Here is a 57166-nt window from a genome sequence, read left to right as displayed (position 1 = left end):
ACCCCCTTCCACCCCTCTCTGCGTATCTCACCCTCTTCGCGCAGCACCATGAGAAGACGGGGGAGCCGTTGGATGATTTCACTCAACCGGGAGGCACCTGGTCGTGGCTCTTTGGTGTCGTGGACCCGAGCACAGCGTCCGACGGGCCGTGTGTGAACGCGGGCTGGAGCACCGATGGGCTGTTTCTGCTTCGCGATCGCCCTGGGCATGCGCGTTCGGATTCGCGGTTGCGGTGCGCTCGATGACCCCTAGATTTTACTTTTGCATTTTACTTTTACTTTTCCGCCACACCCGTGTCATTGCGAGGGAGTCCGCGAGCTTGCCTCGGGATTCCGGCTTGCTTCCATCTCGCAACGTCGGCATCCGCGACGTGGCAATCCCGATCATACCAGCACAACGGTGAAAACCGCGTACGCTCTATGACCGGGATTGCCACGGCACTCGGGGACTCGTGCCTCGCAATGACAGGGGGGGTGTGATGGGTTTTGACCCCGCGGTGTCACTGCGCGTGGTGCCACGATCCCCGTAGGGGAGGGGTTTACCCCCTCCCGTCCCCGCGTTTGATGCACTATACTCCTATCTATGCGTGTTGTCATCGTGGGGTCAACTGGGATGCTCGGACAGCAGCTCGTCCGAGCATTTTCGGATGATGATGTCTTCGCGTGGGGGCGCGCGGCGTGTGATGTGACCGACGCTGTTGCGGTACGGGAGATGATTTGCGCCGCCGCGCCGGCGATTGTCATCAACGCGACCGCATACAACGCCGTGGACCGTGCAGAGGAGGAACCGGAGTCCGCGAACGCGGTGAACGGGTACGCGGTGGGATTCCTCGCGGAAGCAGCAGCCGCGTGTGGGGCATCTTTCGTGCACTACTCGAGCGATTACGTGTTTGGAGGTGGAGCTGCTGCGCTCGGGGCATACCCCGAGGATGCGGAACCCTGTCCGATCTCCGCGTACGGACGCTCGAAGCTCTTGGGAGAACAGGAGCTCCGGCGCGTTGCTACTGCGCACCCGCGTTTGCGATGGTACTGCATCCGCCTCTCGCGGCTGTTCGGGACGGCCGCGCGCTCGGCTGGTGCGAAGCGGAGTTTCGTCGAGCTCATCCTCGAGCGAGCGGCAACGACGGATCGGCTTGAGGTGGTAGACGGCGAGTGCGCGTCGCCGACGTACGCGCCGGACCTTGCGGTAGCGACGCGCGCGCTCATCTCGGGGACGTACGCGAACGGCATCTACCATCGGACCAACGATGGTGCATGTACCTGGTACGCGTTTGCGGAGGCGATACTCGCGCGAATAGGGTGGCAGGGCGAGCTCGTCGCGGTTCCGCCATCGCGTTTCCCGCGTCCCGCCGCGCGTCCGGCGAGCTCGGTGCTTGTCACAACGAAACTCCCACCGTTGCAGCGGTGGGAGGATGCGCTCGCGTTGTTCCTCGCGGAGCTCGCGCGCGATACGCGATGACCGATCACCGGCGCGGTCCCGAGAGCGGAAGCTCCCAGAGGCCGGACGCGCCGTCGCGCTCGCCGGCGATGAAGAGCGTACTCCCGTCCTGCTGCACGGTGATTCCGCGGATTCCATCGAACGCGGCGAGGGGTGTCGTAGACGCTTCACCGGCACTGTCCCGCGCGAGAGCATGGACATCCTTTGCGGTTGCGACGATGAGCGATGACGTGCCCGGGAGCCAGAGCGCATCCACGAGCGGCGCGTCGCGCCTGACGAGGAGGCGCTCCGTGGGCGGGTCGTGCTCCTCGGTCCAGAGCTCGAACGTTTCGGTGAACCAGCGCGCGGCGGTCGCGTCGTATGGCGACCGACGAAAATCAAACCCCTCGCGTACGGTGATGGTACCCGTCGTGGTATTCACCGTGACGGTGCGTCTCGGGGCATCGGTCTCCACGGTAATCGTCGTTCCACGGAGGTCGAGAAAACGCGTGAGCGCGAGGTCGGTGGCGAGCGTGGCGACGGTCGTCGTCGGATCGCCGTTCGTGGGGATGCGCTGGAGCGTGTTGCCGTGTGCCGTGCGCACCGTCGTGTAGAGCGCATCGCGCGAAACGGCGAACGGTGTTTCCGGAATGGCGATCGGGAGTGGGATCGCGCGGCCGCTGTCCACGGAAATGCGGAAGATGCGACCGGCGGTCGTGGCGATGACCGCGTCGCCGGAACCGAGCTCCCACTGCGCGGTGTCCGGGGCCGCATCGAGGATGCGCGCGAGTGCGAGGGGCTCGTGGGGTGCACGGGGATCAATGACGAGGACATCCGTCGCCGTGCGCACGAGGAGTCGCGCATCACGCGGTGACCAGATGACTTCCATCGCGCGGCGCGCGTCCTGCGGTGTGCGGAGGACGAGCGTGCGCGTGCCGTCCTTGAGGTCGTGGATCCAGAGCTCCTCGAACCCCGCATCGGCGCGGATCGCTGCGCCAAAGCGTGCGTCCGCGCTCGCGGTGTACGTCGTGATGGTGCCGCGCACGAGGAGCGACGGGCTCGCGTCGCGGAAGAGGTGCACGTCCGTCGCGAAGGTGGTCTCGCCGCTCACGACTGCGACGCGCTGCTCCCAGGGGTGATAGCCATCCCGCATCACGCGGAGCGTGTAGACGTTCTCCCCAAGGCCGCCAACGCGCGCGGGTAGTCGCGTCGCGCGCACCTCGCCATCCACGAGCACGACGGCATCGCTTGGACCCCCATCCACGACGATGAGCCCGGTCCGCTCGAGGCGGTGCTTGCCAGGGTGGTAGCGGTACCCCATGCTGTACAATGCCAGGAGAGGTGCCACGATAAAGAAGACGGCCATGAAACTCACATAGATTGTTCGGCGGAGCCAGAGTGGCATAGTGTCATGCAATGTATGTATCCCGATCCATTGTTCTCGATCACTGGACCGTCCACCATCCACGGTTCGATTGCTGTTGCCGGAGCGAAGAACGAAGCGTTGAAGCTCTTTGCCGCCGCCCTCCTTGCGGACGCACCCGTGACGGTGCGCCGCACGCCGGACATCGAGGACGTCCGACGGATGGTAGAGATGGTGCGCGCGCTCGGCGCGACGGTGACGGGGGGTCCTCACGAGTATACCATTGATGCCGCGTCGCTCGCAGTTGCCGAGCTGCCGGAGGCACTCATGGGGAAACTCCGGGCTGGTCTCGTACTCATCGGCCCGCTCCTCCATCGTTTTGGCAAAACCGTCGTGTCACTCCCTGGCGGCGATGTCATCGGGCGACGCCCCATTGATTTTTTCATTGACGGTTTTCGGGCATTCGGTGTGACGGTAGATGAGCAGCCGAATGCGGTGCGGTTCACCATCGTACCATCGCGCATCGGTGCATCGCACTACACATTCCCATTCGTCAGCGTCACGGGGACCGAGGCGCTCCTGCTCTACGCGGTGCGCGCCCCCGGGATGACGACCCTTGAGAACGTCGCGATGGAGCCGGAGGTCGTCGCGCTTGGCGAGTTCCTCAATGCGTGCGGCGCGCGCATTGACGGGCTTGGGACGCCGACGTTGCGCATTGATGGCGTGGATCGGCTCGCCGGTGGGATTGTCACGTGCATTCCGGATCGCATCGAGGCCGTGACGTTCGCGGCGTTCGTCGCAACGTGCGGTGGATCTCTCGAGATCACCGATTGTGATCCTGCACACCTCCGCGTGCCGATCGCGTACCTCCGTGCCATGGGGGCAGTCATCGAGGAGGGTACAACATCGCTACGGGTGACGGTGGATGGACCACTGCGCTCCGTGTCGTTTCGGACGCACGAGTACCCGGGCATGGCAACGGACTTCCAGCCGCCGCTCACCGTCGCGCTCACCCAGGCATCCGGCGTTGCGCTCGTGCACGAGACGATCTACGAGGGCCGACTCTTCTACGTGGATCGTCTGAATAGGATGGGCGCGAACATTATTCTCTGTGATCCGCATCGCTGCGTCGTCGCGGGGCCGCAGCGTCTGTACGCGGCAGTTCTCGGCTCACCGGATATCCGCGCCGGAATCGCACTCGTCATCGCCGCCGCAGCGGCTGAGGGTACGAGCACCATCCACAACGTGTACCAAGTGGATCGCGGGTTCGAGCGCATTGAAGCGCGACTGCGCGCGATCGGCGTGCGCATCGAGCGACGCGAGGGCGGCACTCAGTCGTAGGGGGTAATCCTCCTCGTGAAACGTGCTACGGTATACGAGTATGCAGATCACACGACGACACCTCCAAGCACTCGTCGGCATCGCGCTCCTTGTTGCGAGCTGGTGGGTGGGGTACTTCTCCGGCCAACAGCGCGCGCGGAGCGAGTTGCTCGTTGGCGAGACGCCGACGCGCGTTGTCGCGCGCGACCAACCGGTCCCGCAGGACGTGCGGGAGGTGGATTTTGGGTTGTACTGGGAGGTGTGGTCGCTCATTGACCGCGACTACCTCCGCCGTCCCGTGGATGAGGGTGAACGCTTCTACGGGTCCCTCGCCGGCATGGTCGCCGCGCTCCACGATCCGTACTCCGCATTTTTCGATCCCGAGCGCGCGAAGCTCTTCCGCGAGGACCTCTCCGGATCGCTCGAGGGCATCGGCGCGGAGATCGGCATCCGCAACGACACGCTCACGGTCATCGCGCCACTCGCCGGAACGCCGGCGGAGGCGGCGGGATTGCGGGCGGGCGACCTCATTTTCGCCGTTGACGATGCGCCGACGATGGATTTGACGCTCGAGGAGGCCGTCGCGCGCATTCGCGGCATACGCGGGACCTCCGTGAAACTCTTCGTTCAGACCCCCGGGGACGACGCACCGCGGGATGTTTCCATCGTCCGTGATGTCATCGAGATCGAGAGCGTTGTCACGGAGACACGCACGACACCGGCTGGCAACACCGTTGCCGTCGTGCGCATCTCGCACTTCAACGGCGACACACTCGAGCGGTTTGACATGGCGGTGCGCGCACTCCTCGGACGCGGTGATCGCGGCATCGTCCTCGATCTCCGGAATGATCCCGGCGGGTTCCTTGATGCGGCCATCGCCGTGGCGGGGGAGTGGGCCGAGCGCAAGGTCATCGTGCGCGAGCGGGCGAATGACGGCCGCGTGCAGGAGCATCGCGCGAGTGGACTCGCACGACTCCAGCACCTCCCGACGGTCGTGCTCGTGAACGGTGGCAGCGCGTCGGCGTCGGAGATCGTCGCTGGTGCGCTCCAGGACTACGCGTACGCAACGATCGTCGGGGAACAGACCTTTGGCAAGGGCACGGTGCAGCACCTCACCGGTCTGCGTGACGGCTCTGCGCTCAAGCTCACGATCGCGGAGTGGCTCACGCCGTCCGGCATGTCCATTGAGGAGCGTGGCATCACGCCGGATATCGTGGTACCAGATGCGGAAGACGATGCGGAGGCGGGGAGTGACCCGCAACTCGAGCGGGCACTCATGGAACTCGATGCGTTGCGTGTGGAATAAGGCGAGTACGTATGCGCGTCATTCTCCTCAAGGACATTCCGGACCTCGGCGATGCGGGTGATGTCGTGGAGGTGGAAGGTAGCCACGCACAGGACACCCTGTTCCCGAAGCACCTCGCGATCTCTGCAACCGAGGAAGCTCTCGCGGAGCATGCTGCCGCGGCGGAGGCGCAGCGCATCGCGAGCGAGCATGAACTTGGCGAACTCCAGCAGCTCGCAGAGGACCTCGACGGGTACGAGCTCGTCATTACCGCGAGCGCGAATGCAGAGGGAACGCTCACGGGAGCGATCGGCATTCCTCAGATTGTCACGCGACTCGCAGCAGAGGGGAGAGATGTAGCAGGAGCGTGGATGCAGCTCGATACGCCGCTCACCGAGATCGGCGAGTACACCGTACGGTGCGCCATGCCGCACGGCCTAGAGGCAGAGTTCCGTGTGATCGTAGAGGCAGCATGATGGAACATCCCCCCATCCCCGAACGCCACCACGGCATCGCGAAGCACGACCTCCCCCGCGATGTCCGTTCCTACGTGAAAAACCTCGAACAGCAAATCCGAGACCAGTTCCGTGCACTCGGATACCACGGACCCCTCACGAACATTGATGAGGTGGAAACCGCCGTCGCCTCCCTCCGCACCACCACCACCCCCCGCGACCTCCCGAGCATCACCCACCTCACCACCCTCTCCCACGCCCTCTCCGAGGCATACCGCACGGGAACCATCCCCGAATCCGAAGCCCCCGAAGGTCACCTCCCATACGAAGCATGGAGCACAGACCTCAACGACTTCCTCCACCAAAACAACCTGGAGCTCAAAGACGGCTCCACCATTGAGCAATGCCTGGAACACCAGCAGGACTGGTACCGCTCCACCTACAACGACCCCAACTTCACCGTTGACTTCCGCGTCCTCACCATGACCCCGGAGCGTCTCGAGGACATCAAGGCAGCTATCGAGCGCAGAGAAGTCAACCACCTCCTCCTCGTTTCCCCACCCCGAAAAGAAACCCTCACACCAGACGAAATCTCCGATCCAACACTCGGAGACCTCCCCCGCACCCTCACCCGCGTGCTCTTTGACCGGCTCATCCGCAACAGCAACATCAAGGTCTGGCCACGCATGAACCCCACCCCTGACGACTTCCTCAACCAGCTCCGCGACCTCACCCTCAGAGACCTCACGCGGAACACCCTCCCCCCGGAAGACCCGAACTACATTCCCGTCCCCTTTGACAAAGATCACTGGCTCGAATACCTCCAAGCCCTCTACCCCACGCTCAAGTGCCCCGCCATCATTGACCCCGAAACCCACGAGACCCCTCCCCCAGAAGTATCCTTTGTCGCCTGGGAGCAACATCCACCAACAGATCGCCTGATTCCTGATCCCCAAAATCCCGCGACGCTCACCGCCGAAACCATCCAGAACAAGTCCCAGCTCGACGCCGTCCGTCTCCGCTACCCTATTCCCACTCTCTCTCAGTACCTCGTCCTCTTCCGGCAACACTACGATGCCGAGGGCGGAGCAGGACATGAGCTCGATCGCACGACCTGGTCGTGGCTGTTTGGGGTTATTGATCCGCAGCGGTTTCCCGATCGTCCTGCGGTGGGCGTGTACTGGAGCACCGATGGGCTGGGCGTGCGTCGGAATGCTCCCGGGATTGCGGGCTCGACCGGTCGGCTGCGTTCCGTGCGCTGAGACCCAGCATTTGGTTTTGGGGTTTGGATTTGGGTTTCCGCCACCACCGTGTCATTGCGAGGGAGTCCGCTCCTCTCTGTCATTGCGAGGAGTCCGCGACGTGGCAATCCCGGTCATACCAGTACAGAGGTGAAAACCGCGTACGCTCTATGACCGGGATTGCCACGGCACTCAGGGACTCGTGCCTCGCAATGACAGAGAGAGGGGTGATGATAGATGACATCCTTGCGGTGTCACTGCATGTGACGTCACGATCCCCGTAGGGGAGGGGTTTACCCCCTCCCGTTCGCGCCTCCCACACGGCCGTACTCCGTTTGTTATACTACGTCCATGTCCACCAAGCGTCCAAAACCTGTCGTCCTCTGCATCCTCGATGGGTACGGCATTGCGCCGGATCACGAGGGAAACGCGATCACGCGGGCGAAGACGCCACACTTTGATCGGCTCGTGCAGACGTACCCGACGATGACGCTCGCTGCGGCCGGTCTCGAGGTGGGGCTTGCACGCGGTGAGATGGGGAACTCCGAGGTGGGGCACCTGAACATCGGAACCGGGCGGGTGTTCTACCAGAATCGCCCCCGTATCGATCAGGCCATCCTCAGCGGCGCGTTTCAGGAGAATTCCGTCTTTCAACGCGCAGCGGCACACGTTCGGGAGCACGGTTCGCGGCTCCACATCGTTGGTCTCCTCTCACCCGGTGGCATTCATAGCCACCAGGATCACTGCTTCGCGCTTCTCGAGGTTGCAAAGCAGGCCGGTGTTGCCGAGATATTTGTCCACGTCATCCTCGACGGGCGTGATGCGATTCATAACAGCGGCGGGCGATTTGTCGCTGCGTTGGAGCGGCGCATGGAGAAGGTCGGTGTGGGGAAGATCGCGTCGCTCTCCGGTCGCTACTACGCCATGGATCGTGATCACCGATGGGATCGCGTTGCGCTCGCGTACCACGCGATGGTGGACGGCGAGGGGGCATTGGCGACCGACGCAGGAGATTCCATCGCGGCGAGCTACGCGAAGCGCGTCTACGACGAGGAGTTCGTCCCGACGGTCATCGTGGAGGGCGGGGAGCCGATCGGGAAGATTGCGGACGACGATGCGATACTGTTCTTCAACTTTCGTGCGGATCGCGCTCGGCAACTCTCACACGCATTTGTAGATAAGGACTTCAGGGAGTTCGAGCGCACGAAGGTCCAGCGGCTCTTCTTTGGGACCATGATGGAGTACGAGGAGGGGCTCACGAAGGAAGTCGCGTTTCCGTCCGAGGACATCCCAACGTGCCTCGCAAAAGTGTGGTCGGATGCCGGCCTCGCGCAGCTCCATGTTGCCGAGACCGAAAAGTACGCGCATGTGACGTTCTTCTTCAATGGGATGCGGGAGGAGGCGTACCGCGGCGAGGAGCGCGTGCTCGTTCCCTCACCGAGCGTTGCGACGTACGATACGGTGCCGGCGATGGCTGCGGAGAAGATCACGAAACGCGTGGTGCAGGAGGTTGCTGCTGGCGCGTACGATGTCGTCGTGGTGAACTTCGCGAACGTCGACATGGTTGGCCATACGGGAAAGCTCGGGCCTACCGTGAAAGCGGTCGAAGCGATCGACGCGTGCATCGGTGCGCTCGAGCACGCGGTCCTCGCGAAGGGTGGTATCCTCGTGATTACCGCGGATCACGGGAACGCGGAGATCGTGAAGAAGCTCGATACCGGCGAGATCGACAAGGAGCACGAGACCAATCCCGTACCGTTCATTGTCTGCGGAGAGCAGTTCGCGGGGCAGGTGAATGCAGAGCTGGAGTCGCTCGGTGGCGACCTCTCGCTCCTCCAGCCCACCGGCATCCTCGCGGATGTTGCACCCACCATCCTCAAGATCATGGGCATGAGAAAACCATCGGCCATGACGGGACAATCGTTGCTGTAGACCACCAGCAATTTCAAATCTAACATGTGAATTTTTTGAGCGTTGTTTACACACAGCACTTCTCGTAGACGATCTCCGTCCCCCCGTCATTTCGAGCGAAGTGAGCGCATGGGCGAACGAAGTCGAGAAATCTCATCTTCTCTGGGGAATCGTCATACCATAGAGATCTCTCCGCTCTCTGTTGCGGAGCCTGCCCTGAGCGAGTCCGCGAGTCGAACGGGGTCGAGATGACGAAATATAGTGGACGATGAGACAGAAAAGTGTAAACAACTCTCGTGATTCTTACATCTAACATCGCAAATCTAAAAATTTTCCTATGCGTATCCTCGACATCTTCAAGCGCAGGAAGGCAGCCTCGTCCACGCCGGAGGTGGAGCATGGTCTCGACGATGTGCACGTCCAGCTCCGCCGTGCGATCGAGCACTGCGACGCCTACCGCATCGCGCGCGATGCGGGTCAGAAGGTGACGATCCAAGAGCTCGTCACACGTCTCCATCGCAACAACTTCTCCCGCGCCGTCATCAAACAAGCCGTCGAGGAGAGCTGGGGTGAGGAGGTGACGGAGCAGATGCTCGGATGACGGTTGGCCGATGATCCACGGCGTGCACAGATGTTGCTCTGGGTGCAGAAAATATGCCGGGTCCCAAGCTTGGGACCCGGCGTTCGCGCACGATGTTTACCGCAAAACTGCAATGTCGGTGATCACCCACGTACCAGGTTCGAATGTCGGCCTCTCTTCAAAAATGCCGCTCACTCGCCAAATGCGCTCGGGCTCGTTGGCGTCGCCGTAGTATCCAGCGACGCGCGCTCCAAAGATACCGAAGTAGCCTTCGAGATCGAGTACAGCGATACGATCAGGGCTGTCTTGGATTCCAAGGGTGCGTGGCACCCAGGAAATATCCGCCCTCAGTTGTTCGGCGAGATCACCAGCAAGGAGATACGTGGCGGCATCGTAATCAAGAGGATCGGGAGGGAGGACGAGATCGAAGAATCGTTCGACGGTTGCCCGTTGCTTGCGCGCCACGCTTTTGAAAAGCGCATCTATGGATCCAATTTCCGATGCGGCGACCTCGATCAACTCGCCGTAGCCACGTCTGAGCTGTTCGAGTTCTACAGATTGATCGTCCTTCATCTGTTCGATCTTTGCAATTTGCTCCATGAGCACCGCGTTCTGCGCGCGGAGGAATGCTGCGTCCTCCTCTTCGCCCTGTTGGGTTATGGTAAGCAGGAGCGCAGCGATTCCACCGACGATAACCGTAGCCGCGGCGGCTGCCACAATCACATGCACCAACGGAAACGGACGCGTTGGCTCTTGCGGTGTGGTTGATGTTTCGTGTACTTGATCCATAAAGGAAAATATGAGAAGCTCTTACCGATAGCATACACCCCGGTAAATGCTTCCTCAACACCCCCGTCGTCATTGCGAGTCCGCGAAGCAATCTCACCTGCAACAATTGGCTGAACCGCATGAGATTGCTTCGCGGACTCGCAATGACGACCGTTGGAGAGGTCTCCAAGATATACTTGCAGCTCTATGACCCCCGCCATTATTGCCCACTACCACGAGATTGCGCTCAAGGGGCGGAATCGTGACATGTTCGAGAAGCAGCTCGTCGAGAATATTCGATGGGCACTCCGTGCTGTTGCCGGATGTGAGGTGAAGCGGATGAGCGGGCGGATCGTGGTCAGGGGAGTAGACGGCGCGGGCGCAGTGGCGAATGTCGCAGAGCGTCTCCAGAAAATCTTTGGTATCGTAAACATCCTCACGGGCCACGAGGTGCGACAGCCGTACGCGGAGCTTGAACAGGATGTCGTCGAGAGCGTGAGGTGCCAGGTTCCAGATACGAGCGGCAGGTCCTTCGTCGTGCGCGTGAAGCGGGGGCAGAAGAGTTACCCGAAGAACTCCATGGAGCTCGAGCGCGAGCTCGGGGCGGCGATCGTGCAGGCGACCGGCATGGCAGTTAACCTCACGACCCCCGACATAACGGTGTACGTCGAGATCATTGAGCGAACATCTTTTGTGTTCACAACGAAACGCTCCGGTGCGGGCGGGTTGCCGGTCGGGGTGTCCGGACCGGTGCTCTGTCTCATCTCGAGCGGGTTCGATTCGCCAGTTGCGGCATGGAAGCTCATGCGGCGCGGATGCATCGTGGACTTCGTGCACTTCCACTCGTACCCGTACACGTCCGACGCTTCGATGCGGAACGTGGACGAGATCGTGCAGACCCTCCAGCCGTGGCAGCAGGATCGAGGGCGACTCACGCACGTCTCGCTCATTGACTACCAGAAGCAGGTGATGATGGATGCGCCAGCAGACCTCCGCGTGCTCCTCTACCGCAGGATGATGCTGCGCGTCGCCACGCGCATCGCGATCGCGCAGCACAACGGCGCGCTCGTCACCGGCGAGAGTGTTGGCCAGGTGGCCTCGCAGACCATCCCGAACCTCGCGGCGGTGGAGGCGGCAACGACGCTCCCCGTACTCCGTCCGCTCATCGGTGAAGACAAGCAGGACATCATCGAGTTCGCGGAGCGGATCGGTACCGCGGAGATCTCAAAGCGTCCCTACGACGATTGCTGCTCGCTCTTCACGCCCGCACATCCCGCAACACGCTCGACCGTACAGGACCTCGACCGCGCGGAGCAACAGCTCGGTGCGGACGCATGGGTCGAGACGCTCACGGCTTCTGTGCTAGGATAGTGCTAGGTGCGACGTCGTGCCGCACGCCCCGTGTCATTACCGTTCCTCCGTATGGCCATGGATCAAGCGATCAAGGATTTTCCGCAGCAGTTCACCTTCACGCCGGAGATCGTGGGGACCGTCCGGAAACACCGCGCGTTCGTTGTGGCGGGCATGGGCGGTTCCGCGCTCGCGGTCGGCCTCCTCCGCCTGTGGAAGCCCGAGCTCGATATGGTCACGCACCGCGACTACGGGCTGCCATCATGCACCGATCTCTCAGAGCGTCTCTTCATCGCAAGTTCCTACTCGGGGAATACGGAGGAGACCCTCGACGCGCTCGCAGCCGCACGGGCACGCGGACTCGATGTGGCCGTAGTGGCGACGGGCGGGGAGCTGCTCACGGTCGCGCAAGCCGAGGGACTTCCGTACGTTCAGATGCCTGCGACGGGGATTCAACCGCGGACCGCGCTTGGGTACAGCACGCTCGCACTCCTCGCGCTCGTTGATCCCGATGGTGTCCCGGAGCTCCAGCATGTCGAGCTCGCCACGGACGCGAGCGCGAGTCGTGGGAAGGTGCTCGCAGGACAGCTCGCTGGTCGGGTGCCCGTTGTCTACGCATCCACGCGCAATCGCGCCATCGCGTACAATTGGAAGATCAAGCTCAATGAGACCGGGAAGATTCCCGCGTTCATGAACGTGTTTCCGGAGCTGAACCACAATGAGATGAACGGCTTTGAGGCCATGCCGGCGACCCGGACGCGGACGAGCATGTTCCACGGCATCTTTCTCCATGATGATCGCGATGACGAGCGCACCCGTCGGCGCATGGAGGTCTGTGCGACTATGTACCGCGACCGCGGCGTGCCCGTGGAGGTAGTGCAGCTCGAAGGGGCGGGGACGTGGGCGCGCGTGTGGAACTCGCTCCTCACGGCGGATTGGATGGCGTACCACACGGCGATCGCGAACGGTGCGGATCCCGAGCGCGTGCCCATGGTGGAGGAGTTCAAGCAGTTGATGGTGTAGTGTATGGATCGTATCCTCGCGCTCTGGTGCAACCGTCTCGCTCGCAGGTCGCCCGGGTGGACGTTCCTGAGCATCTTCCTCGCATCGGGGCTCATCTGGTTCCTCGCGGCGGTGGTGGGGGTGATGGCGGTGCTCCTCCTGTCACCGCGCTTTGCGGATCGCCTCCTGCTCGTCGCGCTTTCGAGCGCAATCGCGCTCGCGGTGAGCCACGGCATTGGGGCGTTGCGGTTTCGGAGACGGCCCTTCGTGGCACTCGATGCGGTGGTCCCACTGGTCACCCGCGCCGCGCATGAGAAATCGTTCCCCTCGGATCACGCCGCGATCGCGTTCGCGCTCGTCCTTCCACTCGTGCCGTTCGTGGGGTGGGGGATGCAGGTGGCGCTCCTCACCGGAGCAACGCTCGTCGCCGTCGGCCGCGTCCTCGTCGGGCTCCACTACGTCTCGGATGTCGTTGCGGGAGCAATCATCGGCGGCATGGTCTGGGTCGTGATGGAACAGCTTCTGCACTAGGTTCTTGCGGGGAAGAAAAAACGCCACGCTGTTCGCGTGGTGTTTCTGTGTGCGTCAGTGCTACGCCATGGGGATGCTCGCGGGCAGTCGCTCCCAGTCGCGGAGGAGGGGATCCTGCAACGAGCCAAAGAGCTCGACGACTACCATCGTGGGGACGCCATCAACGTACCCCGAGGCGATGCCGACACCCACGTCGCGGTAGTGTGCGCCGAGGAGGTTTTGCCGGTGCGTCGGACTTTCATTCCACGCGGTGATGAGTGGCTCTTCGCTGAGGAGGTTGATCGCGAGATTTTCGCCGAGGTGGGCGAATGCGTACCCGTGCTCCTGCGCCGCATGCGAGAACGGCGTACCGTCCGCCTGTACGTGGGAGAAGACCCCAGAGCGTACGATACCCTCTGCGCGGTCCTGTGCTGCGGCGGTGAGCGATGCGTCGGCGCGGAGTGGGACAACACCTTCCTGTGCGCGCACCGCGTTCGTCCGTGCGACGACGCCGTCCGCATGGACGCCGGCAGAGATGGTACGCGCGGGAGCAGCGAGGGTGAAGAGGAGGAGTGCGCACGCAAGAACACCCACGAGCGTGGGCGTTCGGGACGTTCGGCAATGTGTCCGCGCGTGGTGTTCCAACTTTCGCACAGTGTAGTGGCTGTTCGTGGCGAGGTCGTACACACCCCTCCCCGTTTGCTGCAGGGCTGCTGATACCGACGTGCCGTAGGAGGTCTCGTTGAGATTCTTGGAGCCCCTGGCAGGTGTATCCACAGCAAGGAACTGTCCTGACTATATCTAGTATAGCACATTCTCGGCGTCAAGTCGAAGCGATGGATGGAATGGCGGTGCTGAGGTGCCCCGGACGTGCTACCGTGGATGACTATGGGTACCTACGCAGTGATTCTCGCTGGAGGGAATGGGACGCGCCTCTGGCCGCTATCGAGGCGGAGCGCGCCCAAGCAGGTGCACGCGCTCCTCGATGAGGAGACGATGCTCCAGAAGACCTACGCGCGAGCCCGGCAGCGGTTCGCGCCGGACGCGATTATCGTGGCGACGACGAGCGCGCACGCGGCGTCGGTGCGTGAGCAGCTCCCGGAGCTCCCGGTGGAGAATCTCCTGGAGGAGCCGTTGCCGCGCGGGACGGCTGCCGCGCTCGGCCTCGCCGCCGTATCGCTCGTCGCGCGCGACTGCGACGCGCGTTTCGTGACGATGCACAGTGACGCGTACGTCGCGGATGACGCGCAGTACCATGTTGCCATCGAGACCGCGCTCGCCGCAGCGGAGCGACCGGACGTGGACGCGGCACTCGTCGGTGTCGCGCCGACGTACGCAGAGACGGGGTACGGGTACATCGAGATGGCGGATGTGGCGGAGCGCGCGGACGGGACGATGGCGTTGCCAGTGACGCGATTCGTCGAGAAACCGGAGCGCGTCATTGCAGAGCAGTACGTCGAGAGTGGACGGTACCTCTGGAACCTCGGGCTGTTCTCGTTCCGAGCACAAAAGTTGCTCAGTCAGATTGCTGTGCATCTCCCCGACCACCACGCCGCATTCCGGAACGCCGCGGATGTCTCGGACCGTGCGGCGTGGACGCGAGCGTTCCTCTCCATGAGCAGCGTATCCATTGACGTCGGAATCGTGGAGCGCCTCGCGCACCTCGTCGTGGTGCCCGCATCCTTCGGCTGGGCAGATGTCGGAAACTGGCGCGCCGTGCATGACATCCTCACGGATAGCGGTCGCGCAACGCCGCGTGCGATCCGAGCGACGCACGTGGGACTCCAGGGTGATGGGAACCTCGTCGTCGCGCCTGAGGGGAAACTCATTGCGACCTACGGGATGCGGGATTGCGTCATCATTGATACAGAGGACGCGCTCCTCATCTGCCCGCGCGAGCGCGCGCAGCACGTGCGGGAGGTCGTTCTAGAACTCGAGCGGCGAGGGATGACGGAATACCTCTAGGGGTGACTCGCCTCCGGCGCAACTCCGGAGGCGCTCTGCTACAATGGGGTGAGTGGGTGTTTTATCCCCATCGAACGTCTATGCGTAAGTTTGCACACCTCGTTGCGGTGAACATGGGGTACGGCCATGAGCGGCCGGCGTATGCTTTGCGGGAACTCTCCGGCGGCGAGATTATCATTGCGAACGACTACCCGGGCATCCCGAAGGACGACCGAGATCTCTGGGAGACGGGGAGGAAGTACTACGAAGCGGTCTCGCGCATGCAGCCCATGCCGGTGATCGGGAAGACCATCTTTCACGCGCTCGTGGATCACCAGCAGGAAATTGATGCGTTCTACCCGCGACGTGATCTCTCGGAGATCTCGTTGCAGTTGCGGTTGATCCAGCACGCGATCGTCGAGCGTAAGCAGGGGCGGCACCTCATCGAGTCACTCAATCGTAAGAATGAAGCGTACAAGCGTCCACTTCCGTTTGTGACGACATTTTTTGCGCCGGCGTTCATGGCGGAGGAGTTTGATTACACGGGTGAGATCTACTGCCTCGTGACGGATGCGGACATCGCGCGCGTGTGGGCGCACTGGAATCCCAAGAAGAGTCGCATCAAGTACTTTGCACCGAACGGGAGGTGCGTGGAGCGACTCATGCTCTACGGGGTCCCGCGGAAGCATATCTACCTCACGGGCTTCGCACTTCCCAAGGAGCTCGTGGGCGGAGCGGAGTCGCGCACGCTGAAGCACGACCTCGGTGTGCGTATGAAGAACCTCGATCCAAACGGGTACTATCGCCACCGGCACGAGGCGACGCTCGCGCGTCACCTCGGCAAGCACTTCCACGAGCAGGAAACGCGGCCGATCACCGTGGCGTTCGCGGTCGGCGGTGCGGGAGCACAGAAGCGTGCCGGCGTTGCGATGCTCCGCGCGCTCCGGCGACGCATTCGGCGCAACGAGATGCGCGTGCTCCTTATTCCGGGGACGCGCATGGAAGTGGCGAGGTACTTTGAGGAGAGCATCCGTGAACTCCGGCTCACACGCGAGCTCCGTCGTGGGGGCGTTATGGTGCTCGCGCGGAAACATCGGAGTGAGTACTTCCATGACTTCACGCACGCCCTTCACGACGTGGACATCCTCTGGACCAAGCCGTCCGAACTCTCGTTCTCCACCGGCCTTGGTATCCCGATCATCATGACCGAGCCCATCGGATCGCAGGAGGAGTTCAATCGTCAGTGGCTCCAGCAGATCGGCGGTGGCATTGATCAGCTCGATCCGCAGTACGCGGATGAGTGGCTCTGGGATTGGATCCAGTCCGGCGCGCTCGCGCGTATGGCTTGGAACGGCTACATCGAGGCACCAACGCACGGGACGTACCGCATCGAATCCATCGTGAAAGGGAAGCCCATTGAGCTCGAGCCGCATCCGCTCGTCGTCTAGGTCTCGCGTACTCTCGTATGCCGTTCTGGCTCATCGTCGTCATCGCCGCGCACCTCCTGAACGCCGTGGCGTTCCTCGTGGACAAGTACCTCCTCGCGAGAGCGGTGCCCAAGCCGGCAGTGTACGCGTTCTACGTCGGGCTCCTCGGGTCACTTGGGATCTTGGCCCTCCCGTTTGACTGGCAACTTCCGTCAGGCGGTCAGTGGGTGCTCGACGGCGCAGCGGGTGCGACGTTCGTCATCGCACTCCTATGCTTCTTTGGTGCGTTGAAGCGCGGGGAGGCATCGCGCATCGTTCCGTATGTGGGCGGTACCATTCCCATCTGGACGTTTGTCCTCGCGTACCTCTTCCTTGGAGAGCGACTCGCCGCGCCTGCGCTCTTCGCGTTCATCGTCCTTGTCGCTGGTTCCGCGCTCATCACGCGGGAGGGGGGCAGAGGTGGGGAGCGCAAGCGGCACGCGTACACGATGGCATCCCTGAGTGCAATCGCGTTCGCGGTGACCGCGGTGCTCATGAAGGCCGTCTTCACCGAGCAGTCGTTCCTCGCGGGGTTCGCATGGACGCGCGTTGGTGCGACAATCGCTGCGTTGGCCATCCTCCTCCACGCGCCAAGCCGTCGCGCGATTGTACAACCGGCCGCACGTCCCCGCGGCAGTACTGCCGGACTTTTCATTGCCGGCCAGGGTGCCGGCGCGCTTGGGTTTTTCGCACTCCAGTACGCGATCAGCGTGGCCTCGCCGACGATCATCAACGCACTCCAGGGCGTGCAGTACGCGTTCCTCTTCCTCTTTGCAGTGTTTTTTGGCGGGCGCTTCCCGCAGCTGCGTGAGCGGCTCAATCGGCGCATCATCTCTGGCAAAATCATCTCGATGGTCCTCATTGCGATCGGCCTCGCGCTCCTTGCTGCGGGTGCGTAGGCCGCGCGCGTGGCGCGTGAAGCGTCTTGCGCAATACGGAGCGCTCGCGCTCAGCGTCTGTATCATCGCGTATGCAGCGCTCTTCCTCGTGCCGCCACGTGCGGGGGGAGCGGTCATCGGTGTGCACTTCTCCAAACAGCACGCGGTGTCGTTGGGGCTCGACTGGCAGGAGACCTATCGCGCGCTCCTCGATGACCTCTCCGTGCGTCGCGTGCGCCTCAGCGCGAACTGGCCCGATGTCGAGCCACAGCCCGGCACGTTTGACTTCCGTGATCTCGACTGGATGATGGATGAGGCAAACACCCGCGGCGCATCCGTGCTCCTCGCCGTGGGCCGGCGACTCCCACGGTGGCCGGAGTGCCACATTCCGGATTGGGCGACGCAACTGCCCGATGCCGAGCAGCAGGAGGCCATCGAGCGCGTCATTCGCGTCGTTGTCGAGCGGTACCGTGCCCACCCTGCGCTCGTCATGTGGCAGGTGGAGAACGAACCGTTCCTCTCCGTGTTCGGGGAGTGCCCGGAGCTCGATGTGGCATCGCTCCAGCGTGAGGTGGAGATCGTCCGCGCACTCGATCCGCACCACGACATCCTCATCACGGACTCGGGAGAACTCTCGTTCTGGCATCGCGCTGCGCGTGTTGGTGATCGGCTTGGCACGACGATGTACCGCGTCGTCTGGTCGCGGTTCGTGGGGTATTGGAGCTACGATACGTTCATCCCCGCCGCGTGGTATCGTCTCAAGGCGTTCCTCGTCGGCGTGTCGCCAGAACACATGGTGATCTCGGAACTCCAGGCAGAACCGTGGGCACCACATGGTGACGTGACGGTGCTCCCGATCGTCGAGCAACGGCGCTCCATGGACGCGGAGCGATTCCTTCGGAACGTCGCCTTCGCGCGGTCCACAGGCTTCCGCGAGATCTACCTCTGGGGTGCGGAGTACTGGTACTGGCTCCGCGCGCACGGAGATGCTTCCATGTGGGAAACGGCTCGCGGCGTGCTCAAGGAGTAGCGCATCTTTGGCGCTCCCGCGCCAGCTTCAGAGGGAGCATGCTGACGTGGTAGCACCACATATGCAATGGACACCAAAGAGTTTTATGGGAAAACGCGTCACCGTCATGGGCCTCGGGCTCCATGGCGGGGGGTTGGCCGTCACCGCGTGGTTCCTCACGCATGGCGCCATGGTGACGGTGACGGATCGTAAGACCGCTGGCGAGCTCGCGCCGAGCGTCCGTGCGCTCGCGCAGCTCCTCGTGCGACACCCCGCTTTCCGCGAGCGGTTGCACCTCGTGCTCGGCAAACACCGCATGCGGGATTTTACGCATGCGGACCTCGTCGTGCAGAACCCCGGTGTGCCGCGGGAGTCCCCGTACCTTGCGGCAGCAGCGCGGGCGGGCGTGGCAATCGAGAATGAGGCGTCGCTCTTCTTCCGGATCCTCAAGGGCGTGCCGTCACCGCCGCAGATTATGGCGGTGACGGGCACGCGTGGCAAATCTACCACGGCAGCTCTCCTCCATCAAATGGTCCTTGCCGATGGGCGGAAAGCGTACCTCGCGGGGAACATCCGCCGTCCCATGTTCGATCAGATTGCCGCGATCATGCGCGCCGCGCGACGACAGGAGGTCTTCGTTGTCCTCGAGCTCTCGAGTTGGCACTGCGAGCGGCTCTCGCGGCAGACGGGTGGTCCCGATGTCGCGATCGTGACGAACATCATGCGCGATCACCTCAATCGGTACGCGTCCATGCGATCGTACGCCGCGGCGAAGCGGAAGATCCTCTCGGGGTCGGGGATCGCGGTGCTCAACCGGCAATCACCACCGGTGCGGGCGATGGCGGGGAGAGCGACGAGGAAGGTGGTGTGGTTTGCAACCTCCCGAAAGGGCGTGGACAATCCGTCGCTTCGCGGTGCACACAATCGGGAGAACATTGCTGCCGCGGCTGCCGCAGCGCGAGTTGTTGGCGTCGCACCTGCGGCAATCGCGCGCGCGCTCCAAACATACGTCGGACTCCCGGGTCGTCTGGAGCCGGTGAGTCGCGCCTTTGGCATCACCTGGATCAACGACACCTGCGCGACGACACCAGACGCGACGATTGCCGGCCTCAAGGCACTCAACTCCGGTGGGGGAGGGGAGGTGGTGCTCATCGCCGGTGGGACGGATAAGAACCTCGTGTACGGCGCGTGGGCGCAGGTGGTCGCGTGCTCCGTGAAACAGATCATCTTCCTTCCAGGAACAGCGACGGAGAAGATGCTCGCGTCGCTCCAGGCGTTGCCCCACGTTGAGGTTCCGGTCACCATCGCGCGTTCGATGCGGGAAGCAGTACGGAAGGCGCGGCGGGCGGCGCGTCGAGGTGATACGGTGCTCTTGAGTCCAGGCGCGGCATCCTTCGGCTTGTTCGTGCACGAGTTTGATCGCGGTGAGCAATTCCTCCGTGCGGTGCGCAGGAAGTGACCTACGCGTATGCTCCACACCATGCGAGCATTGATTCCTAAGCCCCTCGTGCGCGCGTACCATTTTATACTCGCGTATGGTGCCATGCTCGCGTATGGCAACCCGAGCCGATCGCTCACGGTCATCGGTATCACCGGCACGCACGGGAAGTCGTCGGTCGTCATGTTGCTCGGTCAGGTGTTGGGCGATGCAGGAGTGCGAGTCGGTTGGTTCTCCACCGCGACGGTGAGAGACGGTGTTCGCACGTGGATGAACGCGCTCAAGATGACGATGCCCGGGCGGTTCGCGCTCCAGCGGTTCCTCCGAGCGTGCGCGCGCAACGGTTGCACGTACGTGATCATTGAGACCTCGTCGCAGGGGATTGCGCAGTACCGCCACCGCGGGATCGCCTATGATGTCGTCGCCCTCACGAACCTTGGCGAGGAGCACCTCGAGGCGCACGGCGGGTTTGCGTCCTACCGCGCCGCGAAGGCCGCGCTCTTCGCGCACGTCGCGCGCGGACGGAAGGCGCGCCGCATTGGCATTGTTCCCGCGTCGCTCGACCGCGCGGAGCAGTTCCTCGACCGTCGCTTCACGGCGACCGCGACCTTCAACCCGCGTGACGGTGCGGGGTATGCGCCCGCAATCTCCGCGTTCCCCGAGAACGTTGCGGTGGTGAAGGTCGTCTGCGCGGCACTCGGTATCGGCGCAGCGGACGTCGAGCGCGCGCTCGAACGGATCACCGCGCTCCCCGGGCGGTTGGAATCCATCGTTGCGGGCCAGCCGTTCGAGGTCATCGTGGACTACGCGCACACACCGCATGCGCTCGAGGTGGTATACGCGGCACTCCCGAAGCCGGTGGGGAAGACCATCCACATCCTCGGCGGCGTGGGCGGCGGCCGCGATGTTCGCAAGCGCGCGACAATGGGCGCGGTCGCGGCCGAGCACGCGAACGTCGTTTTGGTGACAAACGAGGACCCCTACGACGACGACCCCCGCGTGATCATCGCTGCGGTTTCGCGCGGCGCGCTCGACGGGATTGCGCGCACGGGAAGCGATACCGTGGTGGAGGAGATTCTCGACCGGCGTGAGGCGTTCACCCGAGCACTCACGCTCGCACAACCAGGGGATCGCATTCTCATCACCGGCAAGGGCTGCGAGCAGGCCATCGTCGGTCCGCGTGGAAAGAAGACCCCGTGGGACGACCGCGTGGTCATTCGGGAACTCCTTCAGAAGCACTATGCACCTCCCGCAACGACTGGCACTCCGTGACGGCGAGGTCGTTCGAGCGACCATCCGCCGTTCGAAACTCGTCCCTGCGCCCACCGCGCTCATCGGCGGGTCGCTCATTGTCCTTGCGTTCTTTCTCATCGTGCCGCTGCTCTCCTCGCGTCCATTTGGCCTGATTGGCTTTGTGCTCCTTCTCGCCACCGGCGTGGTGCTCTTTATCCGCGCGTGGTGGTTTTGGTACCGGACGGTGCTCATGGTGACGGATCTCCGCGTCATAGACCTCGATCAAGTCGGTGTCTTCCACCGCGTCATTGCGGAGGCGCGATTCGATCGGATAGACGACCTCGCGCTCGAAATCAAAGGCATTATTGCGACGATCTTCCGCCTGGGGACGATTCAGATCCAGACCGCTGGCGCGAGCGCACTCATTGAGCTCCGAAACCTACCGCACCCGGAGCACGTGCATGAGATGCTCAGTGCGCTGCAGCACGACGCGCAGCACCGTGCGACCGTGCCGCCACCAGGCGTCGCAGTGCTCGACCTCTCGGCGTACACGACGATTGAGCTCGTGCGGCTCCGCGAGCGGATTGACCTCGCGCTGCGAGCGCGCGAGGGTGGCGACGTATGAGGCGCACGAACGCACCACGTGACCGTACGCTACTCCGATCGCGGGCCGCGCTCCTCATCGGCATCGTCGTGGTGGGATTCGTGCTATCCGCCATCGTGAGCGAGTACCGTCGCAAGCGCGCGGTCGAGGAGGAGATCCGAATGATTGCCGATACGGTCTCCGCGCTCGAGCAGCAGCGCGTGCGGCTCACCGATCTCCTCGAGCAGTCCGAGACACCGGAGTTCATCGAGCGCGAGGCGCGTCTGCGCCTAGGCCTCCAGCAACCCGGCGAGGATGTCCTCATCGTCCCCTCGGGTACCGTGTTCGACGCGCCCGATGCGGCCGCACCACCCGCCGCGGAGGAGGGGTCCAACTTTACGCGGTGGTGGCACCACCTCTTCCATTGACGACGATGGAGGGACGGGGTACGATGGATGTCGATGCGGGTGTAGTTCAATGGCAGAATGCGAGCTTCCCAAGCTTGAGACGGGGGTTCGATTCCCCTCACCCGCTCGTGGTACCCTGTTGTTTTGTTCGGTCTCGAATACCTGACGCCCCTTGCCGATGTAGCTCAGTGGTAGAGCAATCGCTTCGTAAGCGATGGGTCGTGGGTTCAAATCCCACCATCGGCTGTGGGCGTCAGGCATTCGGGCTCTCGTTCGTCGGTTGGTAAGCGATGGGTTGTGGGGCGCATCGGCGCGTGCGGGTGGAAGGGCTCTGCCCGACCCGCGCGTGACGATGTGGCGGGGTCGCGCAGGGGCATCCCCTGCGGAAAACATCGCATCCCACCATCGGCTTAGGCGTAAGACATTGCTACGTCTCTCGCTCATTGCGTGGTAAGCGATGGGTCGTGGGTTCAAATCATCAGTGTGTCATTGCGAGGAGTCCGCGACGTGGCAATCCCGGTCATAGACTGTACACGGCTTTCACCATTGTGCTGGTATGACCGGGATTGTCACGTCGCTCGCGGACTTGCTCCTCGCAATGACACGATAATGGGGGGTGTATTGGGCACAACACCGCGCGTAGTACGCGCGGTGTTGTGCGTTCCACGCGCGGTATGGAACGACGTGTCATGCTAGCATGGAGATCTATGCCACTCCGAGAACAGCTCCTCCTCTCATGGGGGCGACGACACATCGGCGAGGTCATTCGTCGCCGCGCGCTCCATCGCGCGTTGCGCCACCTGCGTCCGCAGTGCATCCTCGATGCGGGGTGCGGGCGCGGGGATAACGCGCTCTGGTGTGCGCGCATGTTCGCGTGTCCTGTGGATGCGGTTGACATTGATGAGCGACTCGTCGCGCTCGCACAACGTCGGTTTACCGCTGTGCATCCGTTGATGCTCCGAGCGTACCGTGCGGATATCGAGCAGCTTGCAACGACACCCGTCGGGCCTCCCGACGCGCGATATGCTATCATCTACAGTGTGGATGTCTTTGAGCACCTCGCGCATCCGGAGGAGGCACTTCGCTCGCTCGCGGGGCTCCTCACGCCGCGCGGTGCGATCCTCATCCACGTTCCCCGCGTGCACCAGCGTCGGTTCTTTCGAAAGTTTGTGCACTACGACCAGCACGATCACGCGCGCGATGGCTTTGAGCCCGAGGAGCTCGTCACGCTCGCCACGTGTGCGGGTCTCCACGTCGCAGCAATGCGCCACACGTTCGGCCCACCGGGCGCACTCGCGTGGGAGCTCTTCCAGCTCGCGCAGGGCATCGGGAAGTGGTTCGCGCTCCTCACCTATCCCGTGCCCTGGCTCCTCGCACAGATAGACGGATCGTTCCGATGGAAGCGCGGGAACGGTATCCTCGTCACGCTCCGCGCATGATTCAATTCACCGGCATCACCAAGCAGTACCCTCCGGACACCAAGGCACTCGACGGTGTTGATTTTCATATTGCGCCCGGGGAGTTCGTGTCGATCGTCGGGCAGAGCGGCACGGGCAAGACGACGCTCGTGCGGCTCCTCATCGCCGAGGAGCGGCCGAGCAAGGGTTCGATTGTCATCGGCGGTTGGGACATCAGCGCGATCCCCCATGGCGACATCCCCGTGCTCCGGCGGCAGATTGGGACGGTGTTCCAGGACTTCAAGCTCCTGCGCCACAAGACCGTTTCCGAGAACGTCGCGTTCGCGCTCGAGGTCTGCGGTGCACCCACGAAGCGCATCCGCGATGTGGTGCCAAACGTGCTCGACATCGTCGGGCTCGATGGGAAGGGCGAGCGCTTCCCGTGGCAGCTCTCTGGCGGCGAGCAGCAGCGCGTCGCGGTCGCGCGCGCGCTCGTGCACGGTCCAAAGATCCTCGTCGCCGATGAGCCAACCGGCAACCTCGATTCCATCCACACGCGCGAGATCGCGGACCTCCTCGAGAAGATTAATAGCTTTGGCACGACCGTCCTCCTCGTCACGCACAACCGCGACGTCGTGAACATGCTCCGCCGTCGCGTCATCACGCTCGATAACGGCCGCATCGTCGCGGATAAGAAGCACGGCACCTACCGGTTATAGTTCCCCCATTGCACCGCACACCTGTGTTCATCTCCTTCCTCCGCCTCCTCAAGTACGCGCTCGTGGACTTCGCTCGGAACATCTGGTTGTCCATGACCACGGTCGTCATGCTCACGCTCACGCTCATCAGCGTGCAGGTGCTCCTCGGCATGAACGTCGCCGGTCGCATCGCCCTCGATGAGCTTGGCGCGCGCGTAGACCTCCGCATCCAGTTCCGTCCCACCGTCGCGGAGGACGAAGTGGACGCGATCCGCACGCAGCTCCTCGCACGCGAGGAGGTCCTCGGCATCACGCACATCTCGCGCGCGCAGGTGTTTGAGGAGTTCACTGCGACGCATCGCGGCAACGATGACATCCTGGAAGCAATCGCGGAACTCGGCGAGAATCCCTTTGGCCCCGAGCTCCGCATCCAAGCGCGCACACCGGAGGACTTCCCCATCCTCGCCGCGCTCCTCGATGATCCGCAGCTCTCGGAGCGTATCATCGAGACCGGAGCAGGGGACCGCGCGCTGCTCGTGGAACGCCTCAATGCGCTCACCGCGAAGCTCCGCTACGCGGGTCTCGCGATGAGCGGCCTCTCCTTCCTCGTCACGCTCCTCATCATCATCAACGCGATGCGCGTCATCACGTACGTCCGCCGCGATGAGGTGGGCATCATGAAGCTCGTCGGCGCGACCAACTGGTTCGTCCGTACGCCGTTCCTCATTATGGGCGTGCTCGCCGCCGCGATCGCCACGGTTATCACCCAGCTCCTCACGTTCCCCGCCCTCCAACTCGCAGAGCCCACCCTCCGCCAGTTCCTCGGCGCGCGCGGCATTGACATCGCCACCTTCTTCCACTACCATCTCTGGGAGATCGCCGCCGCCGAGTTCCTCGGCCTCGCCCTCCTCACCACCACCATCTCCGCCATCGCCATCCGCAGGTACCTTCGAGTATAAAGACATCTGCGCCCCCTTTGTCATTTCGAGAGAGTCCACGACCGAGAAATCTCATACGGTACAATGCATTGAGGCGGGTGATACTTCCTCATTGGGGGGTCGTCTAATGGTAGGACATGGGCCTTTGAAGCCCAGCATGAGGGTTCGATTCCTTCCCCCCCAGCCAAATCTTGCTCTAGCGAGGGACAGAGAATTGGTATGAAAATTATCAGCTCATTTTAGCCAAAATAACGTGTTTTTTACCAAACGTATACTGGACTTTACAAAAAGTGTAACCTGGTAGGAATAGATAAAGGGGTCAAGTCCATTTCTTTGACGATGGCGGCTTTAGGGAGCACGAGGTGATCGAATGAAAAATGGACTTGACCCCTTTCTTCGTGATGGCCCCTTTCTTCCCCATTAAAATCAGACCACGATTATCGTTATCACCCTGAAATTATCGAGGAGGCCAATAAGATAATTGGTAAATTTTTGGATAAGTATAATGGTAAATAACTATGGACATAAAAAATCTTGCAAAGTTTCTAAATGAGGCGAACAAGGCAACCTACGCCAACAAGACCGCTCCAAAAGTCGCGCCCTCTCGCTTGAGATCAGAAGATTATCATTTTGAAAAGGACGGCTTAATTTACCACGACACTTATTTTGGTGGGCGCGATTTTATCGGCGAGGAAATCGTATATGAAAATGAAAAGCCGGTATGGGGAGCAAATTATTTCGGCTTTGTCCTTGATGAAAAAGTAAGCGAGAAAGATGTATACGATTTTCTCCGACAAGCACTTATGCAAGAGTATGACGATGTAATACCAGTTCGAGGACCAGCAAAGTTTTCTGATGGCGAATGGACTTATCAATTTACGGCAAGGGGTGGGTTAGAAAACTTTGCTGGTCAGGAGGAAATTTTGTTGAATGAGAAAATTGTGTATCGTTGTTTGATACATGGAGGATTTATTAGATAGCCGCCGGATTTTTTCGCCGAAATGCCAGAAGTGCGGCTAAATAAAGGGGTCAATATGTAAATAAAGGGGTCTAATAAAGGGGTCAAGTCCATTTATTTAACGATGACGGCTATGGGAAGTATGAGGTGATCGAATGAAAAATGGACTTGACCCCTTTCTTTATGACCCCTTTCTTTAACAAAGAATTTGACACCATTTTCCAAACGATCTAAAAGTATCTGTACTAGGTCCAAAAGAAGAACCCCCTCCGAGAGTATCGGAGGGGGTTCGTGGTGCTATCAGGTACGCGGGGGTGCGCTGCTCGTGGTCGGGCTGGCGGATGTCGCATCTTCGCTCCACTCGCCACGGAGCCAGTCGAAGAGCTTCCCTGCATCGAAGGCACGCAGGAGTGCGTCCACATGGCTCTGGAGGAAGGTGCCGAGCTTGACCCTGGTCCTCCCATGCCAGGAGCGTTGGGAGTGGCAGTGGACTCCAGTGCTTCCGACGTGCCAGTACGGATCGTTCGTCTCATTGAACCCCGCGAGTTTTTCGCGGTTCTTGCGTAGGAACTCGATGGTGTCCCCGACGAGCTCATGGAGCAGCGGGAACACGCCGGAGTCCGAGAACCGTCCGAGGATGAAGAAGTGCGAACAGCCGTTCTGCATGCCGATGACGTATGGGTCAATGCCACGGAGCCAGTTCGGATCCTGCCACTCGCGTCCGGCCACGTCGTGGTACGGGGTCGCGATGACGAGGTGATCGAAGTGCTGTCGTGCTTCACGAATGAGGCGCGTGATCTGCAACGGGATCACGTCACCCTTGTACCGCGCGAGGGTCCGCAGCCGACGGTTGAAGAGCTGCACCGTGTCCGACCAGCGTTCGTTTTTCGGAAAGATGTCGCAGAGCGCGATCGTCGCAGCATGGACACGGGGGTCCGCGCTGTCCCACTCCGCATTCGCGGCACCTCCGGCTTGCTCATCCGTTGCGTGGAACCAGACCGGGCATGCCATGAAGAGGTCCGGCAGATACCGTGTCGGAATGCACGTATTCGGCCGGAGCAAGCGTTGCTCGGCCATGAACCCGAGTACGCGGCGCACGCCGCGGAATCGTCCCATCTCGCTTTCGACGTGCTGCGCCTGCTCTTCCATGCCAAGCTCGCGGAGACCCGCGGTTGCCTCCGCGACTTTCGTGTCGAATGCTTCCTCGTCCGCGTTGAGGACGTCGTAGCCAATCTCGAGACCTGCGAGATGTGGGTACGCGTGCTCCATGAACGCCCGGAGCGCCTGCGCGGTGCGCGGGTCGTTGGGGTCCATGGCATCGGTCTCATCTCGCGATGTTTCCGGGAGCGGGTCGTTCTGCACGACCTGCGCGACCGTCTCCTCCGGCACCTGCTTCATGCGGTGTCGCATCGGGTGCGGCGGGATCGGCATCGCGAGCGCGTGCTCGCCACGATACGCGTCACGCTGCGTGGCGAGTGCCATCACGACCGGATCGTTGTCCGGCATGACCTCAACCTCGGCCAGTTCCGTGGCGCAACGCGCGCGGAGGAACCCGTCGCCGCGACGGTGGTCCGCAACGACCTCAAATTGCAGCGTCACGCCGACTTGAAGGGGTGACCCGCAATCGTCCTGGTGGACGAAGATGTCGCCGGTCGTTTCGAGATCGTGGTCGCTTCCGTCATCCATGGACACCGAGTCCAATCCGATGAATCCAAACCCCTCCTCTTGCCGAACCGTCACGATTCGACCGAGGTACTCCTTTGCTTTCGACATTTGTAACACTCCAGACAGCAGCAGTCAGTCAGATTTCCTTTGGGAATGAGCATTATGCCCACCCGGGGACCCTGCGCGGGGCTGTACCTGCGCAGAGGGCCGGGGAGCACGGTATTCCCCATCATAGCAGGAAATATCGGTTGTGTCAAGGTAGTGTATTGGGGTAAGGGGTCAAGTCCAATGAAATACCCTTCGGCAGAGACCGCAGGGTATTTCATTTTTGCATGTTAGTGTCATTGCGAGGAGTCCCGAGGCAAGCTCGGGACTCCTCGCAATGACACTACTTCTGCGTTTTTTACACCCGCATCTTTAACCGAATTGCAAATCCGGAGCAGTGTTGCATGGGGAAGCTGAAACCGCCAAGAACAAGACCCGCACTTTTGTGCGGGTCTTGGGTTGTTCCTCGACGTTGTCTGCCTACGCTTTGGACATGTCCAGGATGGTCTGCGCGGCCTCGACGAGGGTCTTGCACGGCCTCAGGTTCGGATTCTGGCGCGTGCTCTTGGTGGAGAGCACGTAGGCCGAAACTGCACCGTAGCCCTCGATCAGGATGGTCGGTTTGCCGGCGGCAAGCGCGAGGAGTACTTCGCGAAGCGTGCCCTGTGCGCCGCCGAGGGTCAGGACGACGTTGCTGTCGGAGATCATCTGCCGACGCATGTCATCCTTCTCGCCCACGAACATGATGGGTGCTCCGCCGAACGAATCGTCCGTTCTGCCCTGCATGAAGCTGGGCTGGTAGAGACGAACTTCCGGTTGGGCGACCTTGTTGCTCGTGAGGGTCGCATTGAGGATTGCGCCAGGGTTGCCGTCCGGCGTTCCCGCAAAGAACGAGCAGTGGGGACCGAGGTTGTCGGCCACGAACTGCACCGCGCTCCGCGGAAGGTCTACCTGCTTCCCTGACCCGACCACGAGCACATTGTGGCGCGCGTGATGGGTTCCGTTCGGCAAGGCCACCGGCAACGACTCCTCGGGTAGGGCGGTGCAGTTGGCGACGAGCTTCTTCCACCGCTTGCTGGACGTGATTCTCTCGAGTTTTCGCTCGACCTGCTCACGCTTGCGACGTTTGGCTTCCTCGGTCCTGGCCTGCTTCTGCTGCTCCTTGTACTTGACTACCTCCTGTGCGTGTTCGGCCCGTTCCTCGATGACCTGCTGGTCGTGTCCCGCACGTCGGTTTTTTTGTCGTTCGGTCCACTTCTTGCGCTGCTCCTCGATCTGGTTGTCGGCATCCGCGGCGACATAGATGTAGCCGTCGGGGACGGCAAGCAGGCACTTGCGGATCGTCTTGGATGCTTCCGTGGGACGCTCCACGATCTTGGTATGGGTGCCGGGGGCATAGTCAATGCCCATGAGTTCCGGATTGTCCTCGAAGGTGTCGTCTGGGTCAACGCCCCAGTTGACGTTGCAGTGGCGGTCGAGGTTGTCGCCGTACTCGTTCGAGCCGACGATACTCCAGCTCGAGTGACCGAGCACGTTGCGCCACTTGTCCGCATCGAAGTACTGCACCAACACTCGGATCTGACGGCCGGAGTCCACCGTCGAATCCACGAAGAGGACGTGCTTGCCTCGGAGAACTCCCTGCTTGGCGAGCTCCCCGAGCTTGTCCTCGTCGAGCCGACCACCGCTCTGATCCACCTTGATGCTGTGCATCTCGGTGAGACCAAGAGCGCGTTGCAGGATGATGCAGGGAAGGCGACCACCGCGGTCTACAGACACGAGCACGGTCTGCTCGAGACCAACCTTGTGGGCGCGGCGGAGGTGCTTGACGACCGTCTGGTACAGGCCGAAGTACGGGATGGCGCGGGCGATGCGTTCCATTTCGCCGACGGACTCCAGTATGGCGATTGCCCGATCGTACTCGGCGCGGCTGATGCGCTTCTTGATCGTGTCTATCCCGTCGTGCGCGTCCATGATGGTGCGGTCACGCAGGAGGGGGATCTTGTAGTAGCCCTTTTTCCTGTTGTCTGCCTCATCAACGCCGCGCGTGTAGGCGAAGCGGAAGATCTCGTTGGCCGTATCCACGAGGCGCATACGCTCGACGTGGCCGAGGGTCTCGAAGCCCTCGATTTTGCTCTGCGTGAGCTTGAGGCGCGGGGTGAAGTTCTCTTCCTCGAACGTCGGCTCGACGTAGGGCGGCGGCCCGATGATTCCGTTCTGGTACGCCTGGAGAAGGCTCCACTGGATCTCCGGCATGGATACGACGAGACGTTGTGTGAGGACGACTTGCTGCATTAGTGACAGCGACATGAATCACCTCCTATGGGGTATGGGTTGGGGATTGTGGCTTGCAGCCAGTTGTGAAAAAACGTGCCACTGGATTATCCAGCGACGTACCACTACATCATATATTGATCTTGGAGTCAAGTCGCCGTATGAGCCCACTACAGATGCTTGACACGTATGAATCCTCGTGTTACGGTGCAGACGCACCTTTACAACTTGGAGTTAACAAGGAGGAAGAGATGGCTGAAATCTTCACGGACGCGTTCGCGACGCACTCCGTGCTGCTGTGGATCATCGCGTTCGTTTCCGGTATCGTTACGGTCGCAACGCCATGCGTGCTCCCGATGGTGCCGGTGACCCTCGGGTACGTCGGTGCCGGTGCAGGTGGTGCGCGTGGTGTAGCGGTGCGTCGCAGTGCTGCGTTCGTCGCGGGTATCGTTGCGACGTACTGCGTCTTCGGCTTCACTGCTGGAGCAACCGGCGGAATGGCTGGCGCGATCTATCAGTATACGGCGACTCACGTCGTCATGGGCGTGCTCTTCGTAGCACTCGCGTGCGCGATGTTTGGCATGTACGAGCTGCGGCTTCCGTTCGCGTTGCGCCAGCGCCTCGCGCGGGTGGGTGGCGCGAGTACGGCGGGCGCATGTGCGGTCGGTGCTGCAACGGGACTCCTTGCACTCCCATGCACCGGTCCGGTGCTCGCTGCAATCCTCGCCGTCGTTGGTACCGCAGGCAGTGCGACGCTCGGCGTCGGGCTCCTCGCCGTACACGCACTCGGGTTTGGCCTTCCATTCTTTTGCGTTGGCATCGGCGCTGGTCGTCTTCCGCGCAGCGGCCCGTGGATGGAGGCGGTGAAGTGGACGCTCGGTATCGTGCTCTGCATCGGCGCGTTCTGGTTTTTCCGCAACGCGATTCCCGCGCTCCGCACGGTGTTCCTCCCATCGCCATCGGTCGGCGCGCTCGTGCTGCTTCTGGGAACGGCACTTGCTGTCGGCATCACAGCGAGTGTGTCCCCACGTGCATACGAACGCCGCATGCGCGTTGCGCGTCTCGCAGCCGGGATGGTGGCAACCGTTGCAGCGTCGGTGCTCGTGAATACGCTCGCCACTCCCGCGGCGCAGGGTTGGTGTGCCGAAGATGCATCGGGCACGTGCCTCGCGAACGCGTGCAATGACTCCGATCTCGTCGTCATGGACTTCGGTGCCGAGTGGTGCGTCGCATGTCACGAGTTTGATGCAACGACGCTTGCACATCCTGCCGTCGCGGACGCGCTCGCCACACATGGCCGCATTCGACTCGATGTGGATGTGGTGCCCGCCATCGCGGATCGTTACGAACCGCGCGGACTGCCAACCGTTGTGTTCCTGGATCGTTCGTGCGGGCGCGAAGTCGGCCGCATCAACGGCAAGGTCAACGTCGCCCAGTTCCTGAACGCTCTTCGCACGGCGGAAGTGTCTGTGCGATAATGGGTGTGCCTATGCCGACACTCTACTGCTACGGATGTGTGCCCGTACACCTCACCGCGTTGCGGTCCATCGCACAGCGGATGCATCACGCGTTCGTGGATCTCCCGTCGCTCGATGCAATCCCGACCGAGATGGATGCACCTACGCGTTTCGCGGTGCCATTCAGCGCGATATTCGATCTCATCAAGTGCCTTGTCGAGCGGAAGGCGACCGGTGAGGTGAGTATCCTCGCGTTGCTTCCTCATGGATTCCGGCGTGACGTGCAGTCCGAGTCCGTGAACGGATACACCGTCGCGTACCTCTCGGAGGACCTCCTTGAAGACACGGAGCGCGCGTTTGCACGGCTCACCAGATGACCCCATGGCTTTCCATGGGGTTTTTTCGTACTCTTCCAGTATTGCACCTATGGTCTAACGGACCGCACAACACTATGCAAGAAGAACCAACAAAATCCCATGCGACCGAGCAGGCGCGCGTCACACCGGATGCACCGACAGAACAGCACCCGCGCACGATTTTTGAGCAAGCGCGTAGCGTCGAGCGTGCAGTGCCGTGGGAAGATACACCGGAGGTGCGTCTGCGCGATGCATTGGACATCCTTGCCCCCGAGATACCGCAGGAGCTTCGCGAACGCACGCGCGATGTCGCGCTCACTGGCGAGCACACCGACCTCGACGCGCTGAAGGATCTCGTGGGTGATGGCGCGTTGGCGCGGCGTATTGCAACGCTTGCAGAAAAGTCCGCTGATCGCAAAACCATCGGCGGCTCATTCGTGGATACGGTGCTCCGCGTATTTGAGGAACACGGATTTACGGAGAATAGCTTTGCCGTTGCTCGCGCACTTCGATGGCTCGGCGCGCAAACGGGTCGCACGGATCTCCGCGTGGTCTATCCGGCATCCGGTGGAGATGCGAGTAGGATGCTCGACCACATTGATCGCGCGCCGGTTGCATCGGTGGATTGTGTGACGACCGGCGGGCCGCAGGGCGCGGATGTGAAGGCCCGGGCAAAGGGGCGTGAAGCACGACTCATCAAAAAAACACTCGATGTCGCAATTGCAGATGGCGACCTCGCCGCAGGGTCCGCCGATGCCATCCTCTTGGATACCACCGGCGTCTCGGTGACACACGAGCATGCATTTCGCGCCGTTGATCACCTACTTGCGCCGGGCGGCATCATCATCGCAACCGCCGTTGGCTACATGAGCGAACCGTCCACGGTGCGCCAAGTGCTCACCGGCCTCTCCGCAGATCGCTACCGCCTGGTTGGTCGTAGCGGCAGCGCGTACATTATCGAGCGCATCGTTCCGTCAACGGACCAAGGAAACGCGGCCGATGGAAACCCGAACGACCGTCACGAGTAGCGGCTGCCGACTCCGCACGTGCGACCCGAGTGGCGGGCGCAGTATTGCGACCAATGTCACTGTTATGGGGTATGCTGGTGAGAGGCGTTCTTACATCCCACTGCATCAGTGCGACGCGTTGAGCGTGCACGCGTACTGTCTATGAAACGTTCTATCAACTTCCGCCACCTCTTCCTCCAGGATGTCAATCCGGTCGTGCGGTTCCTCATCCTTTCGGATACGATCATCCTGGGTTCGTGGGGGCTGTTTGGTCCGGTCTTCGCGCTCTTCATCGAGGACTTCGTGCAGGGAGGGAACGAGGCGGTCGCTGGACTTGCCGCCGCGATCTACCTCTTCACGAAGAGCGCGTTGCAGATTCCAGTCGCCTACATCATTGACCGGATTCGCGGTGAGCGCGATGACTTCTGGATCCTCCTCGTTGCGTCCGTCCTCATGTCGCTCACGCCACTCCTCTACCTGTTCGTTTCGACGCCGTTCCATCTCTACCTCGTCCAGTTCTTCCTCGGTCTCTTCGCGTCGTTCACGTTCCCGACGTTCATGGCGATGTTCACGCGGCACATTGATCGCTCGAAGGAGGGGACGGAGTGGGGGATCTACTACACGCTCATCGACATCACCGGTGCCACGCTCGCGGCACTCGGAGGGTACCTCGCTGCCAGCGAGGGGTTCCCGACGCTCATCATCACCGTCGTGGTGCTCTCGGTCATCGGCTCGTTGCTCCTCTGGTTCACGAAGCCGTACATGCGGAAACGGTGACCGTGGAGCGTATGCGTCGTGCCTTCATCATCCATGGGTGGGAGGGGAACCCCGAGGAGGGTTTTTTCCCATGGCTCAAGAGCCAACTCGAGGCGCAGGGGTTCGTGGTGGATGTGCCAGCGATGACGCCTGCGGATGCGCCGACGCTCGCGGGGTGGGTCCCGCAGCTCGCGGGGGTGGTTGGCGTGCCCACGCCGGATACGTACCTCATCGGACACTCCGTGGGATGTATCACGATCCTCCGGTACCTCGAAGGACTCGACGCGGGGGAGCAGATCGGCGGTGTTGTGCTCGTCGCGGGCTTCACCGACGCGCTCGGGTATGCGGAGCTCGCGAGCTACTTCACGACACCGATCAACTGGGACCGCATCCAGGCGCGTGTCGTGAGTGGTTTCGTCGCGCTCCATTCCGATGATGATGCATTCGTCCCGCTCACGCACGGTGCGGTGTTCAAGAAACGTCTCGGTGCAACGATCATCACACTGCATAGCAAGCGGCACTTTGAGGGGTCGAGTGGCATCCGCGAGCTCCCGGAGGCGCTCGATGCGGTGCTCGGTCTCGCGGGCATGTAAGCTGCAATGAGCGTTGACGATCGCGCGGCTGCGGGGTATGCTTTCGGCGTATGTTTGGAACCTGGACCGTTCGCCTGCTTCTCGTCGGCACCGTCGTGGTGGCCGGCTGGTTGGGTTTTGTACAGCGTGAGGCGCACATCGCGACGACTCCCGCGAGCGAGTCCCCGCCGGTGCCCCTCGTCGTGGAGACGAAGGGCAATTCTGCTGTGCCCGCGTTGACACCCCCCGCAAGCGAAGAGAGCACCGCTGCAGACACACCGCTGGAGGAGGCGCGGGGTGTGGTCGCTCGCGGTGTCGTCCGTCTCGATGTTCCCTTCGTCTCTCAGGCACCGTACCGCGTCTGGTCGTTGCCGTATAAGGAGTTCTGCGAGGAGGCATCGGTGCTCACGCTGCACCTCTTTGCGTCGGGAGAGCGGGTGGACACGGCGAGCGAGCTCGACGCGGCACTCATGGATATCAAGCAGTGGGAGGAGGAACACCTCGGCACGTGGGAAGATACGACCGTGGCCGAGACCGCGCGCATCCTCCGAGAGAAGTTTGGACACGAGAACACGCGCGAGGTCCGTTTCGTGACGATCGCAGACATCATGGCGGCGATTGATGCCGGCAAGCCGGTCATCGTGCCCGCGCGCGGCCGCGAGCTCGATTCACCATACTTCACGCCGCCCGGCCCGCTCTACCACATGCTTGTCATCATCGGGTACGACGACGCACGGCAGGAGTTCATCACGAACGATGTCGGGACGAACACGAAAGGCGCGGGCCAGCGCTACACCTATGACGACCTCTACGGCGCGATTGCCGACTGGATGCACGAGGATGGGGCACCGACCGGTGGAAAGGCGATGATCGTTTTGGACTAGCATTCGCGCGCCGCGTATGGACCCGATCCTTGTCGGTGCGCTCCTCCTCCTGCCCATCGTGGGGACGTTCTCCTACGGAGCACTGAGCGCCGCGCCGTGGGTGCCGATGCATGCGCGCGATGTCGCGCGATTCCACCGTATGGCGCAGCTCCGGCCCGGTGAGCGGTTCTACGATCTCGGGTGCGGTGACGGGCGACTCGTGCGCGCCGCGGCAGCCGCGGGTGCGCACGCGACCGGTTTTGAGGTCTCCCTGCTCCCGTACCTCATCGCCAGGATCCGCGGGAGGCGGCGCGGTGTGGTGCGGTACCGTGACTTCTGGAGGCAAGACCTCTCCGATGCTGACGTCATCTACGTCTTCCTCATGCCGAAGGTGTACCGCACGCTGCGTCGCAAGCTCGAGCGCGAGTGCCGTCCGGGTACGCGCGTCATCCTCTACGTCTGGCCCATGGACGGGTGGCAGCATGACCTCGTGGACACCAGCGCGGGCTCTCCGAAACTCTATCGCTACACTCTATGAAGATCACCGTCACGACATCGGATCACGCCATGCACTTCATGCGCCGCGCGGGCTATGGTTTCCAGAAAGAGGGCGGGGGAGAGGCCGCGTTCATCCGCCGTGTAGGCGCGAGCGACTTCCCGCGCTACCACGCGTACGTGGTGGAAGCTGCAAGCGGGGCGCGCGCGTTGCAGGTCAACCTCCACGTTGATCAGAAGGCACCGACGTACGGGAGCGGCAAGGCGCACAGCGGTGAGTACGACGGGCCGCTCGTTGCACAGGAAGCCGACCGTCTGCGCGATCTCGCGCACGGTCGCGAGGCGCACGGTGCGAGTGCGGAGGAACCGAAAGAGGAGAAGAAGGGATTTTTTGGAAAACTTTTCGGGTGAGTGGCTTGCAGCGTGTGAGTACCACCGACGACATCAAATCGAAGATTGACCTCGCGGAGTACCTTCTGGAGCAGGGGGTACAGCTCAAGCAGGCGGGGGCGAGCTTGAAGGCGTGCTGTCCGTTTCATAACGAGAAGTCGCCGTCGTTCATGGTGAACCGGCAGAAGCAGGTGTGGTTCTGCTTCGGGTGCTCCAAGGGCGGTGATCTCTTCACGTTCGTGCAGGAGCGCGAGGGTCTCGAATTCTCCGAGGCGCTCAAACTGCTCGCGGAGCGTGCGGGCGTGCAGCTTGAAGCGCGCGATCCGCGTCTCGAGGGGCAGAAGATCCGTTCACTCGACGCGCTCACCGAGGCATCGGCGTTCTTCCGGCGCCAGCTCGGACAGTCCGCGGCTGCAACGCGGTACGTCACCGAGCGGGGGATTGCTGAGGAGACAGCGGAGCGGTTTCAGATCGGGTACGCGCCGGATTCCTGGGATACGCTCGCGACGCACCTCGTGCAGCGTGGGTTTCGCACGCAGGAGATTGTGGACGCGGGGCTCGCGTCGCCCGGCAAGCGTTCGGGGAGCATCTACGATCGCTTCCGCCACCGGCTCATGTTTCCGATCCACGACATCCATGGTCGCATCGTGGGATTCACCGGCCGTGTGCTCGAGGGCGGAACCACCGTGGGTGATGCGCCGGCGAAGTACGTGAACACGCCCGAGACCGCGCTCTACAAGAAGAGCGAGGTCGTGTATGGGCTCGTCTTCGCCAAGGATGCCATTCGCACCGCGGGCTATGCGCTGCTCGTGGAAGGGCAGATGGATGTCGTCACGTCGCACGCCGGCGGACTCGCGCAGACCGTTGCGACATCTGGTACCGCGTTCACGGAGCAGCAGCTCCGCATCCTCAAGCGATTCACCTCGCGGCTCCACCTCGCGTTCGATGCGGATGCGGCGGGGGTGAGCGCTGCGGAGCGCGGCATCGACGCGGCGCTCGACGCGGCGTTCGATGTGCGGGTCATCCGCGTGCCGCGTGACGAGCACGGCGTGCCGATCGGCAAGGACCCGGATGAATGTCTCCGCGCGGATGCGCATCGCTGGCGTGAGGCCGTGGAGGGCGCGGTGCCGGTGCTCGACTACGAGCTGTCGCGCGTTCGCACACAGTTTGATTGCACGACACCGGCTGGTAAGCGCGATGCCGCTCGCGTGCTCGTCGCGCGGCTCGCGCACATCGTAGACCCCATCGAGCGCGCGGCATGGGCGCAGCGCGGAGCAGACGCGCTCGACGTTCCGGAGTCGGCACTCCGCGAGGCGGTTGCGGCGGCGGGACGAGCGATGCGTACGCGAGCGACATCGAACACGTCGTCCGCAACAGGCGGAGAGCAGCAGGTTCGACAAGACCCCGTTGAGCGATTTGGAAATCGGCTCCTCGCGCTCCTCATTCGTCACCCGGATCAAGGAAAACGGGTGTTTGAGTCATTTGTTGTGGATAACTTTGTCACCCCAAAGCAACAGGCATTGTACAAAACGCTCCATCTTGGCTACAGTAAGCAAGAGTCGCTCCATGGAGCGAATGTTATGGATACGGAGCAGCGTGATTTCGTGGAGCGCTTAGAATTCTTTGCGGATCGCGAGTTTGGAGATCTCCCCACCGCCGCGATCACGAGCGAGATTGACCAGTGCACAACCCAGCTCCGTCGTCATGCCGTTGACAAAAAACTCCACGACATCAAGCGACGGATGAAGGTGCTAGAGGATCACGCAGGGGATCCGCATGCGCGTGAGCACATGCTCGCGCTCGAGCGCGCATTTCACGAGTTGGCCGATGAGCTGTCATTACTCCACGCCGCGACGTAGGAGAATGCGAGACGCTTGAATGCGGCTCGCTCGGAGTGTCGCGGTTTGTCGTTGAGTCCGTATGGCGACCATCAAGGGCAAGAACAAGAAACAGCACTCCCCAAAGAAGCACGCGGCAAAGCAGCAGCTGCGCAAGCGCGTCGCAGACGTGAAGAAGAAGGTTGCGCAGGCGGTACACCGCCGTTCGCGTCCTGCGCGCGTGTCCAAATCAGCACCGCGCACGATCCAAAAGAAGCACCGCGCACCCAAGCAGATGCCGTCGAAGCGTCTGGCAGTAGCGCATCCTCCGCGCCCCGCGATGCCGCCGGTGCCGCCACCGAAGGAGGCCATGGACATCCTCGTCGCGAAGGGGCAGATTCGCAACTTCATCACCGAGACGGAGCTGCTCTACGGATTCCGCGAACTCGAGGAGCACATCACGGAGTTCGAGCAGTTCCTCGACCACATCGAGCGTCTCGGTATCCAGATCATCGAGACCGGCGGTGAGATGCTCGGCAAGCGCGCCGAAATTCAGGAAGTCGTGCACCGCGGCAAGGAGCCGAAGGGAACAAAGAAGGGCAAGGGAAAGAAAGCGAAACAGTACGAGATTCCAGAGCTCACCTCGGATTCGATTCAGATGTACCTTCGCGAGATTGGCCGCGTACCGCTCCTCACGCCAAAAGAGGAGGTGCTTCTCGCGAAGCGGAAGGATCGCAACGACCGCGAGGCGGCGAAGCGGCTCATCGAGGCGAACCTTCGCCTCGTCGTTTCCATTGCCAAGAAGTTTGTCGGCAAGCAGCTTTCGCTCCTCGACCTCATCCAGGAGGGGAACATCGGCCTCTTCCGTGCGGTGGAGAAGTTTGACTACCGGAAGGGCTACAAGTTCTCCACGTACGCGACGTGGTGGATTCGTCAGTCCATCACGCGCGCGCTCGCAGACCAGTCGCGCACCATCCGCATTCCGGTGCACATGGTGGAGACGATCAACAAGTTCCAGCAGATCGAGCGCCGGCTCATCCAGGACCTCGGGCGCGAGCCCATGCCGGAGGAGATCGCGGCAGAAATGGGCGAGCCGATCGACAAGGTCAACCACATCATTAAAATCTCGCAGGACACGGTATCGCTCGAGACCTCCGTCGGCGAGAGCGATGAGGATTCCACACTCTCCGATTTTATCGAGGACGTGCGCACGGTCTCGCCGGATCGCGCTGCGGCGCTCCAGCTCCTCCGCGACTACGTCAAAAATATCGTGAAGGAGCTCGCACCGCGCGAGCAGAAGATCCTCGACATGCGCTTCGGGCTCACCGACGGTGTCCCGCACACGCTTGAGGAGGTGGGACGCGAGTTTGACGTCACACGCGAGCGCATCCGCCAGATCGAGGCGAAAGCGATCGAGCGTATCCAGACGCTCAAGGGCGTTGAGAAGTTGAAGGATTACTAGTGAGCATTACTGCTATGGAGCAGGAGACAAGGAGGACGATGGTGACAGGCGTCGTTGCGGTCGCGGTTATCGCGATCGCGGCATTGGGGTACGTGTGGTACGCGGCGTTGCCGGCGGAGATCGTCGAGACACCGTTGACCGTCAAGAGTACGCGGGCGATGGAGACGAGTGTCGCCCACCGGCTCATCGCAGATCTTCCCGCAGTGGATGGTCTCGCGGATCGCGCAGTGCAACGCGAGATCAACGCGGCCATGCGCCAGCCCATCCTGGACGCGATGGCGCGTTTCGAGGCCCGCGCATTCGCGGATCGTCCGGACCTCGTCGGCGCAGCGCCGCACACGTTCCGGAGTGTTTTCGAGGTTCGTCACTTTACGGATCGGCTCCTGAGCATCCAGATTACGCGCACGGAGAGCACCGGTACCGCGTCTCCGGAGATCGTGACGACGACGTACACGTACGATTTCACCGCGTCCGCTCCGGTCACCCTCGCGGATATCGTCGCAGGCGAAGACGGGCTCCACGCGGCTGCACAGCTCGTGCGCGTCCAGCTCCTCCGTATGGAGGGGCGGGAGCCGGATGCCGAGGCCCTCGCGCGCATCGCACGCGGGACATCGCCCACCGCCGGATTTGGTGACACCTTCGTGCTCAACGAGCACGCGATCACCTTCTTCTGGAACCCAGGCATCGTCGCCCCGCGAGCCGCAGGCATCATCGCCATCGCCATTCCCTACGAGGACTTGCGCGAGCACCTCGTACCGGGTAGTGTGGTGGACGGATACTACTAGTGGTACGCTGTCATTCTGTGATCCGGGGTAGCTCAGCGGTCTAGCAGTGCGCTGTTAACGCATTGGTCCTGGGTTCGAATCCCAGCCCCGGAGCAAAACGTCTCTGCGTATGCAGAGACGTTTTGCGTTGAGCGGCTTGTGATATACTATGAAAAACTGACCAGTGCTTCGTCACACCATCTTGCTCTACGCTCAACTGTTATGCGCAAATCACCTGGTGGACTCCAGGGTCTCCCAAAGCTCCTTCACACGCCGATCGTGTTCGTGTGTTCGATGATTATTTTCATCGCGTTACTTTTTGTCTTCCCGCGAACCGGATTCATCGCGGAAGGCCCGGGTTCCACAATCCTCACAATCACCACGTTCCTCTTTGGGATCATCGCAGGGTTCTACATTTATATCACGTCCACAGATTACATCCATGTGAAGAATCTCATCGCCACGGAAACGTCCGGATGGGCGTCGCTTTTTCGCTCAGTGACGCTCTACCATCCGTCCGCAGCCGCAGCGCTCGCGGAGGTGATTGATACGTACGTCCGGCGTACGTTTGACTACGAAATTATAGACTACCCAAAGCACACGATTGCTGAGTACGATGCCGCATCCGCCGTGATCCAAGCACTTCCCTTTAAGAAGGAAGTGTCGTCCATCCACCAGGTCATCATGGGCGAGCTTGATGGCATCGCACTCGCACGCCAACAACTCCTCGTCCTCGGCGCGAAATCACTCTCCGTCTTCTCCTGGGCCGTCCTCTTCGCGCTCGCAGGTCTCGTCGTCGCATCGCTCTACGGCCTTCGCACTGGTGCACTCTTCTTCGACATCGTCACGGTACTCATAGCAAGTGCGGTGATCCTCATTTTTCTTCTTATCCGCGATCTCGATCTCTACATCTGGAATGAGCGTTCGTTTGGATTCGAGGCCGAGGCGAGCTTGTTCTGTGCGATCGGAAAGCTTCCATACTATCCCGAAGAATCCATCGCGAGGAGGCGTGTGCATCCCAAGGATCCGGAGTATCGCGTCGGGATTTTCACGGATTTTCCACGCACGCTCGTACGACGCATCGAGATCCGTCGTGCCGATGGACAACCGGTGATATCGCGCACTACGCGTGCACGTGCAAAGCGATCACCCCATTGATATCGCGTAAATGCGCGTAAATGTAAATGTGTAATAAATAAGAAAAAATCGGACTTGACACGGTTTCGATGACACGGTTTCCGGACACGATCTCCCCTACATATGAATAACCTAAAAAACATTATTACAGGGGGTATTATTACCCTTGTTATAGGTGGAACCGCTTTCACTTTTAATCAGCAGGCGGTGGTTGATAATTTTGCTGAAGATACAGGATTTACACAAGAGCAGGCCGAGCAATATGTAAATAACGTATCAGAAGATGAACTAGTTCCGTTTGATGAAATAGGAGCTGATTACGTAGCTGAAGGTGAGGAAACCCTAGAGTTTGCAACTAGCATAGATTGTGTCAATTATGAGTATGAGTGGGAATCGGCGACTCTTTCCTGTAGTACGGGAAAAGCACAGCTTCAGGAAATTGGAAACGCCGAACAGTCGTTAGGTCGAGAATACATAAAACTAGGATCGGACAGTGCATCAGAAAATGATATGCGCACTGCAGTGGGACTTTTAGATCAGCTCAATTCTTTTTATTCACTTGAAGTTTCTGTAGCCGCTTTCGACAATCAAATATTGAATGAGATGAGGTTGACAAATTCATACAACAAATCGTTACTAAATGCTGCACTAGAAAGTAAGGGCAAAAAATAGAACCGCAGAAAGGTGAAAATGGGACTTGGCCCCATTGATGCCACGGTTTACGCGGTTACGAAGAAATGCTGGAAAAGCGGACTTGGTATGGCAGCACGCAAACGCATCGTGCTCGAGCTCTTCGGGCGGTTCCCCCAGGACACGGCATACGCCGTGCGTTTTTGGGATGGGGAGGAACGGCGGTTTGGTCCGCCTGGCCGGGAGCCGGTGTTCACGGTATCCTTCCGACATGAGCGTGCGCTCCGTGCGCTGTTCGGGAGCATCTCGTTGGGGTTTGGTGAGGGGTACATGGATGGCGCGATCACCGTGGAGGGGTCGCTCGAGGCGTTCCTGCGTTTGTCCAACGCGCCGGAGGTCCAGGAGCGTTTGCGGGCACTCTCGTTCATCGCGAGGATCCGCATCGCGATGATGGTGCTTCGGCAGCGCAGTACGCTCGCGCGGGCCGGTGACAACATCGCGCGTCACTACAACCACGGTAATGATTTCTACACGCGCTGGCTCGACGAGCGCATGATGTACTCCTGCGCGTATTTCCGTGCGTCGGACGATACGCTCGAGCGCGCGCAAGAGCAGAAGCTTGAGCTCATCTGTCGGAAGCTCCAGCTCCGGGAAAAAAAGCGCGTGCTCGACATCGGGTGTGGTTGGGGCGGGTTTGCCATCTACGCCGCGCAGCACTACAAGGCGCGCGTGCTCGGCGTGACGCTCTCCGAGCCGCAGCTCGCAGAGGGCAAGCGCCGTGTCGCGGAGGCGGGCCTCACGCACCTCGTCGAACTCCGCCGTGCTGATTACCGTACACTCACCGAGGTGCCATTTGAGAAGGTACTCTCCATCGGCATGTTTGAGCACGTCGGACTCGAACAGCACCCCGCCTACTTCCAGGCAGTTGATCGGTTGCTCGCAGACGGCGGCACTGCGCTCCTCCATACGATCGGGCGCATGCGACCGCACAAGGGCGATCCGTGGGTCCATCGGTACATCTTCCCGGGTAGCTACATCCCATCGCTCGGCGAGTGCGTAGAGGGGATTGCGGCGACCGGCCAGACGATCACGGATGTGGAAAACCTCCGCATCCACTACGCGATGACACTCGATCACTGGCGCGCACGCTTCGAGCGGCAACTCGATGCCGTGCGTGCACAGGGGCTGGACGACCGATTCATTCGCATGTGGCGTCTCTATTTGACGGGTTCTTCCGAGGCTTTTCGCTACGGTGGCCTGTGCCTGTGGCAGATCGTCTCAACGAAAGGACTCGTGCAAGACGCGCCCTTGACTCGTGCACATCTCACCCATGAGCAGCGTGTGGTACTATAGGGGTACACACGTATGAGCGAGAGTGCACGGACCAAGTCGGGGAACATGAAGCTATGGATCGGCGCGCTTGTCGTGCTGCTCCTCATCGCGTTCATCACCTGGCAGGGGGTCCGTGAGGATGTCGCTGTACAGGAATCGACACTTGGAACGGCAGCACTCCTGCGGGTTCCTCCGGAGAGCGCGGCAGTCGGTGAGGCGGTGGTCCTCCGTTGGGAGGTGCGAGCACCGGTGGGTGCATCCACCACGCATACGGCGATTCACTGGGGGACGGTCTCCGTACCCGGCATCCTCGGGCAGGATGTTGCGTCGGCGCAGACGGCCTACCCGGAACTCATCTCGGACTACGCGAGTGGCACGTTCTCACTCCCGCGCGAATTTAGCGGCGGCATCGTTTTCCCACAGCCCGGTACATACTACCTCCGCGCACACGCGGTCATTGATGGCCAACACTACTGGTCTCCTGAGCACACGGTAGAGGTCGAGTGACGACACCGCACGCACACATCGTCGGCTTGACGCCGACGGTGTTTCGTGCTACGGTTCCGGTGAACCGTGGAGGTGTTATGGAAGGTATGATCATCATCGCGCTGATCGCGATGATCGCAGTCGCTGTTCTCTGGGTGATTGTGGAAGGCGTGCGTTACCCCTTGTGTCCACGCTGTGGGCACAATGGCAATGTCCTGCGCAATGGTGCGGTGCGATGTACACGTCATGGCGATCTGACCTAGCAAGGAGTGGCCCCCGCAGGGCCGCTCCTTTTCTGGTAGCATGGAGAGATGGTCTCTCCGTTGCTCACTCTCCATGGCTAAGCCGACCAATCAAGACATCGCCAATACGTTTGTCGAAATCGCGCAGCGGTTGTCGCTCCAGCGAGCGAATCGGTTCCGCGTGATTGCGTACGAGCGCGCGGCAGAGGTTATCGCCGCGTTGCCGACCGCATGCTGTGCGATCGCTGCGGAGGGCGGGCTCCGTGCACTCCGTGAGCTCCCCGGTATCGGTGAAGAGCTCGCGCTGAAGCTCCTCGAACTCTGCAAACGTGGGCGACTCCAGTTTCTCGTTGACCTCCGTAAGGAGGTACCGCGCGGGCTTACGGACGTGCTCGCCATCGAGGGAATGGGGCCGATGAAGACGCAGTTCGTTTGGAAGGAGTTCGATGTCGAGAACATCCGCGACCTCAAGCGACTCCTCGCAAGCGGGAAGCTCGAGGAGGTCCCCGGGTGGGGGGCGAAGTCCGTTGAGAACCTCCTGTATGCCATCGCGATGCTCGAGCGATCGTCCGGACGCATGCCGATTGGGCAGGCACTTCCGCTCGCGGAGCGCATCGTCGAGACGCTCCGCCACTCCGCGCTCTGCACGGAGGTCGAGATCGCAGGATCGCTCCGGCGACGCAGGGAGACGATCGGCGACCTTGATATTCTCGTGACGACCGAGCACCCAACGCGCGTCATGGAGCTCTTCTGCGCGCTCCCCGATGTCCGGCGCGTTATCGCACGGGGTACGACGAAGGCGAATGTGCTCCTCCACCAGGGCATCGAGGCAGACCTCCGCGTGCTCGACCCCGAGGTCTTCGGCGCAGGCCTCCACTACTTCACCGGCTCCAAGGCGCATAACATCGCCACGCGGAAGATCGCAATCGTGAAGGGGTTGACAATCTCCGAGTACGGGGTCTATCGTGGAACCAAAGCGGAGAAGGGGAGACGAGTCGCGTGTCGCACCGAAGTTGACGTTTTTCGAGCCATCGGACTTCCGTACATTCCACCGGAGATTCGCGAGGACAGCGGCGAGCTGTCAGCTGCACGCGCGAGGACACTCCCGAAGCTCATCGAGGCAGAACACCTCCGGGGCGACCTCCACATGCACTCGGCGTTCTCCGACGGGAGCGCGCGCATGGTGGAGATGATCGCCGCGGCGAAGCGGGCGGGGTACGAGTACGTTGCGATCACCGACCACGCATCCACGCAGGGGATCGTGGGAGGAATCCGAACACGCAGCGCGCCTATGGCATCGAGCAGGCGAACGGGCGGGAGTATCGCGGCCTACGTGAAGCAGGTGCGCGCAGCGGCGCGAAAGGTGCGGGGGATCCACGTCCTCGTCGGTGCAGAAGTGGACATCCTTCCCGATGGATCGCTCTACCTTTCGGACGGTGAGCTCCGGTTGCTCGACTGGGTTGTTGCATCGCTCCACTCGAGTTTTCGGCAGCCCGGTGCCAAGCAGACCGCGCGCGTCGTACGGGCACTCGCTCATCCGGCGGTCACCTGCTTTGGCCATCCTACGGGTCGGCTCATCGGTCGGCGCGACGGTGTGACATTTGACTGGGAGGCGGTCATGGGTGCCGCACGGCAGTATGGGGTATCTCTGGAGGTGAGTGCGTCATGGATGCGTCTCGACCTCGATGACATCCACTGCCGCCAGGCCCATGATCGCGGAGTGAAGGTCTGCATCAACAGCGACGCGCACAGCGCAGATGCCCTCGACCCGCGCTTCGGCATCGCCCAGGCGCGTCGGGGCTGGATCGAGCGCAGTGACGTCATCAATGCGCTACCATGGAAGCAGTTTCAGAAACGGATCCTCAAGCGTTCGGTGTGAGCCATCGAAATACATGTCCTACGAGAAATCAGCGGGTGCCATCATCTACAAGGTGAAGCGCGACGGGCGTCGCGTGGAGCCATTCTTTCTCCTCCTGCGGTACCCGGGTGGGTACTGGGAGTTCGCGCGCGGGCACGTGGAGGATGGCGAGCGCGAACACGCGACGGCGCTCCGAGAGATTCGGGAGGAGACGGGCCTTACGGAGCTCCGGTTCCTCCGTGGCTTCCGCGAGAAGTACCGGTTCCACTTCAAGCGATCCGGCAAGAGCGTCGCGAAGGATGCCGTCCTCTACCTCGCGGAGGCGACGCGTTGGAACGTCCAGGTCTCGGAGGAACACGACGGCTACGTCTGGGCATCGTACCGTGAGGCCATGGTTCACCTCAATTTTGAGAACGCCAAGCAGGTGCTCCGAAAGGCGCAGACATTCCTCAATAATCGTCGCAGTCCCGCTCGTCAGCAACCGGTAAAAGGCAAGAGCGAGTAGCCCCTTTTTAGCTGAGTATCGGCAAAAGGAACTGCGTGTCAATATTGCTTGACAACTCAGCTCTTTCGTGCTACCGTTGGGACGGAACCTTGCACAATTCATCACGAGACAAGAAAGGGGGTTTCCGATGGTTCGTCATGTCTGTCGGCTGCTTCGATACAGTGTCATCACCGTTGCCGTCCTCGTGCTCATCGGCATGGGCATGAGTGCGGGGTTCGTGGGGGTCCTCGTGGATCAAGCGTTTCGGGAACTTCCGGAACCGCAGTCGCTCAGCGCATCGTCGCTCGTCCAGGATGTCCAATTCCTTGACCGCAAGCGCTCACCGCTCGCGCGCTACCGTGTCGGCGATGCGCATCGCATTGTCGTTCCGTACGCGGAATTTCCACGGCACCTCGTTGATGCCGTCGTGGCATCTGAGGATGCACGGTTCTGGCAACACGAGGGTCTCGACCCCAGAGGGATCGGCCGCGCCGTGCAGGCGACCGTCGTCAACGGCGCGCGTCAGGGCGGCTCGACCATTCCGCAGCAACTCCTCAAGCTCACGATGCTCGGCGGGCGACCCGGGCTCCTCCGGAAGGTGGAGGAGGCCATGCTCGTGCGGCGCTTCGACGCGCTGCTCGGGAAGGAGGGGATGCTCGAGCTCTACCTCAACGCGGTTTTCCTCGGCCACGGTAACACCGGCGTCGAGTCGGCGGCGCGCGACCTCTTCGGCGTCTCCGCATCGGCACTCACGCTCGCGGAATCCGCGCTGCTCATCGGCATGATTCCCGCGCCCAACCACACGTCACCGTTCTGTGACGCGGGGCGTGCGCGGGAGCGACAGCGCATCGTCCTCCGTCGCATGGTTGCGACCGGTGTACTCGATGCTACGCAGGCCACCGAGGCCGAACGTCTCGATGTGCGCGTGCGGCTGGCGAGTGACGATGAGGACATCGGTGTCACCGCATCCGCTGCGTCTGTCGCCACGAGCAGTGTGGCGACCGCGCCCGGTATGGCGCTCACCACAACGATGGATCTCCCGCTCCAGCGCGCAGCAACGCTCGCGTTGCGTGAGCACCTCGAACGCTACGCGCACCGGCGCGGCGAGCACCGTGGTCCGCGGTTCGTGATCCCGATCGCTGCGCTGGACATGTGGCGCGAGCAGCTCACCGCGCTCCGCACGACCGTGCATTCCTGGAGTGCACCGCCCCCGCTCGTCTACGATCTGCGGTCGCTCTCGGACCGCCGTTCGCCCGATGCGCTCTGTACCGCTGGCGGGACGATCCTCCGGAAGGCCACCCCCAAGGGACAGGCATCCGGCATCGTATTCGCACATGCGGCAGACGGTGCGCATGTGGACCTCGGTGACTTTACCGGCGTTCTCGCGCCACCGTCGTACGCATGGACGAAACAGCAGATCACTGCCGTCGTTCCCATCGGTGCAGTGGTAGACGTCGTGCTCCCGGACACGCTCCCCGAGCGCGGTGGCACGATTCCGGTCATGCTCGTTCCTCGGCCCAAGGTCGAGGGCGCAGTCGTCGCGATTGATCCGCGCTCCGGTGCCGTGCGCGCTGCCGTCGGCGGGTACGAGTACACACGCGGTGATTTCCATCGCGTGCTCCGCGGAGCACGGCCGATCGGATCCACGGCGAAGCCATTCGTGTACGCTGCGGCATTCGCTGCGGGGACGACGACACCCCTGACGCCTATGCAGGATGTCCCGCTCACCTTCATTGATCCATGGAGCGGCGACGTGTGGGAGCCAAAGAACTGGTACGTGGGATTTCACGGTGACATGCTCGCGTACGAAGCGCTCGCGCGTTCCGTGAACACGGTCGCGGTGCAGGTGCTCCTCGGTACCACCGCAGCGCGAACCGCTGCGTTCGTCACCGCATTCCACCCCGTGCAGCAACTTCCGGCCGTGCCTTCGATCGCGCTCGGCACGTTCGCGTGGACACCGCTCGAGCTCGCCGGTGCGTACCTCCCGCTCGCGCGCGGCGGTACCACGGTGCCGATCCGATGGCTCGATGCGGTCACGCGTTCCGGCGAAACATCCGTCGTCCCGCAGGAGGCATCGCGTCCGCTCCTCGCCCCGCAGTTCGCGGCGACGCTGGATTGGATGCTTCGCCAGGGTGTCCGGTTGCCCGACGGGACCGGCCACCAGCTCGACGCACTCGGGCTCACCATTCGTGCGAAGACCGGCACCACGAACGACGCGCGTGATGCGTGGACCGTGGCCTACACGCCGGAACTCCTCGTGGTCGCCTGGGTGGGATATGACGTTCCCGCGTCGCTCACCTACGGCAGCAGGCAGGAGAGCAGCACGACGCTCGCCGTCCCCATTGTCCACGCCGTGTTCCATGCGGCAAAGGACCTCGGGAATCTCGGGTTGATGCCGACAGCAGAACCCGTACTCGAACAGTCGTCCCTGACATCGTTCGCCGCGCATGGTGCACCGCGAACGTTCACGGATGCGCTCCGCGAAAAGGAGGAGGGATGATGCGTCTCTTGTGGATCCTCGCCCGCGCGGCATTCATCGCGCTCGGGGCGGCAGGGATCGGTGTGGTCATCGGTGAGCTCTGGCTCGCCGACGCACTCGATCGCGCGCAGCACGCACGCACCGCCGCGGTGCAGTTCCTCGATGACACCGGTCTCCCCGGGCCGTGCGCGAACGCAGGACCCGTGCCGGATTCCATGAAGGCGATGGGCGAGCACCTGCGTGCAACCGGTTCCGCCTCGCTCCACGCATCCGTTCGAACGATTGTCCGATGTGCGGATGACGGTGCGCGTGCAGCGTTCATGGTCATGCTCCGCCGCGCAGCAGTCGGCGGCGATGCAACCGCCCAGGCCGCGCTCGATGGCATGACGGAAGATGCCTGTCGCGCCATCCATGTCGCAGCAGGTGTTCCCGAGAGCGAGCTCGATGCGGCGACGAGCATCTGCGTCCATGCAGTGCCTCGCGCGGATGGCGACGCGAATACTCCCACCGGAGCAGCAGCAACCATCATGCGGACGTTCCGTTTCACGCAGGCACTCACGCTCGTGCGTGCCGGTACCGCATCGGTCGGGATCATCGCGCAGTTCTGTGAGGACTCCAATGTCCTCCCCGCACGTGCCTACGATGAGATCGTGCGTCGTGACGCCGATCTCGCCGCGCTCCTCCAGCGTTCCTGCACCGAGCAGGAGACGGTAGAAGATAGTCCCTAGTCCGCAACGCTCCTCCCACCACAAGTGGGAGGAGCTTTAATGTTCTCTCCGAAGCTGGCGCGGGAGCACCAAAGGTTGACGGTGAGCTGTTCGCGCGATAGCGTTGTCGTGTAGTACTCTTTCTCTGGAGGAACCATGGACCATGGGAAAGCAGCGATCCACCGCCCCACGCGCGTCGTGTTGGACATCGAGACCATCGGATGTTCGTGGGCGGCGTTCAGCGAGCAGGAGCAGCGGTACCTCACAAAGCGCGCGGCCCAGCGTGATGACGATACGACCGCGGAGGATGTGCTCGCGCTCGCACCACTCACGGGACAAGTCGCGCTCATCGGGATGCGCAATCCCGATTCCGGTCATGCGAAGCTCTACTTCCTCGTCCCGCCGGACCCCAAGAATCCCGATACGCTCTGGCGCGATGCGGCGCTCTGCGCGCAGTGCGAAGTGCAGCGCGTGGGGGATGCAATGCAGTGCTTTGACGATGAAGCGACACTCCTCCGAGCGTTCTGGGACGATCTCGCACACTACGCGCAGATCATCACCTTCAACGGGCGGAGTTTCGATGGCCCGTTCGTCATGCTCCGCTCGCTCATCGTCGGTGTCGTACCGTCTCGGAACCTCGCAGGCCCGCGCTACGACGATGCGCACATTGATCTCGCGGATCGCCTCACCTTCTTTGGCGCGACGCGCGATCGGTACACCCTGGACTTCTGGTGCCGCCGCCTCGGTATCGCCTCGCCAAAGGAGCACATGTCCGGCGATCAGTTCGAGCGGCTCTGGCGCGCCGGCGCACTCACGCAGTGCTGCATGTACAACCTCGAAGACCTCCGTGCAACCACCGCACTCGCAGATCGCTACTTCGCCACCTTCGGCAAAATCTACCGCCTCCGCAAGAACGGCGAGCCCGGCCGATGAGCACCCCCACGCCAAGCCCCACACCCCGGGGCTTGTTCTTTTTCTCCTTTCTGATCCTCCCCCTCATCTTGAGGGGGAGTAAGAGGGGGTGCGAGCCACCTCTGATTCCCTCCCTCTTCCCCGCCCTACACACCCCCTTGTCATTGCGAGGAGCGCGTCCTCGCGCGACGCGGCAATCCCGGTCATTCATCTACCAGCGCTTCTTTTTGGACTTCCTTACGTTATCCACACTCCATACTTCTCCTGTTCGGTTTGCGTTCGGGTATACTAAAAACAGCGACGGATTCTCACACATCATCAATCTCAAATCCCCCATCATCAATCGCCCCCCCATGCCTCTCACCAAACGCCAACACCAAGTGCTCAGCTTCATCATCAACTTCGTGCGCGAGCATGACTACGCGCCATCCATTCGCGAGATTGCGGATGGGCTGGATGTGTCGTCTCCCGCAACGATCCACGAGCACCTCGAGTCCCTCCGTCGTGCCGGCTACGTCGCAGGTGCCGGATCGCGCGCGTGCATGCCCACACGTCAGACGCTGGGACTCGGGCGATCATTCGCCCTCCCACTCCTCGGCACCATTGCAGCCGGTCGTCCCATCGAGGCCGTAGAAGAACAGGAGGCCATCGCCGTGCCGGCGGACTTCGTCGTGGACGGTCTCAACTCATACGTCCTCCGCGTGCAAGGCGAGTCCATGATCGAAGAGGGGATCCACGACGGCGACTACGTCGTTGTCGAGCGCAATCCCTCCCCCCGCGACGGCCAAGTCGTCGTCGCACTCCTCGACAACGACCACGCCACCCTCAAGAAGTTCTACCGCGAACGCACCCGCATCCGCCTGGAGCCGGCCAACGCCACCATGAAACCCATCTTCGTCCGCGACTGCATCGTCCAAGGCGTCGTCCGCGCGGTCATGCGGAGGTATTGAGTATGGTCGCTCTCACTCTTTTCGACTTATGGTGGGTGAGAAGAGTAGCCGTGAGAATGTAACAAGCGCATGATCACATGATACGATTGTGGCATTATGCGATTCCATTTCGATCCCAACCTCCAATTTCAGCTCGATGCTATCCATGCAGTGGTGCGCCTTTTTGAGGGCGCGCCGCATATTCGTCCACAGGATCGTATCTTTGCAGAGGTCATCGCAAACAAAATCGATATCTCGAGTGAGCAGGTACTTACGAATCGCACTACAATCATGTCAGACAACCGCATCGCGGACGGCAAGCCCACCGATGCGCTCGATTTTTCCATTGAAATGGAAACCGGAACCGGAAAGACGTATGTGTACCTCCGCACGATTTTCGAACTCCATCGCGCGTATGGCCTCACGAAGTTTATCATCGTTGTGCCGAGTGTAGCTGTGCGTGAAGGTGTTCTTAAGACGATTGAAGTGACGCGTGAGCATTTCCGCGCGCTCTTCCACGCGATGCCGTTCGAGGCATTTCCGTATGATGGCAAGCATCTCAACCGCGTGAAACACTTTGCGATCTCGAATGCACTGCAGATCATGGTGATGAACATGCAGGCGTTCAACGCAGAAGATCGCATCATCAATCAAGAACGCGACACGCTCTACGGTGAACGTCTCATTGATCTTATTCAGCGCACCGCCCCCGTCCTTATCCTCGATGAACCGCAGGAGGGGATGGATACACCGAACATGGTCGAGCGCCGCGCGGCACTCCACCCGCTCTGCACGCTCCGGTACTCCGCAACGCATCGCGTGCTTACGAACCTTCTTTACCGTCTCACACCGTACGATGCGTATCGGCAGGGCCTCGTAAAGAAGATTGAAGTGTACCCCATTTCGGAGGAGGGCACGCAGAGCGACGTGCGTATCGCATTCACCAAGGCGGTGTTCTCCGCAAAAGCACCAAAAGCGAAGCTCATGCTTGCGGTGCGTACGGCGAGCAGTGAGCTCCGTGACCGTGTTGTCACGGTGAAGTTTGGAGACGACCTTGCCACAAAGACGAAGAATCCCGTGTATACGGGATGGATCGTGGAGCGCATCTCGAAGGACATGGGGAGCGACACCGCGAAGATTGCGTTTACGAACGGCACGGAGATCACGGAGCAAGCGCAGCACGGGCGGAATCGTGAGGCGATCTTCCGCGAACAAATCCGATACGCGATCCGTTCGCATTTTGAGAAGAAGGACGCGCTCGCACCGCGTGGCATCAAGGCGCTCGCGCTTTTCTTCATTGATCGCGTGGCGAACTACAATAATGAAGATGGCATCATTCGTCGCCTATTCCGTGAACTGTACGTTGAGGAGTGGCGCCGCCGATACCATCGCGATCCTGAGCACGTGGATGCAGTGCACGAAGGATACTTCGCAAAAACAGGTGGTGGCGATTGGACGGATAGTGAGACATCCATGCGGAAGAATAGCGAAGCGTACGACCTCATCCTCCGCAACAAAGAACGCCTCTTGAGCACCGATGAACCAGTGGAGTTTATTTTCTCGCACTCCGCGCTCGGCGTGGGGTGGGACAATCCAAACGTGTTCACCATTTGCACGCTCAATGAGACGGAGAGCATCATGAAGAAGCGGCAGGAAATCGGTCGCGGTTTGCGCATTTGCGTGGATCAGAACGGGGAACGCGTATTCGACCTAGCGGGTACACCAGAAGGTAAAGAGGTGAACCTCCTCACCGTCGTCGCCAATGAGAGCTACCACGCGTTCGCGGAGGGTCTCCAGCGAGAACTTGTTGAGGAGTACGGCGAAGGCGTCGAGCAGGTTCCCGTGCGGAACAAGCGCGCGAAGCCGACACGCATTCAGCTCAATCGTGACCAGTACGACAGCGAGCACTTCCGGCAGCTCTGGGAGCGCATCGCGCCGAAGACCACGTACGAGGCGTTTTTCCGCGAAGAGGAGCTTGTCGCGCGCGGGATCGCCGCGTGTGGCGCGATTGTCGTTCCGCGGCCACAGATCATCATCGAACGACGACGCATCCGCGACCTCGGGGACATTGCAGCCGCAACGTATGAAGGTGATGATCGCGTCGCGATCGATGGCAGTACCGCATTCGTCAATCCAGTCGTCGCGCTCGTCGCCGATACTGCGTTGAGTACGGTCACGGTGCAGCGCATCGTGGATGGCCTGACGAACACCGACCAGCTCGCTCGGAATCCACTCGTCTACCTCGCAGAAGCAGCCCAACGCTTGAAGCGCATTTTGGCCGAGGAACTTGTCGCGGTCATCCGCTATCAGCCCACCAACGAGCAGTACCCGCTCGCCGATCTTGAAAAGATTGAGCAGACCTACCAACAGACGGTTTCGGTGCGGCGCAGCATTTACGATCACGTCATCTACGACAGTGAAACTATTGAACGACCATTTGCGCTCGCACTCGATGGTGAACAGCGCGTACGCGTGTTCCTCAAACTGCCCAACTGGTACGCGATTGCTACACCTATTGGCGACTACCATCCGGACTGGGCATTCGTGGTGGAGCAGCGCGAGCTCGATGATGGAGGGGAATCGCGGAGCTACCTCGTGGTGGAGACGAAGGGATCAAACGATCTTGGTATGCTTCGCCCCGATGAGCAGCTGAAAATAAAGTGCGCCCTCGCTCACTTCACCGCCCTCGGCTTCGCCCCAAAAACCGACCGCCAGTACATCGCCCCCATCAAGGATTTCAAATCCCTCCGATCCCGCGCCCTCGACGCAAACAGCCAACCGATTCTCTAGGTGTCATTGCGAGGAGCCGTGCGACGAAGCAATCTCACGCCAAACATTTGAGTCATCTGTATGCATTGGAACCAACTCGCAAGCGATGATCCAAGACCGAAAGACAATGAAGGTTACGCATTGTGCTGCAAACTCGATCCGAGGAATGAGGATTTTGCAGAGGTTCTTAGGGTATGCAAAGAGAGGGGCTTGAAGTACGAAATAAGGGAGGGTGACGGTGCGCAGCAACATATTTGGATCAAGGAATAGAAAAATGAGTACGCGAATCAGTAAAACGGTCGCATCATATATGCCCACCAACGATCTCCAGCACATCCCTCACGAAACCCCCGACATCCACGCCGAGCTTCTCGCTTCTCTCCGCGCTCTCTACCCCGCGCTCTTCGACGGTGACGGCAAGTTGAGCGAGCGCGAGCTGCGTGCGTTCGTCGGCAACTACGGCGTGCCGGATGTCGAACGGTTCGAGTTCCGATGGGCGGGCAAACAAGCGTCGAAGCGCATCGCATTCACGCCGAGCCGCGCGCGGCTTCGGCCAAATCCAAAGCGCAGCGTGGATTTCGATACGACGGGCAACCTCATCATCGAAGGCGACAACCTCGAGGTGCTAAAACTGCTCCGGAAGTCGTACTTCGGGAAAGTGAAGTGCATCTACATTGATCCGCCGTACAACACCGGCCATGATTTCGTGTACTCGGATAATTTCACAGAAGGAAAGCAGGCGTACTGGGAACAGAACGGCGTCTTCCACGACGGCATGCGCATGGACACGAACACCGAATCCGCCGGCCGCTACCACAGCAACTGGCTCAACATGATGCAGAACCGCCTCCTCCTCGCCCGCCAGCTCCTCCGCGACGACGGCGTGATTTTCGTAAGCATCGACGACCACGAGGTCCATAACCTCCGCAAGCTCATGGACGAAGTGTTCGGGGAGGAGAATTTTGTGGCGCAAATTGTTTGGGAGAACCGAGAAGGTGGTGGTGGATCTGATAGTAAGTACTTCAAGATAAAGCACGAATACGTTTGTGTTTTCGCTAAAGATATCGAGCAACTCGTTATTCCTGGGTCCGAGGTGGAAGACGACAGTGGTTATCCGGGGCAGGATGAGCATGTCAAGGAAAGGGGGAAATACAAGCTCATCAAGCTGAATAGCTTTAGTATCCAGTACTCTCCATCCCTTGATTATCCGATTGAAGCTCCAGATGGCGGAGATATCCACCCGAGCGAAAATGGAAAGCGTGGCTGTTGGAGGTGGTCGAAGAAAAAATACGAATGGGGAGCGCAAAATGGTTTTATTGTCGTCAAGAAAAATGGGGGAGATAACTGGATTATTTACACTAAGCAATACTTCAGTGTTGATAACGAAGATAAACCGATCACGAGGACGTTGCCTCCGTTAGCTGTCATTCAGGAGTACTCAAGTACAATGGCGACCAAGCAAATGGAGGATATATTTGGGGAAAAGGTCTTCGATTACTCCAAGCCATATCCGCTCATCAAAAAATTGATCAATTTTGTTTCAAGGAAAGGAGCGGATGACCTCATCCTCGACTTCTTCGCTGGTTCCGGCACCACCGCACAGGCGGTGATGGCATTGAATAAGGAAGACGGCGGAAATCGAAAGTTCATCCTTGTGCAGTTGCCGGAGGAGACGGACGAGAAAAGCGAGGCGCGGAAGGCGGGGTACAACACCATTTCACAGATCACCATCGAGCGCGTGAAGCGCGCGGGCGCGCGGATCAACGGCGACGTAGGGGAGGGTTTTATACCCTCCCGTTCGGAGAAACTAAAAGTAGATACCGGCTTCCGCGTATTCGAGTTGACGAGGAGTTTGTTCCCGGACACCGCATACGCGCGTGACCCCGAGAAGACCGACGCAGAAAACGAAGTCGCGCTCAAGGAGTGCCTCGAACGCTCGAAGCAAGTCCTCACCTTCCTTTTCGATCGTGACGAACTCCTCGCCGAAATCGCACTCAAGGACGGATTCGACGCCACCTTCACCGCCACGAAACAAGACGAGTTCACCGATAACTTCGTCTTCCTCCTCGCCGACGCCTCCAAGAGCGCCCGCATCTGCCTCGACCACGAGCTCACCATGCCCACCGTCGATCGCCTCATCAAGGATCACAAGTCCGATCGCTTCATCTGCCTCCATCGCGCCGTCGACACCACCAAACTCTGGAAACTCAACCACTCCCTCGGCTCCAACCTCTGGGTGACGTAGCACATTTATGGAACTCAAAGATTTCGTGCAACGCGTCCTCCTTGATCTTGTTGAAGCGGTCGAGGGAGCGAGTACTACAGCAGTACGTAAGATGAAATTGACCGATAACGAACAGCATCGAACGGTCGAGTTTGATATTGCGGTGACGGTAGAGCAGGAGACAAATGTGACCGGGAAAGGCGGTATTCGAGTACTGCATTTTGTGGAGGCGGGTGGTGATGTGGGCGAGCAGACGCGTAATGCAACGGTTAGTAGGGTTCAATTTGGAGTCAAGATTGATCCATGGACAAAGGAGGAAGAAAAACGGCAGAGGGAGGAACACTCACGACCAGCTCACGTAGATTCCTACAGATAGACGGTGTTGGTGTCAGGTTTGACGATCATGCAGAAAATCATTTCAGAAAAATTTGTCGAGCGGGCAATCTTGAAGCACCTCGCTAAAAAGGGGTGGGACTACAACGTGAAGACGAAAGGACTCCATGAGCGAGGATGCGACATCGTGGTCACCGATTCGCGCAACAAGAATAAGGCGCGACGGTTTTACATTGAGTGCAAGGGGAAGTCCTACGCGAAATCCGCGCGATCCATCGCCGACACCACGTTTCTTTTCGCGCTCGGTCAGGTTATTACGAGAATGAAGGTCATCGCACGGCATGCGTACAAATACGGTTTAGGGCTTCCAGAAGAGAGTGCCAAGAAAGCACTGCGACGGATCCCATGGCAAGCCGCGCGACATCTCTGTTTGTACGTTTTCTCGGTAGATGACAAGGGGCGCGTCACAGAGTATTCGCCGAAAGATTTCAAGAGTCATCAAAGATCATCCTCTAAGTCGCACGAAGCTTCTAGCCGTGCTATTGTTGAATGATTTGTGAGCGATATCGATGCA

The 57166-nt window shown here is 61.2% G+C and carries 55 protein-coding genes and 4 tRNA genes; 53 read left to right on the top strand and 6 right to left on the bottom strand.

The window, feature by feature from the left end:
• Both Q7S96_04530 and rfbD read left to right on the top strand, forming a co-directional pair.
• Positions 1–245, top strand: a 245-nt coding sequence (locus tag Q7S96_04530; protein ID MDO8463502.1) for a hypothetical protein, incomplete at its 5' end; no start/stop codon positions are given.
• Positions 246–582: 337 nt separating this feature from the next.
• Positions 583–1458: a dTDP-4-dehydrorhamnose reductase gene (gene rfbD / locus Q7S96_04525; protein ID MDO8463501.1), complete on the top strand. Its 876-nt coding sequence runs from the start codon at positions 583–585 to the stop codon at positions 1456–1458.
• Positions 1459–1462: 4 nt separating this feature from the next.
• On the opposite strand, the gene Q7S96_04520 is transcribed toward rfbD, so the two are convergent.
• Positions 1463–2821, bottom strand: a complete 1359-nt coding sequence (locus Q7S96_04520; GenBank protein ID MDO8463500.1) for a PEGA domain-containing protein — start codon at positions 2819–2821, stop codon at positions 1463–1465.
• 15 nt (positions 2822–2836) lie between these two features.
• On the opposite strand from Q7S96_04520, the gene murA reads away from it, so the two are divergent.
• From murA to Q7S96_04490, 6 genes are all read left to right on the top strand, one after another.
• Positions 2837–4120, top strand: coding sequence for a UDP-N-acetylglucosamine 1-carboxyvinyltransferase (murA, locus tag Q7S96_04515; protein ID MDO8463499.1), 1284 nt, complete (start codon positions 2837–2839; stop codon positions 4118–4120).
• A 40-nt stretch (positions 4121–4160) separates the two neighbouring features.
• On the top strand, positions 4161–5405 hold the full coding sequence (locus Q7S96_04510) for a S41 family peptidase (GenBank protein ID MDO8463498.1): 1245 nt from the start codon (positions 4161–4163) through the stop codon (positions 5403–5405).
• Positions 5406–5416: 11 nt separating this feature from the next.
• Complete coding sequence (gene rplI / locus Q7S96_04505) at positions 5417–5860, top strand: 50S ribosomal protein L9 (protein ID MDO8463497.1); 444 nt, start codon at positions 5417–5419, stop codon at positions 5858–5860.
• Positions 5857–7101 (top strand): hypothetical protein, encoded by a 1245-nt coding sequence (locus Q7S96_04500; GenBank protein ID MDO8463496.1) that lies wholly within the window; start codon positions 5857–5859, stop codon positions 7099–7101. Before rplI ends, Q7S96_04500 begins: the two co-directional genes overlap by 4 nt.
• A 330-nt stretch (positions 7102–7431) precedes the next feature.
• Entirely contained in the window at positions 7432–9012 is a 1581-nt protein-coding gene (gene gpmI, locus Q7S96_04495) for a 2,3-bisphosphoglycerate-independent phosphoglycerate mutase (GenBank protein MDO8463495.1), read from the top strand.
• Between the two features lie 316 nt (positions 9013–9328).
• Positions 9329–9592, top strand: a complete 264-nt coding sequence (locus Q7S96_04490; GenBank protein ID MDO8463494.1) for a hypothetical protein — start codon at positions 9329–9331, stop codon at positions 9590–9592.
• 96 nt (positions 9593–9688) lie between these two features.
• On the opposite strand, the gene Q7S96_04485 is transcribed toward Q7S96_04490, so the two are convergent.
• On the bottom strand, positions 9689–10288 hold the full coding sequence (locus Q7S96_04485) for a hypothetical protein (GenBank protein ID MDO8463493.1): 600 nt from the start codon (positions 10286–10288) through the stop codon (positions 9689–9691).
• A gap of 258 nt (positions 10289–10546) precedes the next feature.
• On the opposite strand from Q7S96_04485, the gene thiI reads away from it, so the two are divergent.
• From thiI to Q7S96_04470, 3 genes are read left to right on the top strand one after another with little or no spacing between them, the layout of a single operon-like run.
• Complete coding sequence (thiI, locus tag Q7S96_04480) at positions 10547–11710, top strand: tRNA uracil 4-sulfurtransferase ThiI (protein MDO8463492.1); 1164 nt, start codon at positions 10547–10549, stop codon at positions 11708–11710.
• Between the two features lie 51 nt (positions 11711–11761).
• Positions 11762–12712, top strand: a complete 951-nt coding sequence (locus Q7S96_04475) for an SIS domain-containing protein (GenBank protein MDO8463491.1) — start codon at positions 11762–11764, stop codon at positions 12710–12712.
• A gap of 3 nt (positions 12713–12715) precedes the next feature.
• On the top strand, positions 12716–13222 hold the full coding sequence (locus Q7S96_04470) for a phosphatase PAP2 family protein (protein MDO8463490.1): 507 nt from the start codon (positions 12716–12718) through the stop codon (positions 13220–13222).
• A gap of 60 nt (positions 13223–13282) precedes the next feature.
• Here the strand turns inward: Q7S96_04470 and Q7S96_04465 are convergent, their stop codons facing one another.
• Positions 13283–13978: a CAP domain-containing protein gene (locus tag Q7S96_04465; protein ID MDO8463489.1), complete on the bottom strand. Its 696-nt coding sequence runs from the start codon at positions 13976–13978 to the stop codon at positions 13283–13285.
• A 111-nt stretch (positions 13979–14089) separates the two neighbouring features.
• Between Q7S96_04465 and Q7S96_04460 the strand changes: the two genes are divergently transcribed.
• From Q7S96_04460 to Q7S96_04390, 15 genes are all read left to right on the top strand, one after another.
• Positions 14090–15166, top strand: a complete 1077-nt coding sequence (locus tag Q7S96_04460; protein ID MDO8463488.1) for a sugar phosphate nucleotidyltransferase — start codon at positions 14090–14092, stop codon at positions 15164–15166.
• Between the two features lie 80 nt (positions 15167–15246).
• Entirely contained in the window at positions 15247–16593 is a 1347-nt protein-coding gene (locus Q7S96_04455) for a hypothetical protein (protein MDO8463487.1), read from the top strand.
• Between the two features lie 17 nt (positions 16594–16610).
• Positions 16611–17510 (top strand): EamA family transporter, encoded by a 900-nt coding sequence (locus Q7S96_04450; protein MDO8463486.1) that lies wholly within the window; start codon positions 16611–16613, stop codon positions 17508–17510.
• A complete protein-coding gene (locus tag Q7S96_04445; GenBank protein ID MDO8463485.1) occupies positions 17503–18519 on the top strand; it encodes a beta-galactosidase in 1017 nt (338 codons plus the stop codon). The genes Q7S96_04450 and Q7S96_04445 overlap by 8 nt, the downstream gene beginning before the upstream one ends.
• Before the next feature lie 85 nt (positions 18520–18604).
• Positions 18605–19957: a UDP-N-acetylmuramoyl-L-alanine--D-glutamate ligase gene (gene murD / locus Q7S96_04440; GenBank protein ID MDO8463484.1), complete on the top strand. Its 1353-nt coding sequence runs from the start codon at positions 18605–18607 to the stop codon at positions 19955–19957.
• 9 nt (positions 19958–19966) lie between these two features.
• Positions 19967–21208 (top strand): Mur ligase family protein, encoded by a 1242-nt coding sequence (locus tag Q7S96_04435; GenBank protein ID MDO8463483.1) that lies wholly within the window; start codon positions 19967–19969, stop codon positions 21206–21208.
• Positions 21177–21794, top strand: coding sequence for a PH domain-containing protein (locus tag Q7S96_04430; protein ID MDO8463482.1), 618 nt, complete (start codon positions 21177–21179; stop codon positions 21792–21794). The genes Q7S96_04435 and Q7S96_04430 overlap by 32 nt, the downstream gene beginning before the upstream one ends.
• Entirely contained in the window at positions 21791–22180 is a 390-nt protein-coding gene (locus tag Q7S96_04425; protein MDO8463481.1) for a septum formation initiator family protein, read from the top strand. Before Q7S96_04430 ends, Q7S96_04425 begins: the two co-directional genes overlap by 4 nt.
• A gap of 35 nt (positions 22181–22215) precedes the next feature.
• Positions 22216–22286: transfer RNA gene (locus Q7S96_04420), tRNA-Gly, on the top strand.
• A 47-nt stretch (positions 22287–22333) separates the two neighbouring features.
• Positions 22334–22405, top strand: a tRNA-Thr gene (locus Q7S96_04415).
• Positions 22406–22866: 461 nt separating this feature from the next.
• Positions 22867–23598, top strand: coding sequence for a class I SAM-dependent methyltransferase (locus tag Q7S96_04410; protein MDO8463480.1), 732 nt, complete (start codon positions 22867–22869; stop codon positions 23596–23598).
• Entirely contained in the window at positions 23595–24275 is a 681-nt protein-coding gene (ftsE, locus tag Q7S96_04405) for a cell division ATP-binding protein FtsE (GenBank protein MDO8463479.1), read from the top strand. Before Q7S96_04410 ends, ftsE begins: the two co-directional genes overlap by 4 nt.
• Before the next feature lie 23 nt (positions 24276–24298).
• A complete protein-coding gene (locus Q7S96_04400) occupies positions 24299–25213 on the top strand; it encodes a permease-like cell division protein FtsX (GenBank protein MDO8463478.1) in 915 nt (304 codons plus the stop codon).
• 92 nt (positions 25214–25305) lie between these two features.
• A tRNA-Gln gene (locus Q7S96_04395) sits at positions 25306–25379 on the top strand.
• Between the two features lie 331 nt (positions 25380–25710).
• Positions 25711–26172 (top strand): DUF5680 domain-containing protein, encoded by a 462-nt coding sequence (locus Q7S96_04390; GenBank protein ID MDO8463477.1) that lies wholly within the window; start codon positions 25711–25713, stop codon positions 26170–26172.
• Between the two features lie 278 nt (positions 26173–26450).
• On the opposite strand, the gene Q7S96_04385 is transcribed toward Q7S96_04390, so the two are convergent.
• Together Q7S96_04385 and Q7S96_04380 are read right to left on the bottom strand one after the other, a co-directional pair.
• On the bottom strand, positions 26451–27923 hold the full coding sequence (locus Q7S96_04385; GenBank protein MDO8463476.1) for a hypothetical protein: 1473 nt from the start codon (positions 27921–27923) through the stop codon (positions 26451–26453).
• Positions 27924–28340: 417 nt separating this feature from the next.
• Positions 28341–30152, bottom strand: a complete 1812-nt coding sequence (locus tag Q7S96_04380; protein MDO8463475.1) for a hypothetical protein — start codon at positions 30150–30152, stop codon at positions 28341–28343.
• A 230-nt stretch (positions 30153–30382) separates the two neighbouring features.
• Here Q7S96_04380 and Q7S96_04375 point away from each other — a divergent pair, with 230 nt between their 5' ends.
• From Q7S96_04375 to Q7S96_04260, 24 genes are all read left to right on the top strand, one after another.
• Positions 30383–31609 (top strand): cytochrome c biogenesis protein CcdA, encoded by a 1227-nt coding sequence (locus Q7S96_04375; GenBank protein ID MDO8463474.1) that lies wholly within the window; start codon positions 30383–30385, stop codon positions 31607–31609.
• A gap of 11 nt (positions 31610–31620) precedes the next feature.
• Positions 31621–31965, top strand: a complete 345-nt coding sequence (locus Q7S96_04370; protein MDO8463473.1) for a hypothetical protein — start codon at positions 31621–31623, stop codon at positions 31963–31965.
• A gap of 74 nt (positions 31966–32039) precedes the next feature.
• On the top strand, positions 32040–32972 hold the full coding sequence (locus tag Q7S96_04365; GenBank protein MDO8463472.1) for a hypothetical protein: 933 nt from the start codon (positions 32040–32042) through the stop codon (positions 32970–32972).
• 141 nt (positions 32973–33113) lie between these two features.
• Positions 33114–33728, top strand: coding sequence for an MFS transporter (locus Q7S96_04360; protein MDO8463471.1), 615 nt, complete (start codon positions 33114–33116; stop codon positions 33726–33728).
• Positions 33729–33739: 11 nt separating this feature from the next.
• Entirely contained in the window at positions 33740–34300 is a 561-nt protein-coding gene (locus Q7S96_04355) for an alpha/beta hydrolase (GenBank protein ID MDO8463470.1), read from the top strand.
• A 50-nt stretch (positions 34301–34350) separates the two neighbouring features.
• The gene (locus Q7S96_04350; protein MDO8463469.1) at positions 34351–35163 is read left to right on the top strand and encodes a C39 family peptidase; all 813 of its coding nucleotides are present in this window, start codon (positions 34351–34353) and stop codon (positions 35161–35163) included.
• A 16-nt stretch (positions 35164–35179) separates the two neighbouring features.
• The gene (locus tag Q7S96_04345) at positions 35180–35680 is read left to right on the top strand and encodes a hypothetical protein (protein ID MDO8463468.1); all 501 of its coding nucleotides are present in this window, start codon (positions 35180–35182) and stop codon (positions 35678–35680) included.
• The gene (locus Q7S96_04340; protein ID MDO8463467.1) at positions 35677–36048 is read left to right on the top strand and encodes a hypothetical protein; all 372 of its coding nucleotides are present in this window, start codon (positions 35677–35679) and stop codon (positions 36046–36048) included. Before Q7S96_04345 ends, Q7S96_04340 begins: the two co-directional genes overlap by 4 nt.
• Positions 36049–36062: 14 nt before the next feature.
• Entirely contained in the window at positions 36063–37886 is a 1824-nt protein-coding gene (gene dnaG, locus Q7S96_04335) for a DNA primase (protein MDO8463466.1), read from the top strand.
• Positions 37887–37947: 61 nt separating this feature from the next.
• Positions 37948–39306: a sigma-70 family RNA polymerase sigma factor gene (locus Q7S96_04330; GenBank protein MDO8463465.1), complete on the top strand. Its 1359-nt coding sequence runs from the start codon at positions 37948–37950 to the stop codon at positions 39304–39306.
• 14 nt (positions 39307–39320) lie between these two features.
• Positions 39321–40091 (top strand): DUF3298 domain-containing protein, encoded by a 771-nt coding sequence (locus tag Q7S96_04325; protein MDO8463464.1) that lies wholly within the window; start codon positions 39321–39323, stop codon positions 40089–40091.
• A gap of 21 nt (positions 40092–40112) precedes the next feature.
• Positions 40113–40184: transfer RNA gene (locus Q7S96_04320), tRNA-Asn, on the top strand.
• A 108-nt stretch (positions 40185–40292) separates the two neighbouring features.
• Positions 40293–41228, top strand: a complete 936-nt coding sequence (locus tag Q7S96_04315) for a hypothetical protein (protein MDO8463463.1) — start codon at positions 40293–40295, stop codon at positions 41226–41228.
• A 102-nt stretch (positions 41229–41330) separates the two neighbouring features.
• Complete coding sequence (locus Q7S96_04310) at positions 41331–41879, top strand: hypothetical protein (protein MDO8463462.1); 549 nt, start codon at positions 41331–41333, stop codon at positions 41877–41879.
• 87 nt (positions 41880–41966) lie between these two features.
• Positions 41967–43190, top strand: a complete 1224-nt coding sequence (locus Q7S96_04305; GenBank protein ID MDO8463461.1) for a cyclopropane-fatty-acyl-phospholipid synthase family protein — start codon at positions 41967–41969, stop codon at positions 43188–43190.
• A 12-nt stretch (positions 43191–43202) separates the two neighbouring features.
• Positions 43203–43676 (top strand): hypothetical protein, encoded by a 474-nt coding sequence (locus Q7S96_04300; protein MDO8463460.1) that lies wholly within the window; start codon positions 43203–43205, stop codon positions 43674–43676.
• Positions 43677–43762: 86 nt separating this feature from the next.
• Positions 43763–43918 (top strand): hypothetical protein, encoded by a 156-nt coding sequence (locus Q7S96_04295; GenBank protein ID MDO8463459.1) that lies wholly within the window; start codon positions 43763–43765, stop codon positions 43916–43918.
• A 73-nt stretch (positions 43919–43991) separates the two neighbouring features.
• Positions 43992–45776 (top strand): DNA polymerase/3'-5' exonuclease PolX, encoded by a 1785-nt coding sequence (polX, locus tag Q7S96_04290; protein ID MDO8463458.1) that lies wholly within the window; start codon positions 43992–43994, stop codon positions 45774–45776.
• 13 nt (positions 45777–45789) lie between these two features.
• On the top strand, positions 45790–46260 hold the full coding sequence (locus Q7S96_04285; GenBank protein MDO8463457.1) for an NUDIX domain-containing protein: 471 nt from the start codon (positions 45790–45792) through the stop codon (positions 46258–46260).
• 127 nt (positions 46261–46387) lie between these two features.
• Positions 46388–48739, top strand: a complete 2352-nt coding sequence (locus Q7S96_04280) for a transglycosylase domain-containing protein (GenBank protein ID MDO8463456.1) — start codon at positions 46388–46390, stop codon at positions 48737–48739.
• The gene (locus Q7S96_04275; protein ID MDO8463455.1) at positions 48736–49446 is read left to right on the top strand and encodes a hypothetical protein; all 711 of its coding nucleotides are present in this window, start codon (positions 48736–48738) and stop codon (positions 49444–49446) included. The genes Q7S96_04280 and Q7S96_04275 overlap by 4 nt, the downstream gene beginning before the upstream one ends.
• Positions 49447–49581: 135 nt before the next feature.
• A complete protein-coding gene (locus Q7S96_04270; protein MDO8463454.1) occupies positions 49582–50358 on the top strand; it encodes a ribonuclease H-like domain-containing protein in 777 nt (258 codons plus the stop codon).
• A gap of 332 nt (positions 50359–50690) precedes the next feature.
• Positions 50691–51287, top strand: a complete 597-nt coding sequence (gene lexA, locus Q7S96_04265) for a transcriptional repressor LexA (GenBank protein ID MDO8463453.1) — start codon at positions 50691–50693, stop codon at positions 51285–51287.
• Positions 51288–51383: 96 nt separating this feature from the next.
• Positions 51384–54056 (top strand): DEAD/DEAH box helicase family protein, encoded by a 2673-nt coding sequence (locus Q7S96_04260; protein MDO8463452.1) that lies wholly within the window; start codon positions 51384–51386, stop codon positions 54054–54056.
• Between the two features lie 283 nt (positions 54057–54339).
• Here Q7S96_04260 and Q7S96_04255 read toward each other — a convergent pair whose 3' ends face one another.
• The gene (locus tag Q7S96_04255; GenBank protein MDO8463451.1) at positions 54340–54543 is read right to left on the bottom strand and encodes a hypothetical protein; all 204 of its coding nucleotides are present in this window, start codon (positions 54541–54543) and stop codon (positions 54340–54342) included.
• A 63-nt stretch (positions 54544–54606) separates the two neighbouring features.
• Here Q7S96_04255 and Q7S96_04250 point away from each other — a divergent pair, with 63 nt between their 5' ends.
• From Q7S96_04250 to Q7S96_04240, 3 genes are read left to right on the top strand one after another with little or no spacing between them, the layout of a single operon-like run.
• Positions 54607–56280 carry a site-specific DNA-methyltransferase gene (locus Q7S96_04250; protein ID MDO8463450.1) on the top strand — a complete coding sequence of 558 codons (1674 nt, stop codon included), beginning with the start codon at positions 54607–54609 and terminating at the stop codon, positions 56278–56280.
• Positions 56281–56287: 7 nt separating this feature from the next.
• Complete coding sequence (locus tag Q7S96_04245; protein ID MDO8463449.1) at positions 56288–56635, top strand: hypothetical protein; 348 nt, start codon at positions 56288–56290, stop codon at positions 56633–56635.
• A gap of 27 nt (positions 56636–56662) precedes the next feature.
• Positions 56663–57145, top strand: a complete 483-nt coding sequence (locus tag Q7S96_04240; protein ID MDO8463448.1) for a hypothetical protein — start codon at positions 56663–56665, stop codon at positions 57143–57145.
• Positions 57146–57166 lie beyond the last annotated feature (21 nt).

This window comes from bacterium (assembly GCA_030647005.1).
Classification (GTDB): Bacteria; Patescibacteriota; Patescibacteriia; order JACPHY01; family JACPHY01; genus JAUSKG01.
Note: the sequence above shows the minus strand (reverse complement) of the source record. Positions and strands in the feature narration are given on the sequence as shown.

Bases quoted from the DNA above. Each gene is read 5' to 3' on its own strand.
- rfbD (MDO8463501.1), top strand. From the start codon at position 583: ATGCGTGTTGTCATCGTGGGGTCAACTGGGATGCTCGGACAGCAGCTC.
- Q7S96_04520 (MDO8463500.1), bottom strand. From the start codon at position 2,821: ATGCCACTCTGGCTCCGCCGAACAATCTATGTGAGTTTCATGGCCGTC.
- murA (MDO8463499.1), top strand. From the start codon at position 2,837: ATGTATCCCGATCCATTGTTCTCGATCACTGGACCGTCCACCATCCAC.
- Q7S96_04510 (MDO8463498.1), top strand. From the start codon at position 4,161: ATGCAGATCACACGACGACACCTCCAAGCACTCGTCGGCATCGCGCTC.
- rplI (MDO8463497.1), top strand. From the start codon at position 5,417: ATGCGCGTCATTCTCCTCAAGGACATTCCGGACCTCGGCGATGCGGGT.
- Q7S96_04500 (MDO8463496.1), top strand. From the start codon at position 5,857: ATGATGGAACATCCCCCCATCCCCGAACGCCACCACGGCATCGCGAAG.
- gpmI (MDO8463495.1), top strand. From the start codon at position 7,432: ATGTCCACCAAGCGTCCAAAACCTGTCGTCCTCTGCATCCTCGATGGG.
- Q7S96_04490 (MDO8463494.1), top strand. From the start codon at position 9,329: ATGCGTATCCTCGACATCTTCAAGCGCAGGAAGGCAGCCTCGTCCACG.
- thiI (MDO8463492.1), top strand. From the start codon at position 10,547: ATGACCCCCGCCATTATTGCCCACTACCACGAGATTGCGCTCAAGGGG.
- Q7S96_04475 (MDO8463491.1), top strand. From the start codon at position 11,762: ATGGCCATGGATCAAGCGATCAAGGATTTTCCGCAGCAGTTCACCTTC.
- Q7S96_04470 (MDO8463490.1), top strand. From the start codon at position 12,716: ATGGATCGTATCCTCGCGCTCTGGTGCAACCGTCTCGCTCGCAGGTCG.
- Q7S96_04460 (MDO8463488.1), top strand. From the start codon at position 14,090: ATGGGTACCTACGCAGTGATTCTCGCTGGAGGGAATGGGACGCGCCTC.
- Q7S96_04455 (MDO8463487.1), top strand. From the start codon at position 15,247: ATGCGTAAGTTTGCACACCTCGTTGCGGTGAACATGGGGTACGGCCAT.
- Q7S96_04450 (MDO8463486.1), top strand. From the start codon at position 16,611: ATGCCGTTCTGGCTCATCGTCGTCATCGCCGCGCACCTCCTGAACGCC.
- murD (MDO8463484.1), top strand. From the start codon at position 18,605: ATGGGAAAACGCGTCACCGTCATGGGCCTCGGGCTCCATGGCGGGGGG.
- Q7S96_04435 (MDO8463483.1), top strand. From the start codon at position 19,967: ATGCTCCACACCATGCGAGCATTGATTCCTAAGCCCCTCGTGCGCGCG.
- Q7S96_04430 (MDO8463482.1), top strand. From the start codon at position 21,177: ATGCACCTCCCGCAACGACTGGCACTCCGTGACGGCGAGGTCGTTCGA.
- Q7S96_04425 (MDO8463481.1), top strand. From the start codon at position 21,791: ATGAGGCGCACGAACGCACCACGTGACCGTACGCTACTCCGATCGCGG.
- Q7S96_04410 (MDO8463480.1), top strand. From the start codon at position 22,867: ATGCCACTCCGAGAACAGCTCCTCCTCTCATGGGGGCGACGACACATC.
- ftsE (MDO8463479.1), top strand. From the start codon at position 23,595: ATGATTCAATTCACCGGCATCACCAAGCAGTACCCTCCGGACACCAAG.
- Q7S96_04390 (MDO8463477.1), top strand. From the start codon at position 25,711: ATGGACATAAAAAATCTTGCAAAGTTTCTAAATGAGGCGAACAAGGCA.
- Q7S96_04385 (MDO8463476.1), bottom strand. From the start codon at position 27,923: ATGTCGAAAGCAAAGGAGTACCTCGGTCGAATCGTGACGGTTCGGCAA.
- Q7S96_04380 (MDO8463475.1), bottom strand. From the start codon at position 30,152: ATGCAGCAAGTCGTCCTCACACAACGTCTCGTCGTATCCATGCCGGAG.
- Q7S96_04375 (MDO8463474.1), top strand. From the start codon at position 30,383: ATGGCTGAAATCTTCACGGACGCGTTCGCGACGCACTCCGTGCTGCTG.
- Q7S96_04370 (MDO8463473.1), top strand. From the start codon at position 31,621: ATGCCGACACTCTACTGCTACGGATGTGTGCCCGTACACCTCACCGCG.
- Q7S96_04365 (MDO8463472.1), top strand. From the start codon at position 32,040: ATGCAAGAAGAACCAACAAAATCCCATGCGACCGAGCAGGCGCGCGTC.
- Q7S96_04360 (MDO8463471.1), top strand. From the start codon at position 33,114: ATGAAACGTTCTATCAACTTCCGCCACCTCTTCCTCCAGGATGTCAAT.
- Q7S96_04355 (MDO8463470.1), top strand. From the start codon at position 33,740: ATGCGTCGTGCCTTCATCATCCATGGGTGGGAGGGGAACCCCGAGGAG.
- Q7S96_04350 (MDO8463469.1), top strand. From the start codon at position 34,351: ATGTTTGGAACCTGGACCGTTCGCCTGCTTCTCGTCGGCACCGTCGTG.
- Q7S96_04345 (MDO8463468.1), top strand. From the start codon at position 35,180: ATGGACCCGATCCTTGTCGGTGCGCTCCTCCTCCTGCCCATCGTGGGG.
- Q7S96_04340 (MDO8463467.1), top strand. From the start codon at position 35,677: ATGAAGATCACCGTCACGACATCGGATCACGCCATGCACTTCATGCGC.
- Q7S96_04330 (MDO8463465.1), top strand. From the start codon at position 37,948: ATGGCGACCATCAAGGGCAAGAACAAGAAACAGCACTCCCCAAAGAAG.
- Q7S96_04325 (MDO8463464.1), top strand. From the start codon at position 39,321: ATGGAGCAGGAGACAAGGAGGACGATGGTGACAGGCGTCGTTGCGGTC.
- Q7S96_04315 (MDO8463463.1), top strand. From the start codon at position 40,293: ATGCGCAAATCACCTGGTGGACTCCAGGGTCTCCCAAAGCTCCTTCAC.
- Q7S96_04310 (MDO8463462.1), top strand. From the start codon at position 41,331: ATGAATAACCTAAAAAACATTATTACAGGGGGTATTATTACCCTTGTT.
- Q7S96_04305 (MDO8463461.1), top strand. From the start codon at position 41,967: ATGGCAGCACGCAAACGCATCGTGCTCGAGCTCTTCGGGCGGTTCCCC.
- Q7S96_04300 (MDO8463460.1), top strand. From the start codon at position 43,203: ATGAGCGAGAGTGCACGGACCAAGTCGGGGAACATGAAGCTATGGATC.
- Q7S96_04295 (MDO8463459.1), top strand. From the start codon at position 43,763: ATGATCATCATCGCGCTGATCGCGATGATCGCAGTCGCTGTTCTCTGG.
- polX (MDO8463458.1), top strand. From the start codon at position 43,992: ATGGCTAAGCCGACCAATCAAGACATCGCCAATACGTTTGTCGAAATC.
- Q7S96_04285 (MDO8463457.1), top strand. From the start codon at position 45,790: ATGTCCTACGAGAAATCAGCGGGTGCCATCATCTACAAGGTGAAGCGC.
- Q7S96_04280 (MDO8463456.1), top strand. From the start codon at position 46,388: ATGGTTCGTCATGTCTGTCGGCTGCTTCGATACAGTGTCATCACCGTT.
- Q7S96_04275 (MDO8463455.1), top strand. From the start codon at position 48,736: ATGATGCGTCTCTTGTGGATCCTCGCCCGCGCGGCATTCATCGCGCTC.
- Q7S96_04270 (MDO8463454.1), top strand. From the start codon at position 49,582: ATGGACCATGGGAAAGCAGCGATCCACCGCCCCACGCGCGTCGTGTTG.
- lexA (MDO8463453.1), top strand. From the start codon at position 50,691: ATGCCTCTCACCAAACGCCAACACCAAGTGCTCAGCTTCATCATCAAC.
- Q7S96_04260 (MDO8463452.1), top strand. From the start codon at position 51,384: ATGCGATTCCATTTCGATCCCAACCTCCAATTTCAGCTCGATGCTATC.
- Q7S96_04245 (MDO8463449.1), top strand. From the start codon at position 56,288: ATGGAACTCAAAGATTTCGTGCAACGCGTCCTCCTTGATCTTGTTGAA.
- Q7S96_04240 (MDO8463448.1), top strand. From the start codon at position 56,663: ATGCAGAAAATCATTTCAGAAAAATTTGTCGAGCGGGCAATCTTGAAG.